This is a genomic window from Pseudomonas sp. MYb2 (assembly GCF_002979955.1).
GTDB lineage: Bacteria > Pseudomonadota > Gammaproteobacteria > Pseudomonadales > Pseudomonadaceae > Aquipseudomonas.
On the sequence record NZ_PCQC01000007.1, the window covers coordinates 343,977 to 401,647 of the forward strand.

The 57,671-nt window shown below is 59.1% G+C and carries 53 protein-coding genes and 1 tRNA gene (2 of these 54 cut by a window edge); 18 read left to right on the forward strand and 36 right to left on the reverse strand.

Annotated features, from left to right (window positions below):
- The 7 genes from CQ009_RS15015 to cmoB form a co-directional block, all read left to right on the forward strand.
- Window positions 1-1,850, forward strand: the 3' portion of a protein-coding gene (locus CQ009_RS15015; protein WP_105707185.1) for a glucose/quinate/shikimate family membrane-bound PQQ-dependent dehydrogenase. The gene continues 562 nt to the left of window position 1, outside the view; only the last 1,850 of its 2,412 coding nucleotides appear in the window; the start codon falls outside the window, past its left edge; its stop codon occupies window positions 1,848-1,850.
- 521 nt (window positions 1,851-2,371) lie between these two features.
- Entirely contained in the window at window positions 2,372-2,761 is a 390-nt protein-coding gene (locus tag CQ009_RS15020) for a DUF6124 family protein (RefSeq protein WP_105707188.1), read from the forward strand.
- Window positions 2,762-3,649: 888 nt separating this feature from the next.
- A complete protein-coding gene (lon, locus tag CQ009_RS15025) occupies window positions 3,650-6,067 on the forward strand; it encodes an endopeptidase La (protein ID WP_105707191.1) in 2,418 nt (805 codons plus the stop codon).
- A gap of 216 nt (window positions 6,068-6,283) precedes the next feature.
- Window positions 6,284-6,676: a protease inhibitor I42 family protein gene (locus CQ009_RS15030; protein ID WP_064392034.1), complete on the forward strand. Its 393-nt coding sequence runs from the start codon at window positions 6,284-6,286 to the stop codon at window positions 6,674-6,676.
- Window positions 6,677-6,678: 2 nt separating this feature from the next.
- Complete coding sequence (locus CQ009_RS15035) at window positions 6,679-7,317, forward strand: lysoplasmalogenase (RefSeq protein ID WP_177430992.1); 639 nt, start codon at window positions 6,679-6,681, stop codon at window positions 7,315-7,317.
- 200 nt (window positions 7,318-7,517) lie between these two features.
- Window positions 7,518-8,261, forward strand: coding sequence for a carboxy-S-adenosyl-L-methionine synthase CmoA (gene cmoA / locus CQ009_RS15040; protein ID WP_064392038.1), 744 nt, complete (start codon window positions 7,518-7,520; stop codon window positions 8,259-8,261).
- Window positions 8,258-9,214 (forward strand): tRNA 5-methoxyuridine(34)/uridine 5-oxyacetic acid(34) synthase CmoB, encoded by a 957-nt coding sequence (cmoB, locus tag CQ009_RS15045; RefSeq protein ID WP_064392040.1) that lies wholly within the window; start codon window positions 8,258-8,260, stop codon window positions 9,212-9,214. The genes cmoA and cmoB overlap by 4 nt, the downstream gene beginning before the upstream one ends.
- Window positions 9,215-9,792: 578 nt before the next feature.
- Here the strand turns inward: cmoB and tadA are convergent.
- Together tadA and CQ009_RS15055 are read right to left on the reverse strand one after the other, a co-directional pair.
- Window positions 9,793-10,293 (reverse strand): tRNA adenosine(34) deaminase TadA, encoded by a 501-nt coding sequence (tadA, locus tag CQ009_RS15050; protein WP_053123497.1) that lies wholly within the window; start codon window positions 10,291-10,293, stop codon window positions 9,793-9,795.
- Window positions 10,293-11,669 (reverse strand): multicopper oxidase family protein, encoded by a 1,377-nt coding sequence (locus tag CQ009_RS15055; RefSeq protein WP_064392154.1) that lies wholly within the window; start codon window positions 11,667-11,669, stop codon window positions 10,293-10,295. Before CQ009_RS15055 ends, tadA begins: the two co-directional genes overlap by 1 nt.
- Window positions 11,670-11,887: 218 nt before the next feature.
- Between CQ009_RS15055 and CQ009_RS15060 the strand changes: the two genes are divergently transcribed.
- Window positions 11,888-14,914 carry a membrane-targeted effector domain-containing toxin gene (locus CQ009_RS15060; protein WP_105707197.1) on the forward strand — a complete coding sequence of 1,009 codons (3,027 nt, stop codon included), beginning with the start codon at window positions 11,888-11,890 and terminating at the stop codon, window positions 14,912-14,914.
- Window positions 14,915-14,996: 82 nt separating this feature from the next.
- Here the strand turns inward: CQ009_RS15060 and guaA are convergent, their stop codons facing one another.
- The 4 genes from guaA to CQ009_RS15080 form a co-directional block, all read right to left on the reverse strand.
- Window positions 14,997-16,574, reverse strand: coding sequence for a glutamine-hydrolyzing GMP synthase (guaA, locus tag CQ009_RS15065; protein WP_034156271.1), 1,578 nt, complete (start codon window positions 16,572-16,574; stop codon window positions 14,997-14,999).
- A 99-nt stretch (window positions 16,575-16,673) separates the two neighbouring features.
- Entirely contained in the window at window positions 16,674-18,143 is a 1,470-nt protein-coding gene (gene guaB / locus CQ009_RS15070; RefSeq protein WP_064392042.1) for an IMP dehydrogenase, read from the reverse strand.
- Window positions 18,144-18,259: 116 nt separating this feature from the next.
- Complete coding sequence (locus CQ009_RS15075; RefSeq protein ID WP_064392044.1) at window positions 18,260-18,808, reverse strand: sugar ABC transporter ATPase; 549 nt, start codon at window positions 18,806-18,808, stop codon at window positions 18,260-18,262.
- Window positions 18,809-18,946: 138 nt separating this feature from the next.
- Window positions 18,947-19,714, reverse strand: coding sequence for a sulfite exporter TauE/SafE family protein (locus CQ009_RS15080; protein WP_105707199.1), 768 nt, complete (start codon window positions 19,712-19,714; stop codon window positions 18,947-18,949).
- Window positions 19,715-19,814: 100 nt separating this feature from the next.
- Between CQ009_RS15080 and CQ009_RS15085 the strand changes: the two genes are divergently transcribed.
- From CQ009_RS15085 to leuA, 4 genes are all read left to right on the forward strand, one after another.
- Window positions 19,815-20,702 (forward strand): LysR family transcriptional regulator, encoded by an 888-nt coding sequence (locus CQ009_RS15085; RefSeq protein WP_105707201.1) that lies wholly within the window; start codon window positions 19,815-19,817, stop codon window positions 20,700-20,702.
- Between the two features lie 131 nt (window positions 20,703-20,833).
- The gene (xseA, locus tag CQ009_RS15090; RefSeq protein ID WP_016984362.1) at window positions 20,834-22,213 is read left to right on the forward strand and encodes an exodeoxyribonuclease VII large subunit; all 1,380 of its coding nucleotides are present in this window, start codon (window positions 20,834-20,836) and stop codon (window positions 22,211-22,213) included.
- Window positions 22,214-22,216: 3 nt separating this feature from the next.
- Complete coding sequence (locus CQ009_RS15095) at window positions 22,217-23,038, forward strand: M23 family metallopeptidase (RefSeq protein WP_105707203.1); 822 nt, start codon at window positions 22,217-22,219, stop codon at window positions 23,036-23,038.
- A 463-nt stretch (window positions 23,039-23,501) separates the two neighbouring features.
- Window positions 23,502-25,181: a 2-isopropylmalate synthase gene (gene leuA, locus CQ009_RS15110; protein WP_016984364.1), complete on the forward strand. Its 1,680-nt coding sequence runs from the start codon at window positions 23,502-23,504 to the stop codon at window positions 25,179-25,181.
- A gap of 100 nt (window positions 25,182-25,281) precedes the next feature.
- On the opposite strand, the gene CQ009_RS15115 is transcribed toward leuA, so the two are convergent.
- The 21 genes from CQ009_RS15115 to trmJ all read right to left on the reverse strand — a co-directional run bounded on the left by CQ009_RS15115 (window position 25,282) and on the right by trmJ (window position 44,232).
- Window positions 25,282-26,073, reverse strand: a complete 792-nt coding sequence (locus CQ009_RS15115) for an amidohydrolase (RefSeq protein ID WP_064392053.1) — start codon at window positions 26,071-26,073, stop codon at window positions 25,282-25,284.
- On the reverse strand, window positions 26,061-27,209 hold the full coding sequence (locus CQ009_RS15120; RefSeq protein ID WP_064392055.1) for a pyridoxal phosphate-dependent aminotransferase: 1,149 nt from the start codon (window positions 27,207-27,209) through the stop codon (window positions 26,061-26,063). Before CQ009_RS15120 ends, CQ009_RS15115 begins: the two co-directional genes overlap by 13 nt.
- Window positions 27,210-27,454: 245 nt before the next feature.
- Window positions 27,455-28,924 carry a ribosome biogenesis GTPase Der gene (gene der, locus CQ009_RS15125; RefSeq protein WP_008084638.1) on the reverse strand — a complete coding sequence of 490 codons (1,470 nt, stop codon included), beginning with the start codon at window positions 28,922-28,924 and terminating at the stop codon, window positions 27,455-27,457.
- 136 nt (window positions 28,925-29,060) lie between these two features.
- The gene (gene bamB, locus CQ009_RS15130; protein ID WP_034156262.1) at window positions 29,061-30,212 is read right to left on the reverse strand and encodes an outer membrane protein assembly factor BamB; all 1,152 of its coding nucleotides are present in this window, start codon (window positions 30,210-30,212) and stop codon (window positions 29,061-29,063) included.
- Entirely contained in the window at window positions 30,205-30,846 is a 642-nt protein-coding gene (locus tag CQ009_RS15135; RefSeq protein WP_038362971.1) for a tetratricopeptide repeat protein, read from the reverse strand. The genes bamB and CQ009_RS15135 overlap by 8 nt, the downstream gene beginning before the upstream one ends.
- A 41-nt stretch (window positions 30,847-30,887) precedes the next feature.
- Entirely contained in the window at window positions 30,888-32,177 is a 1,290-nt protein-coding gene (hisS, locus tag CQ009_RS15140; RefSeq protein WP_064392057.1) for a histidine--tRNA ligase, read from the reverse strand.
- Between the two features lie 37 nt (window positions 32,178-32,214).
- Window positions 32,215-33,324, reverse strand: coding sequence for a flavodoxin-dependent (E)-4-hydroxy-3-methylbut-2-enyl-diphosphate synthase (ispG, locus tag CQ009_RS15145; RefSeq protein ID WP_008084646.1), 1,110 nt, complete (start codon window positions 33,322-33,324; stop codon window positions 32,215-32,217).
- A gap of 3 nt (window positions 33,325-33,327) precedes the next feature.
- Complete coding sequence (locus CQ009_RS15150) at window positions 33,328-34,362, reverse strand: RodZ family helix-turn-helix domain-containing protein (protein WP_105707209.1); 1,035 nt, start codon at window positions 34,360-34,362, stop codon at window positions 33,328-33,330.
- On the reverse strand, window positions 34,362-35,120 hold the full coding sequence (pilW, locus tag CQ009_RS15155) for a type IV pilus biogenesis/stability protein PilW (protein ID WP_016984372.1): 759 nt from the start codon (window positions 35,118-35,120) through the stop codon (window positions 34,362-34,364). Before pilW ends, CQ009_RS15150 begins: the two co-directional genes overlap by 1 nt.
- Before the next feature lie 12 nt (window positions 35,121-35,132).
- Complete coding sequence (rlmN, locus tag CQ009_RS15160) at window positions 35,133-36,281, reverse strand: 23S rRNA (adenine(2503)-C(2))-methyltransferase RlmN (RefSeq protein WP_038362965.1); 1,149 nt, start codon at window positions 36,279-36,281, stop codon at window positions 35,133-35,135.
- A 28-nt stretch (window positions 36,282-36,309) separates the two neighbouring features.
- Window positions 36,310-36,735 carry a nucleoside-diphosphate kinase gene (ndk, locus tag CQ009_RS15165; RefSeq protein ID WP_007916882.1) on the reverse strand — a complete coding sequence of 142 codons (426 nt, stop codon included), beginning with the start codon at window positions 36,733-36,735 and terminating at the stop codon, window positions 36,310-36,312.
- 87 nt (window positions 36,736-36,822) lie between these two features.
- The gene (iscX, locus tag CQ009_RS15170) at window positions 36,823-37,023 is read right to left on the reverse strand and encodes a Fe-S cluster assembly protein IscX (protein WP_047599296.1); all 201 of its coding nucleotides are present in this window, start codon (window positions 37,021-37,023) and stop codon (window positions 36,823-36,825) included.
- Between the two features lie 14 nt (window positions 37,024-37,037).
- A complete protein-coding gene (fdx, locus tag CQ009_RS15175; RefSeq protein WP_064392064.1) occupies window positions 37,038-37,379 on the reverse strand; it encodes an ISC system 2Fe-2S type ferredoxin in 342 nt (113 codons plus the stop codon).
- A complete protein-coding gene (gene hscA, locus CQ009_RS15180; RefSeq protein ID WP_105707211.1) occupies window positions 37,379-39,244 on the reverse strand; it encodes a Fe-S protein assembly chaperone HscA in 1,866 nt (621 codons plus the stop codon). The genes fdx and hscA overlap by 1 nt, the downstream gene beginning before the upstream one ends.
- A gap of 51 nt (window positions 39,245-39,295) precedes the next feature.
- Window positions 39,296-39,817 carry a co-chaperone HscB gene (gene hscB / locus CQ009_RS15185; RefSeq protein ID WP_064392068.1) on the reverse strand — a complete coding sequence of 174 codons (522 nt, stop codon included), beginning with the start codon at window positions 39,815-39,817 and terminating at the stop codon, window positions 39,296-39,298.
- Window positions 39,818-39,825: 8 nt separating this feature from the next.
- A complete protein-coding gene (iscA, locus tag CQ009_RS15190) occupies window positions 39,826-40,149 on the reverse strand; it encodes an iron-sulfur cluster assembly protein IscA (protein ID WP_003227904.1) in 324 nt (107 codons plus the stop codon).
- 34 nt (window positions 40,150-40,183) lie between these two features.
- The gene (gene iscU, locus CQ009_RS15195) at window positions 40,184-40,570 is read right to left on the reverse strand and encodes a Fe-S cluster assembly scaffold IscU (RefSeq protein ID WP_007916892.1); all 387 of its coding nucleotides are present in this window, start codon (window positions 40,568-40,570) and stop codon (window positions 40,184-40,186) included.
- Window positions 40,571-40,670: 100 nt separating this feature from the next.
- Window positions 40,671-41,885, reverse strand: a complete 1,215-nt coding sequence (locus CQ009_RS15200; protein ID WP_008084662.1) for an IscS subfamily cysteine desulfurase — start codon at window positions 41,883-41,885, stop codon at window positions 40,671-40,673.
- 59 nt (window positions 41,886-41,944) lie between these two features.
- The gene (iscR, locus tag CQ009_RS15205) at window positions 41,945-42,436 is read right to left on the reverse strand and encodes a Fe-S cluster assembly transcriptional regulator IscR (RefSeq protein ID WP_003227911.1); all 492 of its coding nucleotides are present in this window, start codon (window positions 42,434-42,436) and stop codon (window positions 41,945-41,947) included.
- 245 nt (window positions 42,437-42,681) lie between these two features.
- Window positions 42,682-43,458 carry a serine O-acetyltransferase gene (gene cysE / locus CQ009_RS15210; protein WP_105707261.1) on the reverse strand — a complete coding sequence of 259 codons (777 nt, stop codon included), beginning with the start codon at window positions 43,456-43,458 and terminating at the stop codon, window positions 42,682-42,684.
- Between the two features lie 3 nt (window positions 43,459-43,461).
- Window positions 43,462-44,232 (reverse strand): tRNA (cytosine(32)/uridine(32)-2'-O)-methyltransferase TrmJ, encoded by a 771-nt coding sequence (gene trmJ / locus CQ009_RS15215; protein WP_105707213.1) that lies wholly within the window; start codon window positions 44,230-44,232, stop codon window positions 43,462-43,464.
- Window positions 44,233-44,377: 145 nt separating this feature from the next.
- Between trmJ and suhB the strand changes: the two genes are divergently transcribed.
- Window positions 44,378-45,196, forward strand: a complete 819-nt coding sequence (gene suhB, locus CQ009_RS15220) for an inositol-phosphate phosphatase (protein ID WP_034156254.1) — start codon at window positions 44,378-44,380, stop codon at window positions 45,194-45,196.
- 249 nt (window positions 45,197-45,445) lie between these two features.
- Here the strand turns inward: suhB and CQ009_RS15225 are convergent, their stop codons facing one another.
- From CQ009_RS15225 to queA, 6 genes are all read right to left on the reverse strand, one after another.
- Complete coding sequence (locus CQ009_RS15225; RefSeq protein WP_064392076.1) at window positions 45,446-45,994, reverse strand: glycine zipper 2TM domain-containing protein; 549 nt, start codon at window positions 45,992-45,994, stop codon at window positions 45,446-45,448.
- A 121-nt stretch (window positions 45,995-46,115) separates the two neighbouring features.
- Window positions 46,116-47,030, reverse strand: coding sequence for a protein translocase subunit SecF (gene secF / locus CQ009_RS15230; protein ID WP_064392078.1), 915 nt, complete (start codon window positions 47,028-47,030; stop codon window positions 46,116-46,118).
- A 9-nt stretch (window positions 47,031-47,039) separates the two neighbouring features.
- On the reverse strand, window positions 47,040-48,908 hold the full coding sequence (gene secD, locus CQ009_RS15235; RefSeq protein ID WP_064392080.1) for a protein translocase subunit SecD: 1,869 nt from the start codon (window positions 48,906-48,908) through the stop codon (window positions 47,040-47,042).
- 64 nt (window positions 48,909-48,972) lie between these two features.
- Window positions 48,973-49,311, reverse strand: a complete 339-nt coding sequence (gene yajC, locus CQ009_RS15240; protein ID WP_007916913.1) for a preprotein translocase subunit YajC — start codon at window positions 49,309-49,311, stop codon at window positions 48,973-48,975.
- A 43-nt stretch (window positions 49,312-49,354) separates the two neighbouring features.
- On the reverse strand, window positions 49,355-50,470 hold the full coding sequence (gene tgt, locus CQ009_RS15245; protein WP_161806670.1) for a tRNA guanosine(34) transglycosylase Tgt: 1,116 nt from the start codon (window positions 50,468-50,470) through the stop codon (window positions 49,355-49,357).
- Between the two features lie 14 nt (window positions 50,471-50,484).
- Complete coding sequence (gene queA, locus CQ009_RS15250; protein WP_105707215.1) at window positions 50,485-51,549, reverse strand: tRNA preQ1(34) S-adenosylmethionine ribosyltransferase-isomerase QueA; 1,065 nt, start codon at window positions 51,547-51,549, stop codon at window positions 50,485-50,487.
- A 107-nt stretch (window positions 51,550-51,656) separates the two neighbouring features.
- On the opposite strand from queA, the gene CQ009_RS15255 reads away from it, so the two are divergent.
- Window positions 51,657-51,741: transfer RNA gene (locus CQ009_RS15255), tRNA-Leu, on the forward strand.
- A 135-nt stretch (window positions 51,742-51,876) separates the two neighbouring features.
- On the forward strand, window positions 51,877-52,206 hold the full coding sequence (locus tag CQ009_RS15260) for a hypothetical protein (RefSeq protein WP_064392109.1): 330 nt from the start codon (window positions 51,877-51,879) through the stop codon (window positions 52,204-52,206).
- 12 nt (window positions 52,207-52,218) lie between these two features.
- On the opposite strand, the gene CQ009_RS15265 is transcribed toward CQ009_RS15260, so the two are convergent.
- Both CQ009_RS15265 and CQ009_RS15270 read right to left on the reverse strand, forming a co-directional pair.
- Window positions 52,219-52,587, reverse strand: coding sequence for a PH domain-containing protein (locus CQ009_RS15265; protein WP_064392111.1), 369 nt, complete (start codon window positions 52,585-52,587; stop codon window positions 52,219-52,221).
- Between the two features lie 36 nt (window positions 52,588-52,623).
- Window positions 52,624-53,379, reverse strand: coding sequence for a hypothetical protein (locus tag CQ009_RS15270; RefSeq protein WP_064392113.1), 756 nt, complete (start codon window positions 53,377-53,379; stop codon window positions 52,624-52,626).
- Window positions 53,380-53,498: 119 nt separating this feature from the next.
- Here CQ009_RS15270 and CQ009_RS15275 point away from each other — a divergent pair, with 119 nt between their 5' ends.
- The 3 genes from CQ009_RS15275 (at window position 53,499) to CQ009_RS15285 (ending at window position 56,732) form a co-directional block, all read left to right on the forward strand.
- Window positions 53,499-53,864, forward strand: coding sequence for a hypothetical protein (locus CQ009_RS15275; RefSeq protein WP_105707217.1), 366 nt, complete (start codon window positions 53,499-53,501; stop codon window positions 53,862-53,864).
- A 99-nt stretch (window positions 53,865-53,963) separates the two neighbouring features.
- Window positions 53,964-54,743, forward strand: coding sequence for a hypothetical protein (locus CQ009_RS15280; protein WP_105707219.1), 780 nt, complete (start codon window positions 53,964-53,966; stop codon window positions 54,741-54,743).
- Window positions 54,744-54,800: 57 nt separating this feature from the next.
- Window positions 54,801-56,732 (forward strand): alkaline phosphatase D family protein, encoded by a 1,932-nt coding sequence (locus CQ009_RS15285; RefSeq protein WP_105707221.1) that lies wholly within the window; start codon window positions 54,801-54,803, stop codon window positions 56,730-56,732.
- Window positions 56,733-56,849: 117 nt separating this feature from the next.
- Here CQ009_RS15285 and CQ009_RS15295 read toward each other — a convergent pair whose 3' ends face one another.
- A protein-coding gene (locus tag CQ009_RS15295; RefSeq protein WP_105707224.1) for an aspartate aminotransferase family protein crosses the window boundary here: on the reverse strand, window positions 56,850-57,671 show its 3' portion. The gene runs 351 nt beyond the window's last position; 822 of the gene's 1,173 nt are visible here — the last part of the coding sequence; the start codon falls outside the window, past its right edge; its stop codon occupies window positions 56,850-56,852.

Here is a 57,671-nt window from a genome sequence, read left to right on the forward strand (position 1 = left end):
AACAGATCACCCCGGCCAACGTCGGCAAGCTGCAAGAAGCCTGGCGCATCCAGACCGGCGACCTGCCGACGGCGGATGACCCGGTCGAGCTGACCAACGAAAACACCCCGCTGAAAGCCAACGGCATGGTCTACGCCTGCACCGCGCACAGCAAAGTGTTGGCCCTGGACCCGGACACCGGTAAAGAACTGTGGCGCTTCGACCCGCAGATCAAGAGCCCGGTCGGCTTCAAAGGCTTCGCCCACATGACCTGCCGTGGCGTGTCGTACTACGACGAAGCCGCGTACGCCAAAACTGAAAACGCAGCCTCCGCGGTGATTTCCGAAGCCGGCAAAGCCGTTGCTCAGGCCTGCCCGCGTCGTCTGTACCTGCCAACCGCTGATGCCCGTCTGATCGCACTGAACGCCGACACCGGCAAAATCTGCGAAGGCTTCGGCACCAACGGTGTGGTTGACCTGACCCAAGGCATCGGCCCGTTCACCGCTGGTGGCTACTACTCCACCTCGCCGGCCGCGATTACTCGTGATCTGGTGATCATGGGCGGTCACGTCACCGACAACGAATCGACCAACGAGCCATCGGGCGTGATCCGCGCCTTCGACGTGCGCGACGGTCACCTCGTGTGGAACTGGGACAGCGACAAACCAGACGCCACCGAGCCTTTGGCACCGGGCGAAACCTACAGCCGCAACTCGGCGAACATGTGGTCGCTGGCCAGTGTCGACGAAAAACTCGGCATGGTTTACCTGCCACTGGGCAACCAGACTCCAGACCAGTGGGGCGCAGACCGCACCCCGGGCGCCGAGAAATTCAGCGCCGGCGTCGTAGCCCTGGACCTGGCCACCGGTAAAGTGCGCTGGAACTACCAGTTCACCCACCACGACCTGTGGGACATGGACGTTGGCAGCCAGCCAACCCTGCTCGACATGAAAACCGCCGACGGCGTGAAACCGGCGCTGATCGCCCCGACCAAACAGGGCAGCCTGTACGTCCTCGACCGTCGTGACGGCACGCCGATCATTCCGATCAAGGAAATCCCGGTTCCGCAAGGCGCCGTGAAAGGCGACCACACCGCACCGACCCAGGCCCGTTCGGACCTCAACCTGCTGGCCCCGGAACTGACCGAAAAAGCCATGTGGGGCGCGAGCCCGTTCGACCAGATGCTGTGCCGCATCCAGTTCAAAGAACTGCGTTATGAAGGCCAGTACACCCCGCCGTCGGAACAGGGCAGCCTGATCTACCCGGGTAACGTCGGCGTGTTCAACTGGGGCGGCGTCTCGGTCGATCCGGTTCGCCAAATGTTGTTCACCAGCCCGAACTACATGGCCTTCGTTTCGAAAATGGTGCCACGCGAGCAAGTCGCCGCCGACAGCAAACGCGAAAGCGAAACCGCTGGCGTGCAGCCAAACACTGGCGCGCCATACGCGGTGATCATGCACCCGTTCATGTCGCCACTCGGCGTACCGTGCCAGGCCCCGGCCTGGGGCTACGTCGCCGGTATCGACCTGACCACCGGCAAAGTCGTGTGGAAACGCAAAAACGGCACCAGCCGCGACAGCTCGCCAATCCCGATCGGCTTCACCCTGGGCGTGCCTAGCATGGGCGGCTCGATGGTCACGGCTGGCGGCGTCGGCTTCCTCAGCGGCACCCTCGACCAGTACCTGCGCGCGTACGACGTCAACAGCGGCAAAGAGCTGTGGAAATCGCGTCTGCCGGCGGGTGGTCAAGCGACCCCGATGACCTACACCGGCAAGGACGGCAAGCAATACGTGCTGCTGGTTGTCGGCGGTCACGGCTCGCTGGGCACTAAAATGGGCGACTACATCATTGCCTACAAACTGCCGGAATAAGCTTTAGCGGCGGTAAAACAAAGGCGATGTCTCGAAAGGGACATCGCCTTTTTTGTGCACCACATATCCATGTAGGAGCTGCCGAAGGCTGCGATCTGTTGACTTTGGTTTTTAAAAGCCAGATCAAAAGATCGCAGCCTTCGGCAGCTCCTACAGGGTGGAATGGGTTGGCTGTGGGAAATTTGCTCGTCCTACAAATGCTGGTGATTGTGCGGAGTTTTTCCCACAAGTCGCGTCGGTTGTGCCTCGGAAGTGGGGTGGATAGCCTCTGAGGGTCGCTGCAAATTCAGCGAACGGGCGTCGCGGCCCGAGCAGTTCATTCGATTTGATGCATAATCGCCGACCCAAACGGGAGCGCTCAGGTGCTTGTTGTTTGGTTTGATGGTGGCTGTGCGCGGGATACCTTCGGGTATGCCGAGATTGCCGAATGGCTCGGTCCGCGAACCTGCGTACAGCTGCCACCCTTTGTCGCGTCGCGGCGATTGAGAGTGACAGCCCCACTTATCATTCGGAGCTTCACCATGATCAAACCAACACCCAATCCGCCCGCAGCGGACGACACCACCCCCTACGAATTCCCCGGCTCAAAAAGATTCCACGAGGCCGCCGAACGCGCCCTCGACCACTACCTCAAACCCAACGCCTTGACCCTGCGCTTCCACAAACCCAGCACCATGTTCCAGGTCGCCCCCGATCAGGACAACGAAAGCCTGCTGGTACACGCCTGCGAATCCCTGGCCCAAGCCAGCCTCATGACCAGCGACATCGCCGCGTACATCGAACTGCCGCAACGAAGGACGATTCTGGCGATCCAGCAAATCATCATGCTCGCCGAACTCGCGGTGAACCGCGCACTGGATAACCACGAAATATCCCCCCCCCACTCACAACTGAAAAGCCCCTCACCCTAACCCTCTCCCGGAGGGAGAGGGGACTGACCGAGGTGTTTGGGCGAGATACGCCGACGTGCAATACCGAGCCGAACTTGAGCTTCAAAGCGTGAATCAACAGCCCCTCACCATAACCCTCTCCCGGAAGGAGAGGGGACTGACCGAGGTGTTTGGGCGAGATACGCCGACGTGCAATACCGAGCCGAACTTAAGCTTCAAAGCGGGAATCAACAGCCCCTCACCCTAACCCTCTCCCGGAGGGAGAGGGGACTGACCGAGGTGTTTGGGATAGACACGCCGACGTGCAATACCGAGCCGAACTCACATTCTGAAAAGCCCAAAAACCGGCCCCCTCTCCCTCGGGAGAGGGCTGGGGTGAGGGGCGAACCCACCAAAAAACCAAAGCCAAACACCCGCTCTTCACCACTCAATAGGCCGAGTGTCAGCTCGCCTGCTCTTGATCTTGATCTTGATCTTGATCCACGAGCGACGTCGGAAGGCTGAGTGGAGGGATTGATCCGGGCGTGGGAGCGCAGCGACCGTTTGGCGCAGCCAAACACAGCGAGAGGAGGTGCAGCGAAGCAAACCGTAGGCGCTGCGCCCGGATCGATCCCGCAGCGAAGGAACCCCGAGCCTCAGCGAGCGGGCCGCACGTAGGAGCAAGCCTTTTCGGTTACCTTTTCGGCGTTTGGAAAAGGTGACTCGCCGTAAGGGCGAAACCTTAATCCGCCATCACCAAAAAAACGGATATACACACAACCCCCAAGAACATGGTCGGCCCAAAGGCCGCCAAGCCCAAAGCGTGACCCCTGTCAAAACCCTGAACACACAAGCAGAAACATCCCCCGCCATTGAAACCACCGAAAGCCTGCCCCATCTAAGACCCATACCCCATTGCGCAGGTGCCCCATGAGCGACCACCAAGAATTCCCGGAAAACCCCGACGACTACACCGAAGCCGAACACATCGAACACACCTCCTCCGGCAAAGGCCTCGCCCTGCCAGGCCAGAACCTGCCGGACAAGGTCTACATCATCCCGATCCACAACCGCCCGTTCTTCCCGGCCCAAGTCCTGCCGGTCATCGTCAACGAAGAACCCTGGGCCGAAACCCTCGACCTCGTCAGCAAATCCGACCACCACTCCCTGGCCCTGTTCTTCATGGACACGCCCCAGGAAGACCCGCGCCACTTCAACACCGGCGCCCTGCCCGAATACGGCACGCTGGTCAAAGTCCACCACGCCAGCCGCGAGAACGGCAAACTGCAATTCGTCGCCCAGGGCCTGAGCCGCGTACGCATCAAAACCTGGCTCAAACACCACCGCCCACCGTACCTGGTCGAAGTCGAATACCCGCACCAGCCGACCGAGCCGACCGACGAGGTCAAGGCCTACGGCATGGCGCTGATCAACGCGATCAAGGAACTGCTGCCGCTCAACCCGCTGTACAGCGAAGAGCTGAAAAACTACCTCAACCGCTTCAGCCCCAACGACCCGTCGCCGCTGACCGACTTCGCCGCCGCGCTGACCTCCGCCACCGGCCCTGAGCTGCAAGAAGTGCTCGACTGTGTGCCGATGCTCAAGCGCATGGAAAAAGTCCTGCCGATGCTGCGCAAGGAAGTCGAAGTCGCGCGCCTGCAAAAAGAGATCTCGGCGGAAGTTAACCGCAAGATCGGCGAGCATCAGCGCGAGTTTTTCCTCAAGGAACAACTCAAGGTCATCCAGCAGGAACTCGGCCTGACCAAAGACGACCGCAGCGCCGACCTCGAACAGTTCGAACAACGCCTCGAAGGCAAAGTCCTGCCGGCGCAGGTACAAAAACGCCTTGAAGAGGAAATGAACAAACTGTCGATCCTCGAAACCGGCTCGCCGGAGTACGCGGTCACCCGCAACTACCTCGACTGGGCGACCTCGGTGCCGTGGGGCGTGTATGGCGAGGACAAACTCGACCTCAAGCACGCGCGCAAAGTGCTCGACAAACACCACGCCGGCCTCGACGACATCAAGGATCGCATCCTCGAATTCCTCGCCGTCGGTGCTTATAAAGGTGAGATCAGCGGTTCCATCGTGCTGCTGGTCGGCCCGCCGGGCGTGGGTAAAACCAGCGTCGGCAAATCCATCGCCGAATCCCTCGGCCGACCGTTCTACCGCTTCAGCCTCGGCGGCATGCGCGACGAAGCCGAGATCAAGGGCCATCGCCGCACCTACATCGGCGCGCAACCGGGCAAACTGGTGCAGGCGTTGAAAGACGTCGAAGTGATGAACCCGGTGATCATGCTCGACGAGATCGACAAGATGGGCCAGAGCTACCAGGGCGACCCGGCCTCGGCGCTGCTGGAAACCCTCGACCCGGAACAGAACGTCGAATTCCTCGACCACTACCTCGACCTGCGCATGGACTTGTCGAAAGTCCTGTTCGTCTGCACCGCCAACACCCTCGATTCGATCCCAGGCCCACTGCTGGACCGGATGGAAGTGATTCGCCTGTCTGGCTACATCACTGAAGAAAAAGTCGCCATCGCCAAGCGTCACCTGTGGCCGAAATTGCTGGAAAAGGCCGGCGTGTCCAAGGGCAGCCTGAGCATCAGCGACAGCGCGCTCAAAGCCCTGATCGACGGTTACGCCCGTGAAGCCGGCGTGCGTCAGCTGGAAAAACAGATGGGCAAACTGGTGCGCAAAGCGGTGATGAAGCTGATCGACGAGCCGAAAGCGGTGATCAAACTCGGGCCGAAAGACCTCGAAGCGTCACTGGGTCATCCAGTGTTCCGCAACGAACAAGTGCTGTCCGGCACCGGTGTGATTACCGGTCTGGCGTGGACCAGCATGGGTGGCGCGACGTTGCCGATCGAAGCGACGCGCATTCATACGCTCAACCGGGGTTTCAAACTCACCGGGCAACTGGGTGATGTGATGAAGGAGTCGGCGGAGATCGCCTACAGCTACGTCAGCTCGCACTTGAAACAGTTCGGCGGCGATGCGAAGTTCTTCGACGAAGCCTTCGTCCACTTGCATGTGCCGGAAGGCGCGACACCGAAGGACGGCCCGAGCGCCGGTGTGACCATGGCCAGCGCCCTGCTCTCCCTCGCGCGCAACCAGCCACCGAAAAAAGGCGTGGCAATGACCGGCGAACTGACGCTGACCGGGCATGTGCTGCCGATTGGCGGGGTGCGTGAGAAGGTGATTGCGGCGCGGCGGCAGAAGATCTTCGAGTTGATTTTGCCGGAGCCGAACCGGGGTAATTTTGAGGAATTGCCGGATTATCTGAAGGAAGGGATTACTGTGCATTTCGCCAAGAAGTTTGCGGATGTGGCGAAGATCCTGTTCTGACAGTTCTGCGGTGACATGACTACCGCTATCGCGAGCAGGCTCACTCCTACAGGGTTCTATGGTGAACAGTTGATTTGTGAACGCCACAACCCACTGTAGGAGTGAGCCTGCTCGCGATGGCGTCAACCCGGTCACCTTCAACCCCAGACTGTCACACTTTGTCTCATCTTCAGTTATGCTCGCCGTTCGTCGTGAACGCCCGGAGCCGCTGACCCTATGTCCCCCACTCGCCTGTTTCTCCCCCTCGCCCTCTCGCTGCTGGCCGCCTGCGCCACGCAACCGAAACACAACGTGACCGTGGAAAAACAAAGCGAATGCCCCGTACGGCTCACCAACGGGCAAAACCTCATCGTCATGCTGCCAAGCAATCCAACCACCGGTTATCGCTGGGCCATTCAGGACTCGGCTGGCGGTGTGCTGCGCGCGCTCAGCCCCGAGGTCTACAGCAATCCGGAAGATGCCGGCGTGGTCGGTGCAGCGGGTCTGTCGACCTGGCGCTTTCAGGCGTTTGCCCCCGGTACCGGGCGTCTGCGCCTGACCTCGCAACAGCCATGGGCGCCGGAAGTGCTGCCGGTGGAAACCTTTGACTGCGCCATTTCGGTGAACTGATTGTGGGCTGGCTGATTCTGGCGCTGATGGGCGCGGTGACCTTTCTTTACGGCGTCAGTACGCATGCGGCGCTGCTTTGTCTGTTGGTCAAACCGTTGCCGGTACTGGCGTTGCTCGGCTGGTTGCATGATGCGCCGCCCAGCGACTATCGGCGCTGGATCAGCCTCGGCCTGATTTTTTCGTTGCTGGGTGATGTGTTGTTGGCGTGGCCGGGGGATTTGTTTGTGTTTGGGCTGGGCGCGTTTCTGGTTGCGCACCTGGCTTATCTGAAGGCTTATCTGAGTGACTGCAAGCGTCTGGCGGTGTTGCCGCTGGTCTTGGCACTCGCGGTGGGTGCGGTGTTGCTCGGACTGCTGATTTCCAGTGGTCTGGGGCCGTTGCTGGTGCCAGTGATTGTCTATGGCACGGCAATCAGCGCGATGCTCTGGCGCGCGCTTGCTCGTCTCGGCACCGATGTGCCGAAACGTTCGGCGCTACTGGCGGCGGGTGGTGCGCTGGCGTTTGTGTTTTCGGACAGCGTGATTGGCATTGATCGCTTTGTATCGCCATTCCATGCTGCGCCGTACGTCATCATCCTCAGTTATTGGCTGGGCCAGTGGGGCATCGCCGCCTCCGCTTTCTCCCAGACTAAACGGATCTGATTGTTCCCACGCTCCGCGTGGGAATGCATCCTGTGACGCTCTGCGTCATTTGCGCAGGGACGCGGAGCGTCCGGGGCGGCATTCCCACGCAGAGCGTGGGAACGATCACCGGCAAAAAAACGCTTTATCAGACAACCCGCGCATCCCCGCGCCCTTTTGGCTAAAATGCCGGCCTTTCCATTTACACCGCCGGAACCGCCGTGAGCAAAGAACCCGATCGCATTTTCGCCAAGCCTCTGGCCCAGGTACCCGACTTCGCCTTCAACGAAGACGTCGTGCGGGTGTTCCCGGACATGATCAAGCGCTCGGTGCCGGGTTATCCGACCATCGTCGAAAACCTCGGCGTGCTCGCCGCGCAGTTCGCTCAGCCGAACAGCGTGCTCTACGATCTCGGCTCATCCTTGGGCGCCGTAACCCAGGCCCTGCGTCGCCACGTGCGCACCGACGGTTGCCGCGTTATCGCTGTGGATAACTCGGCCGCCATGGTCGAACGCTGCCGCGAGTACCTCAACGGTCAGGATTCGATGTTCCAGGAGTTGCTGCCGGTCGAAGTGATCGAGGGCGACATCCTTGCCCTCGACTTCCAGCCCGCCTCGGTGGTCGCGCTGAACTTCACCCTGCAATTCATCGCCCCCGAGCAGCGCACCGCGTTGCTCTCGCGCATCCGCCAATCGTTGTTGCCCGGTGGAGCGCTGATTCTCTCGGAGAAGCTGCGATTCAATGATGCCGAGGAACACGCGCTGCTCACCGATCTGCACGTCGCCTTCAAACGCGCCAACGGCTACAGCGAACTGGAAATTGCCCAGAAGCGCAGCGCCATCGAAAACGTCATGAAGCCCGACAGCCTCGAAGAACACCGCGAACGCCTGCTGGCCGCCGGGTTCTCGAAAGTCGTGCCGTGGTTCCAGTGTCTTAACTTTGCCTCGTTGATTGCCTTGCCATGATTGATCTGTCCCCCCTCGCCCGCCGTCTGGCCGGCACGCCGCTGGCCGAATGGGCCAACACCCTGCAGCGTCAACTCGACAAGAAAATGGACAAGGGCCATGGCGATCTGGAGCGCTGGCAGAGTGCGCTCGATGCCTTGCCGAAGATTCAGCCGAGCGAAGTCGATCTGCTCAACGGCCTGAAACTCGACACCGATTGCGACGACGAAACCCGCGCGCAGATGCGCACTGCGCTGATGGGCCTGTCGCCGTGGCGCAAAGGGCCGTTCGATCTGTTTGGTGTGCACGTCGATACCGAATGGCGTTCGGACTGGAAATGGTCGCGCGTAGCTCCACATCTCGACCTGAAGGGCAAACGCATCCTCGACGTCGGTTGCGGCAACGGCTATTACATGTGGCGCATGCTCGGTGCGGGTGCAGACAGTGTGATTGGTGTTGACCCGAACTGGCTGTTCTTCTGCCAGTTCCAGGCCGTGCAGCGTTACCTGTCCGAACCAAATGCCTGGCATTTGCCGTTCCCGTTCGAAGACCTGCCGGCGAATCTGGAAGGTTTCGACACGGTGTTTTCCATGGGCGTGTTCTACCACCGCCGCTCGCCGATCGAGCATTTGCTGGCGCTGAAGGATTGCCTGGTCAAGGGCGGCGAACTGGTGCTGGAAACACTGGTGGTGGAAGGCGACAAGCATCAGGTGCTGATGCCGGAAGACCGTTATGCGCAGATGCGTAACGTGTGGTTTCTGCCGTCGGTGCCGGCGCTGGAATTGTGGCTGCGTCGTGCCGGTTTCACCGACATTCGTTGCGTGGATGTGAGCACGACAACGGTTGAAGAGCAGCGCGGTACGGAGTGGATGAAGTATCAGTCGTTGAGCGACTTCCTTGATCCCGAAGACCACAGCAAAACCATCGAAGGCCTGCCGGCGCCAATGCGTGCGGTGATCGTCGCGAAGAAGTAACCCAACCTCTCAAACACCGCGGTGAATTCACCCCTCACCCCAGCCCTCTCCCCAAGGAGAGGGAGCCGATATTTGGGCTTTTCAAAACTTGAGTTCGACTCGATAACTCAGGTCGGCGGAGATCGCCCATTCAACTCGGTCAGTCCCCTCTCCCTCTGGGAGAGGGAGCCGATCTTTGGGCTTTTCAAAACTTGAGTTCGACTCGATAACTCAGGTCGGCGGGGATCGCCCATTCAACTCGGTCAGTCCCCTCTCCCTCTGCGAGAGGGAGCCGATCTTTGGGCTTTTCGAAACTTGAGTTCGACTCGATAACTCAGGTCCGCGGTGATCGCCCATTCAACTCGGTCAGTCCCCTCTCCCTCTGGGAGAGGGAGCCGATATTTGGGCTTTTCAAAACTCGAGTTCGACTCGATAACTCAGGTCGGCGGAGATCACCCATTCAACTCGGTCAGTCCCCTCTCCCTCTGCGAGAGGGAGCCGATCTTTGGGCTTTTCGAAACTTGAGTTCGACTCGATAACTCAGGTCCGCGGTGATCGCCCATTCAACTCGGTCAGTCCCCTCTCCCTCTGGGAGAGGGTTAGGGTGAGGGGCTTTTTGCTCGGCGGGCGCGGAAGAATTCAGTCAGCACCGCACCACACTCCTCCGCCAACACCCCGCCTTCATACAACACTCGGTGATTCAAAAAGCCCTGGGTAAAAAACTGCCCCTGGCTCTGCACAATCCCCGCCTTCGGCTCCAGCGCCCCGTAAACCACTCGCGCTACCCGTGAATGCACGATCAATCCGGCACACATGCTGCACGGTTCCAGCGTCACATACAGCGTGCTGCCTGGCAGACGATAGTTATCCACGGCCTGTGCGGCAGCACGAATAGCGACCATTTCCGCGTGGGCACTCGGGTCGCTGGCGCTGATCGGGCAATTGAAGCCGCGACCGATGATCTCGCCATCCTGCACCAGCACCGCGCCCACCGGAACTTCGCCGAGGGCTGCGCCTTGTGCGGCAAGCGCCAACGCTTCACGCATGAAATCGCGGTCACGGCTGCGGTCGATGATCGCCGCTGGGCGAATCTGGCGCATCACTTCACCTCGATGGCGGCCATCAGGCCGGTTTCCATGTGGTCGATCACATGGCAGTGGAACATCCATACCCCCGGGTTATCGGCCACCAGCGCCACTTGCGCGCGCTCGTTCTTGCCCAACAGGTACGTGTCGGTGAAGTACGGAATGATCTTGTGCCGATTCGACGCAATCACTTTGAAGCTCATCCCGTGCAAGTGGATCGGGTGCTGGTACTGGGTCATGTTCTTCAATTCGAAAATATAGCTCTGACCCAGCTTCAGGCTGGCAATCGGCCGATCCGCACACGTCTTGTCGGTGATGTCCCAGGCCTTGCCGTTGATCTGCCACAGACTCGGCGGCCGGCCGTTATCGACGTTCACCGATACCGAACCGACCCATTCGAAATTGAAGTTGAGTTTCTCGGCATTGGCCAGGTCCGGCTCAGCCACCGGGTTGGCCGGCAGCGCCTTCGGCCAGTCAGTCGGCGCGTCGGTATTGGCCACCGAACGCAGCGTGCCCAGACGCACCGGGCCGTTGCGCAGCGATAATTCTTCGCCAGCCGCTGGCGCTTTGATCGCCAGGCAAATGCGCATGCCGGGGCCCAGCCAGTATTCCTTGCCCAGCGGGCGTGGCTCGACCGGGTTGCCGTCCAGCGCATAAATCCGTGCTTCGACCCCGGGAATATTGATGCGGTAAGTCAGGGTGTTGTCGAGGTTGAGCAAACGCACTCGCGTGATCTGCCCGGCCGGCAATTCGATCACCGGCGATGGCACACCATTAATTGTCGAAAGGCGCCCCGCCGTTCCGCCCCGCGCCGCTTCACGCGGAATGCTGAACTCGACGAAATTGCCTACGTCATCGATGTGCCAGTTCTTCAGGCTCAAGGTCTTTTCATACACGAAACCGGTCGGCTCGCGCTCTTCGATGATCAGCGGCCCGACCAGCCCGCGACCGAGCTCTTCGCTGCTGCTGACGTGCGGGTGATACCAATAGCTGCCAGCATCCGGCACGCGGAATTTGTAATCGAAGTACTCGCCTGGTAGCACCGGTAGCTGCGAAACGTACGGCACACCGTCCATTTCCAGCGGCAGGCGAATGCCATGCCAGTGAATGGTGGTCGCCACCGGCAAATGGTTGATGAAACGTACGCGCAGCCATTCACCCTGACGCACACGCAGCTCGGTTCCTGGCGCCGAGGGGCCGAACGCCCAGGCTGCGGTTTTATGCCCCGGCACCAGTTCAACATCCAGCGGCGCGGCGATCAGTTCGTAATCGTGGCCCGCTTCAGCATCAGCCATTTTGCCCAGCCAGTAACGCGACGCGCCACCGGCCCCCACGCCAACCACTACAAGACCGGCCAGACCACCGAGTATTTGTCGACGGGTAAAAGACATGAACTCAACCACCTCACGTATCAGCCACGGGCGCCAGGCCCGCAAAAGGCAAATACGATACACCTGCAATTGCGAAACAGTAAGGGCGGCGCGGCGGATGGACGCAGTCGCGCCCGCGCCATACAGCATTTTGATCGTACCCATAACATAACTATGTAGTGCACAGTCCTTGAGTGAACAGGTCATCCTGCGACACCCGTTTCTCAAGGATAGAGAGCATGAACGCACCACCCCCCCTGCCCAATGCTGCCGACAAGGCCGCGCTTGAGGCCATTGCCGCCACCGTCATCCAGAACTGCCCCAGCCTGCAGGATGAGGCGCATCAGGTCGCCAGCGACTTACTAAAAAAACATGAGATCAACGGACTGGATCCGGATCAGGTCTACTTTCATCGCTTCGATGCTTCGCAAAGCAGCGCCAAAGCCTTTACTGGCTGGGAGCATGTGCACGCGACGCCCACCTCGACCATGACCCTGACCGAACTGGTGATCCACCGATTTCGTGTCGCCGATCAGGACAATGCCGATCTACTTGACGTGTACGGTGGTTTTTATACCGCAGGCCCGGGTGCCGGCACCTTCAATGAATCCAATGAAGTGCGCCTGCACGGAAGCGCGGTGCTAAAGGAATTCTGGAGCGTCGACTTCAGCGCGTTGTACAGCGAAAAATTGACAGCATTCTGGAGTACCTCGAACAGCCATTTCCGCACATTGGCCAAATGCAACTTCCTTGTCAAAGCCCTACAGGCACGAGACAAACGGCAATTGAGCGACGAAGACTTCCAGTTCGTCACGCAAGCCGTCATCGGCCCGATCACCTGGCCTGTCAGCCTGCAAATGCTGCAGGCCGCTCACCCTTGCAGCGCTGAGGTCACCACGTTCGATATCGCCGGTTACTGCGCCATCAGTGCGTTTCGATTCATCACGACGAAGGGACGACAGGTCGTTTATCTGCCAAGCGATACCGAGCCTTTCCAGGTACTGGAAAGCGCTACAGACATGCACTACTGGGTGCTGCTGCGGATGAACAACAGCGCTACCCGGCAGACATTGATGACACATTTCTCCCTCGCTGACCGCCAGCAGGTCAGCGATAACCTCAGCGATCTGATGAACCGCCTGGTGAAAACCTGGGGCGTCTACGACCACTCAATGATCAATGGGCAGAGCCGCGCGATCAAGGGTGACGCCTTTACCTGGTTGAGCGATTCGACCCGTGATGCCATGTTCGCGGAAGCCACGCTTTCCCTGACCTCCAACGGCGATCTGCGCAAGCGACTGTGGATCGGTTATCTCAGCGCAGGTGTCAAAGTATTTGGCCCGATGGCAGTGGTCGGATGGCCGATAGCGCTTCCAGTGATCGGCGCCAGCATTGCTGGCATGGGTTTGAACATCGATCAGGCGGTCAACGGAAAAACCACCGCGCAACGCAAGGCCGGGATCCTCGGTGCAGTGCTCAACGGCATCGACATGCTGTTCAATCTCATGGTGCTCAAAGGGCCGGGGGCATTGCTGGAGACCGGCCCTGAGGTCGATGCCGCAGAAGCTCGGGAAATGGCCGACTTGACCGTAGAGAACAGCGACGAGCTGAAACGGGCACTGCCCGAAAAAACCTTGAAGCCAGTGGGTTCGCCACCGATCGGTGTTCAAACGCCGACTGCCACGTCATTACTCGAAGACATCCCGCGACCGCCGATACCGCAACACTGGCAAGCCAATGAATTACTGGAAGGACTGACGCCTGGCAGTGAGCCCGGCAAGCTTCAGGGGATTTACCTGCTCGACTCCACGCCCTCCACAGCCATCATGATCGACGACTGCGCCTACTACGTGCGTTACGAAACCGACCTCAACGGTGGCGGCCACTGGGCCATCATCGACCCCGCGAAACCCGACAGTTTTACTGGTTCCATCGCCATACGCCTGAACGCTGAGGGCGAGTGGGAAACCATGCCACGCGGCGGTCTCAAGGGGGGCGGCAAGCCATCTGCGCTGGCAGGATCCCGCGGTCAACGCCAACCTGTCCCAGCACCGATAACCACCCTGCCGGCATCCGAATACGACGTGCCTGCCCCCCTCAAATCGCATCTTGAGCAAGGCGCGGCGGGGCTCGACGATGAGGCACTACGGGATGTCTACGACAGCCTCAACGCGTTCGATGCCTACCGCGATTTCAAGGTCATCAGAAAACGTCTCTACCACGACGCCTTGGAGTTCTTTGCCACACTGCAATTGCCTGGGCGCCCTCCCGTGCCGGTACTGGCGACAGACGCGACTGCCGAGGAGATCATCGACAGGATTCTGCAACATGCCCGAGGGCTGGTCATCGGTGAAAGTCATACCGCTATCGGCAGTAAACAATGGCTGATCGAAAACATGGAGTTACTCGCCAGCAAACAAGTGAAGACCCTGTACATGGAACACCTGCTGACCGACTTTCACCAGGCGGCCCTGGACGAGTTCTTCCGCACCGGCGTCATGCCCAAGGATCTCGAGACTTACCTGAAAGCGCTTGATGTCGGCAACATGACTGATCCATTGGAGCGTTACACGTTTCTTGAACTGGTCAGGGAAGCCAGAAAACAAGGCATCCATATACAGGCCATTGATTGCATGGCGAGCTACCGGCTCTACGGCATGGAGATCATGACTGCCCAGGCGCTCACGGTCGACGAGACTGCACGGCAGAAAATGATGAACTACTTCGCCAGATCGGTCATTCGTGCCGATCAGGCAGCGCGGGGCGCACACAAGTGGGTCGCTCTGATGGGCAACTCCCACTCGAACACCTTCGACGGCGTTGCCGGCGTCAGCGAGCTGGAAGAGGCCATCGGTATCCGTGTCGAGGATGTCGCCGAAGGAGTATCACGTGGCATCGAAGTCGACCCGGGGAAAATCCTCCCGCTGGGCGGTACCGCGTTTGACCGCTCCGCACTGGTGCGAGGCGACCTGCGGCTGCAAATGGAAACACCGTGGATCGCACAAACCATGGCGGAATTCGAAACGCTGCTGCCGCGTTACGGTATGTACTCCTTGAAACAACAACCCAACATGACATTTATCGTGCATCGCAGTCGCAGCAAAGAACTGGTGCGCACCATTATTGAAAATGACGGGAGACGCTTCTACATCGAACGCCCGAGCTGGCCTTCGGTCAGCGGTAAACGCTATGACAGCATCAAGACGTTGCTACAGGCACTGGATGAGATGGGCATGAACCTCGCTGGCTGGTCGAAACCGCTGTAACGCAGACACAAAAAAGCCGTGTGAAATCGAATTTCACACGGCTTTCGGTGACAGCGCTCAAGCCATCAAGGCTTGTGCGGGATCACTCCCACTCAATGGTCGCTGGCGGCTTGCTCGACACGTCGTAAGTGACGCGGGAGATGCCTTCGATTTCATTGATGATGCGGCCGGAGACGGTTTCCAGCAGTTCGTAAGGCAGGTGCGCCCAACGTGCGGTCATGAAGTCGATGGTTTCTACGGCACGCAGGGCTACAACCCAAGCGTAACGACGGCCATCGCCTACAACGCCAACCGATTTGACTGGCTGGAACACGACGAAGGCCTGGCTGACTTTGTGGTACCAGTCGGCTTTGCGCAGTTCTTCGATGAAGATGTGGTCGGCACGACGCAGCAGATCGGCGTATTCCTTCTTCACTTCACCGAGGATGCGCACGCCCAGGCCCGGGCCCGGGAACGGGTGACGGTAGACCATGTCGTACGGCAGGCCCAGCTCCAGACCCAAACGACGGACTTCGTCCTTGAACAGTTCGCGCAGTGGCTCGACCAGTTTCAGGTTCATCTCTTCCGGCAGGCCGCCCACGTTGTGGTGCGACTTGATCACGTGGGCCTTGCCGCTTTTCGCGCCAGCCGACTCGATCACGTCCGGGTAGATAGTGCCCTGAGCGAGGTATTTGATGTTTTCCAGTTTGTTCGACTGGGCATCGAATACGTCGATGAAGGTGCGACCGATGATCTTGCGCTTCTTCTCTGGATCGGCTTCGCCGGCCAGGTTGTCGAGGAACTGGTCTTCAGCATTGGCGCGGATCACCTTGACGCCCATGTTCTCGGCGAACATGGCCATCACTTGCTCGCCTTCGTGCAGACGCAGCAGGCCGTTGTCGACGAAGACGCAGGTCAGTTGGTCGCCGATGGCTTTGTGCAGCAGCGCGGCAACCACCGAGGAGTCAACGCCGCCGGACAGGCCCAGCAGCACGTTGTCGGTGCCGACTTGTGCTCGGATGTTGGCGATGGCGTCTTCAGCGATCTTCGACGGCGTCCACAATGCTTCACAGCCGCAGATGTCGAGAACGAAACGCGACAGGATGCGACCGCCCTGCTTGGTGTGGGTCACTTCCGGGTGGAACTGCACGCCGTAGTAGCCACGGTCGTCGTTGAACATACCGGCGATCGGGCAGCTTGGGGTGCTGGCGAGGATGTGGAAGTCTTCCGGCATCCTGGTGACCTTGTCACCGTGGCTCATCCATACGTCGAGGCCGAACAGGCCGTCGGCGTCGATGTGGTCTTCGATGCCATCGAGCAGGCGGCTCTTGCCGACTACATCAACGCGGGCGTAACCGAACTCACGCAGTTCGGAACCTTCAACCTTGCCGCCCAGTTGCTCGGCCATGGTTTGCATGCCGTAGCAGATACCGAAGACCGGTACGCCCAGATCGAACACTGCCTGTGGGCAGCGCGGGCTGTCGGCGACGTGTACGGACTCGGGGCCGCCGGCGAGGATGACGCCTTTAGGAGCGAATTCGCGGATCGCATCTTCGTCCATATCGAACGGGTGCAGTTCGCAGTACACACCGATCTCGCGCACGCGGCGGGCGATCAGTTGGGTATATTGCGAACCGAAGTCGAGGATCAGGATGCGGTGAGCGTGAATATCGAGGGCCATGATTCAGTCTCGTCTAAGTCGTTCAGAAACAGTCGTGATTCAGAAACAACTCGGGGCTGAATCAAACAGCCCCGGTTGCTTACTTTATTGCTTGAAGGCTCAACCTACGCGGTAGTTTGGCGCTTCTTTGGTGATCTGCACGTCGTGCACGTGGGATTCGGCCATGCCAGCACCGGTGATCCGCACGAACTCAGGCTTGGTGCGCATTTCTTCGATGTTGGCGCTACCGGTGTAGCCCATCGAGGAACGCAGACCGCCCATCAACTGGTGAATGATCGCGCTCAGGGTGCCTTTATACGGCACACGGCCTTCGATGCCTTCCGGAACAAGCTTCTCGGCGCCTGCCGAGGAGTCCTGGAAATAACGGTCGGAGGAACCTTGAGCCTGGGACATGGCGCCCAGCGAACCCATGCCGCGATAAGCCTTGTACGAACGGCCCTGGAACAGTTCGATTTCGCCCGGCGCTTCTTCAGTACCGGCGAACATCGAGCCCATCATCACGCAGGAAGCACCGGCTACGATGGCCTTGGACAGGTCACCGGAGAAACGGATGCCGCCGTCGGCGATCAACGGTACGCCGGTGCCTTCAAGGGCAGCGGCGACGTTGGCGATGGCACTGATTTGCGGGACGCCGACACCGGCGACGATACGGGTGGTGCAGATCGAGCCAGGGCCGATACCGACCTTGACTGCGTCAGCGCCTGCTTCGGCCAAAGCCTTGGCAGCGGCGCCGGTGGCGATGTTGCCGCCGATCACCTGCACTTCAGGGAAGTTCTCTTTGACCCAGCGAACGCGGTCGATCACGCCTTTGGAGTGACCGTGAGCGGTATCAACTACCACTACGTCCACACCGGCATTGACCAGAGCGGCAACGCGGTCACCGGTGTCTTTACCGGTACCGACAGCAGCGCCAACGCGCAGACGACCTTGGTCGTCCTTGCTGGCCAGCGGGTAGGCTTTGGCTTTTTCGATGTCGTTGACGGTCATCATGCCTTTGAGGGCGAATTTGTCGTCGACGATCAGTACGCGTTCGATGCGGTTTTTGTGCAACAACTCGCGAACGTCGTTCTTGTCGGCGCCTTCCTTGACCGTGACCAGGCGCTCTTTAGGCGTCATCACTTCACGGACAGTGGCTTCCAGACGGTTTTCGAAACGCACGTCACGGGAAGTGACGATGCCGACCAGGTCGCCATCGTGCAGGACCGGAACGCCGGAAATGTTGTGCAGACGGGTCAATTCGAACAGTTCACGCACCGTGGCATCAGCCTCGATGGTGATTGGGTCCTTGACTACACCGGCTTCGTAACGCTTGACCTTGCGAACTTCGGCAGCTTGCTGCTCGATGGTCATGTTCTTGTGGATAATGCCGATGCCACCTTCCTGAGCCATGGCAATTGCCAGACGGGCTTCAGTAACGGTGTCCATTGCAGCAGAAACCAGAGGAATATTCAGCTCGATGCCACGGGTTAGGCGGGTCTTGAGACTGACTTCGTTAGGAAGCACCTCGGAATAACCAGGCACTAGGAGAATGTCGTCGAATGTCAGAGCTTCTTGGCTGATACGCAGCATCGCGGGGGCTCCCGAGCGGGAAAATGGAAGCGCGCCATTATAGTCAGACACCCCCTTCGGATCAACGTAAAACTCAGCTTAATATCAATGTTGCTGATGTACGGGAATCCCCGGATCTACAGCTCCACCTTGACCCAAGAGACAGGTTGATCGAGCCAGTCGGCGAACTCGTCGATAAAGCTTTGCTTGAAACCGGCCTCAAGCCAGTTATTGAAGATGAAACCGAGGTTGGAAAACCCGCATTCCTGCAAAAACAGAAAACCGTTGATGTCATCTTCATGCCCGCATTCGGGGCAGGTGAAGTTATCGGTGCGCCCGGGGAACCAGTCTTCGAGGCTCTCGAACAGCGCTTCGCCGACCTCGCGGCGGCACTCGGCGCAACCGGCCTCCTCGAGAAAGCCCTTCGCCGGAGTGTAGATGCAACGCTTGGTGACGATCTCCAGGCCGTTGATTGGCTCTCCGAATGGCAACGCCTGCGGGTGCAGCACCACGGCACGGGCGCCATCGGCAATCGCGTACGCCATGCGATTGCCGGTGCGGCCGCAGGTGCTCAACTCCTCCTTGACGATGTTCTTGCGTACCAGCCAGCGCAGGATCGCCCGGGCCCGGGGTTCATGGACCGGCAGGGTGGAGATTTTCGGGACGATGATGCTTTGCGAATTCATGGAAAGTCCTGCGGTGTGGCTGCTGACGCCTTCGCGAGCAGGCTCGCTCCCACACTTTGAATGCATTCCAACTGTGGGAGCGAGCTTGCTCGCGAAGAGGCCCTAAAGGCCGGCAGCTTAATCCCTGACGAAATCCGGTCAAGTGCTGAGGTAGCGCCCGATCAACGCGAGCCCGCTCGCCAGCACCAGCCACGTCACCAATCGCACAAACGCCTCGCGCGACAAACGCATGGTCAACCGCCGCCCGATCCACAACCCCAACGCCATGGCCGGCAACAGACAAAGCGCCAACATCAACAAGGGTAGCTCGGCATACACACCCGCGATGGCAAACAGACTCAAACGCACCACCGTGCTGCAACTGATCAACGCACTTTGCGTGGCCCGCGCCGCTTCTTTCGGCAATCGGCTGTTGAGATAAATCGCATATAAAAAGCCGCCACTGCCAAACAGCGCACCAAACAGCCCACCCACCGTGCCCATCGGCACCGCCCACCCCACCGACATTTGCGTTGGCCGCGCTGTTACCCACAGGCTGTAAATCGCATAAGCGCTGATAAACAGCCCCATCAACAGCAGCAATACATCGGATTTCAGGTTAAGCAGAAAAATAACGCCCAACGTGCAACCGACCGCCATGCACGGCAGCAGCCGTAACAACTCGGGCTTGGCCACATCCCGCCGCGACGGCAGCAGATTGCCGAACGCCGCGACGAAATCCAGCAGCACCAGCAGCGGCACAATCTTCGACAACGGCATGAACAGAATCAGAATCGGCCCCGCGACCAGCGCCGTGCCAAATCCGGCAATGCCGAACACGATATAGGCCAGAGCGATACCCAAGCCGATCAACGCCCAACCACCGGCGCCCCATGTCCACTCGCTCAACAACGCCGCCACACTCATGGGTCTACTTCCTTAATAAGTCTGAGATGACTTTAGCCAGCACCAAGCGTTGCGACTAATATCTTCCAGGTCGCTTACTCATCTCGAAAAGGCATGGCTCGTGCTTTCAACCCGTCAATTGCGTTACTTCGTCGAAATCGCCGACTGCGGCAGTTTCAGTGCGGCGGCTGAACGTTTGTATATCGCGCAATCAGCGCTGAGCCGGCAGATCAAGGACATGGAAACGCGTCTGCAAACACCGCTGTTCGAACGCACGGCACGCCAGCCCCGGCTCACTGCGGCGGGGGAAGCATTTTTGCCGCGCGCTCGGAATCTGCTGAACGAACTGAGCAAGGCCAGCGCCATGGCCACTGCGGTTGGCAATGGCCAACGCGGCACTTTGCGCCTGAGCCATTCGAGTACGGTGACGATCAGCGGATGGCTTCTTCAGCAGATCAGCACCTACCTTGATCAGCAGAGCGGCGTGTCGCTGGACATCGGCAAGTTGTCTTCCGAGGCGCAACTGGAAGAACTGGCCGAAGGGCGCCTCGATATCGGCCTGTTGCGGTTGCCAGTGTTGCGCCAGCGCGAAGGCATCCAGATTGTGCCGCTGTTCACTGAACGGTTGCTACTGGCGGTACCGCACAGTCATTACCTGGCAAATGCCAACACTGTGGAACTGGTGCAATTGAAGGACGAGGCGTTTATCTCGATCCCGCATCCGCAACGCGGCGGCTTGAGTTATCTGTGTGCAGATCTGTGCATGCGCCAGGGTTTTTTCCCGAAAGCGGCGCGGGTGATGTCGCGCAAAACCACGCAGTTACAGTTGATTCAGGCCGGATTCGGCATCGCCCTGCTGCCGGAATCAATGCAAGACATTGCACCACGCGGCGTACGATTTCTGCCGCTGAGCGATCCGGACTGCGAAAGCACCGTCGCCCTCGCCTATCGCCAGAATCCGACACCTTTGATCCACCACTTCATCGAAACCTTCACAACCCCCTTGTAGGAGTGAGCCTGCTCGCGATCGCGGTTGAACATTCAACCTATCCTGCGACTGACACACCGCTATCGCGAGCAGACTCACTCCTACAGGGGACTTGTGGTGATTCGACGGCAAATGCCTTTAAACTGCGCCCCATGATTAAAGATCCCTTTGCAAGACTTGGCCTGGACCGTGAAGTCCTGACCGTCAGCCAGCTCAACGGCCGTGCGCGGGTGTTGCTCGAAGACGTGTTCAGCAACATCTGGGTTGAAGGCGAAATCTCCAACCTCGCCCGCCCGGCGTCCGGCCACATCTATTTCACCCTCAAGGACAGCGGCGCGCAGGTGCGTTGCGCGCTGTTCCGGCAGAACGCCGCGCGAGTGCGTCAGGCGTTGAAGGACGGCCTGGCAGTGAAGGTACGCGGCAAGGTCTCGCTGTTCGAGGGCCGTGGCGACTATCAGTTGATTCTCGACACCGTTGAGCCGGCCGGTGACGGCGCGCTACGTTTGGCTTTCGATGCACTCAAAGAAAAGCTCAGCGCCGAAGGTCTGTTCAGCGCCGAACGCAAAGTGCCGCTGCCCGCGCATCCGCAGCGCATCGGCATCATCAGCTCGCCGACCGGCGCGGTGATTCGCGACATCATCAGCGTGTTCCGCCGCCGTGCACCGCAAGTACAACTGACGCTGATCCCGACCGCCGTGCAGGGCCGCGAAGCCACCGCGCAAATCGTCCGCGCGCTGAAAATGGCCGATGCCCGTGGCTTCGACGCGTTGATCCTTGCCCGTGGCGGCGGTTCGCTGGAAGACCTCTGGTGCTTCAACGAAGAAGCCGTGGCCCGCGCCGTTGATGCCTGTGTGACGCCGATTGTCAGTGCTGTCGGCCATGAAACCGATGTGTCGATCAGTGACTTTGTCGCTGACGTCCGAGCGCCAACGCCGTCTGCGGCTGCCGAGTTACTCGCGCCCGATTCCAGCCATTTGATCCGTCAGGTCGAAAGCCTGCATCGCCGTTTGGTGATGCGCATGCGTGACCGCCTGATGCGTGATCGTCTGCGCCTCGAAGGCATGGCGCGTCGCTTGCGTCATCCCGGCGAGCGTCTGCGCCAGCAAGCGCAACGTCTGGACGATCTGGACATGCGCATGCGTCGGGCGTTCGAACGTCATCTCAATACTCGCCGCGAGCGCCTGATTCGCCTGGAAACCCGCCTCGCCGGGCAACATCCGGGACGGCAATTGGCGATGTTGCGCCAGCGCCTCGACAGCCTCGCCGAACGTCTGCCACGGGCCATGCGCGAAGGCCTGAAAAACCGTCGCCTGCAACTGCACAGTCAGATGCAGACGCTGCACGTGGTCAGCCCGCTGGCAACGCTCGGCCGTGGTTACAGCATTCTGCTCGATGAGCGTGGCCATGCGATCCGCAATGCCGCCCAGACCCACACCGGCCAGCGCCTCAAAGCCAAACTCGGCGAAGGCGAACTGCAAGTACGCGTCGAGGACAATCACCTGACGCCTGTCACCCTCTCTTTACTGGACTGATCCATGCCGCGTTTTCTCGCTCCACTGTTTTTGCTCTGCCTGACCTTCAATGCCCACGCCGACAGTTACATTACCCGGCTGCTGAACAAACCGGTGCCAGGCGGTGTGGCAGTGGTTGATCTGGGCGCGGCCGCGCAGGCGCCGAAAGCCACGTATCAGGGCAAACCGGTGCTGGTGGTGAAAGAACAGAACAACTGGCTGGCGATTGTCGGCGTGCCGTTGACGGTGAAGCCGGGCACGCAACAGATCAGCAGCGGTGGGCGCAATCTGCCGTTCACCGTGGGCAACAAGAAATACCCGGAACAGCGCATCACCCTGAAGAACAAACAGCAAGTAAACCCGGATCAGTCGAACCTCAAGCGCATCGAGGGTGAACTGGCTGAGCAGATCAAGGCCTACCGCAGCTTCAGCCCGAACACGCCAAGCAATCTGCTGCTGGACAAACCGGTCAATGGTCCGCTGTCGAGCAAGTTTGGCGTGCGCCGCTTCTTTAATGGTGAGGAGCGCAATCCGCACGCCGGCCTCGACTTCGCAGTGCCGGCCGGAACGCCGATCAAGACCCCGGCGGCAGGCAAGGTAATCCTCACCGGCAACTACTTCTTCAACGGCAATACCGTGTTTGTCGACCATGGGCAGGGCTTTATCAGCATGTTCTGCCACATGTCGAAGATTGATGTGAAAGTCGGCGATCAACTGGCGCGGGGCACGGTGGTCGGTAAGGTTGGCATGACCGGTCGCGCGACCGGGCCGCACATGCACTGGAATGTCAGCCTGAATGATGCGCGGGTGGATCCGGCGATTTTTATTGGCGCATTTCAGCCTTAAAAAATAGAGCGAAGCTTATGGCCTCATCGCGAGCAGGCTCACTCCTACATTGGACCGGTGTTGTGAACACGATCAACTGTAGGAGTGAGCCTGCTCGCGATGGCGGCTTATGCTGTACTCAAACACTCCTGACACCCCTTTACCCCCAATTGCGCCCCAATCAAACCTCGCGCAAATATCACAACGATCAGCAATCTCCAGCGCAATAAAATCCCGCAAAAACCCGCTTTACGAGTATTCCTCTCAATTTTTTCCGACTGCTTGCCAACCTCTCCCCTCGCGGTTAGGGTTGAAGGCATGAAAACCTCTCACACCCTTATTCAGCTTCGCCAGCACCGCAGCCTGTGCCTTGTCAGCGCACGACTGCCGGGCTGAATCGCGGCACCTCGTCCCACGCTTTCCCAGAACATTCGTAACACCGGCAGGCCGCCTCTTTTCGGCCCAGACAATAAGGAATTTCCCGATGAGCATGCTCAAAGATCCGTCTTCGAAATACCGCGCGTTTCCTGTCATCAACCTGCCGGATCGCACCTGGCCGTCGAAAACCATCGACACCGCGCCGATCTGGTGCAGCTCCGACCTGCGCGACGGCAACCAGTCACTGATCGAGCCGATGGACGCGGTGAAGAAACTGCGTTTCTGGAAAACCCTCGTGCAAGTCGGCGTGAAGGAAATCGAAGCGTCGTTCCCAGCCGCTTCGCAAACCGACTTCGACTTCGTGCGTACCCTGATCGAAGAAGGCCACATCCCGGACGACACCACCATTCAGGTGCTGACCCAGGGCCGTGAAGACTTGATCGAGCGCACCTTCGAATCCCTGCGCGGCGCGAAGAAAGCCATCGTTCACCTGTACAACGCCACCTCGCCGTCTTTCCGTCGCATCGTTTTCAACCAGGACAAGGACGGTATCAAGGCCATCGCCGTGAACGCCGCCAAGCTGTTCGTCAAATATGCAGCCATGCAGCCGGACACCGAATGGACGTTTGAATACTCGCCGGAAACCTTCAGCGCTACCGAGCTGGAATTCGCCAAGGAAGTCTGTGATGCGGTGATCGAGGTGTGGAACCCGACGCCTGAGCACAAGATGATCCTCAACCTGCCCGCCACCGTTGAATGCGCAACGCCGAACATCTACGCCGACCAGATCGAGTGGTTCGGCCGCAACATCAACCGTCGTGACAGCGTGATCATCAGCCTGCACACCCACAACGACCGTGGCACCGGCGTCGCTGCCACCGAGCTGGGCCTGATGGCTGGCGCCGATCGCGTCGAAGGCTGCCTGTTCGGCAACGGCGAACGCACCGGTAACGTCGACCTCGTCACCGTCGCATTGAACATGTACACCCAGGGTCTCGACCCGCAGCTGGACTTCTCCGACATCGACGGCGTGCGTAAAGTCGTTGAGGAGTGCAACCAGATTCAGGTTCACCCGCGTCACCCGTACGTTGGCGACCTGGTGCACACCGCGTTCTCCGGCTCGCACCAGGATGCAATCCGCAAAGGCTTCTCCCAACAGAAACCGGACGCACTGTGGGAAGTGCCGTACTTGCCGATCGACCCGGCTGACATCGGTCGCAGCTACGAAGCGGTGATCCGCGTCAACAGCCAGTCGGGTAAGGGCGGCATCGCCTACTTGCTGGAGCAGGAGTACGGCATCAGCCTGCCACGTCGCATGCAGATCGAATTCAGCCAGGTTGTGCAGCGTGAAACCGACCGTCTGGGTCTGGAGATGACCGCCAAGCAGATCCATTCGCTGTTGATCAGCGAATACCTGCAAGCCAACACTCCTTACGCGCTGGTCAGCCATCGCCTGCAGGAAGAAAACGGTAACAGCGCCGTCGAAGTGGAAGTGGCGAGCAAAGGTCAGGGCGAAACCAACCTGCACTGGCGTGGCAAGGGCAACGGTGCGCTGGAAGCACTGGTCGCCGGTCTGCCGGTTCCGGTGGAGATCATGGACTACAACGAACACGCGATTGGCGCAGGTACCAACGCCAAGGCAGCGGCGTACATCGAGCTGCGGGTGAACGGTGAACGTGCGGTGCACGGCGTGGGTATCGATGAAAACATCACCACGGCCAGCTTCAAGGCGCTGTTCAGCGCACTGAACCGCTCGCTGAGCCAGCCTGAGGCGAAAGCGGCGTAAGCCTTTGCAGCAATGCAAAAGGCCCCGAAGTGCGAACTCCGGGGCCTTTTTTTGCCTGATGCGCTCGTTCCCAAGCAGAGCGTGGGAACGATCAGTTACCTCAGGTGAACTCGAAGGTGTCGGCATCCAGATTCGCCGGGAAGCGCTCACGATAAGCCGCCAATGGTGCGGCCTCCAAAACCACCTTGAACACGCCGTCCGCCTCCCCCGCCGCCAGCAAGGTTTCACCCTGGAAATCCAGCACCTGACTGTCGCCGGTGTAAGCGAAACCCTTGCCGTCGGTGCCAACGCGATTCACCGCCGCCACATAACAAAGGTTTTCGATCGCTCGCGCTGGCAACAGGCGATTCCAGTGCAGACGTCGCGCACCCGGCCAGTTGGCGGTGTACAGCAGCAGATCTGTGTCCTGCGCATCGCGGCTCCACACCGGGAAACGCAGGTCGTAACAAATCAGCGGGCGGATACGCCAGCCCTTGAGTTCGAACTGCACCTGCCGTTCGCCGGGGGTGTAATGGTTGTGCTCGCCGGCCATGCGGAACAGATGACGCTTGTCGTAATGCAGCACTTCACCGTCCGGCCGCGCCCACAACAGGCGATTGCGATGGCTGCCGTCAGCAGCCTGAATAATCACGCTGCCGGTAATCACCGCATCGAGTTTCGCCGCCTGAACGCGCAGCCATTTACTGGTCGGACCGTTCTCGGCTTCGGCGAGCGTTTCTGACTCCATGGAGAAACCGGTGGTGAACATTTCCGGCAGGATGATCAGATCAGCGCCCTGTGCCTGCTCCAGCAACTGCTCGAAATGCTCGAAGTTGGCCTGACGGTCGTGCCAGGCCAAAGTGGTCTGGATCAGCGCCAGATTGAGATCAGGTAATGCACTCAGATCACGCATAGTTTCGCCGCCGCCTCACGCAGCGTCTCCTCGCGTTTGGCAAAGCACAGGCGCACGAGGCGCTGGCCTTCAGGTGGGTTCTGGTAAAACACCGACACCGGAATACTCGCCACGCCGTGTTCGCGGGTCATCCACATGGCCATCTCGACGTCATTCAGGTCAGGACGGATCTGTGAGTAATCGACCAGTTGGAAATAGGTGCCGGTGACACGTTTGAAGGTGAAGCGCGACGGCGTCAACAGATCACAGAACAGGTCGCGCTTGGCCTGATAGAAACCCGGCAGTTCTTCGACGTGTTCCGGGTGCTCGGCCATGTAATCGGCCAGGGCATATTGCAGCGGAGTGACACCGCAGAAACTGACGTACTGGTGGACTTTGCGCAGTTCGGCCGTCAGCGCCGGCGGCGCGACGACGTAGCCGGTCTTCCAGCCGGTGACGTGATAGGTCTTGCCGAACGAGCTGACCACGAACGCGCGCTGATACAGCTCTTCATGGGCGAGCACACTGACGTGCGGCACGCCGTCAAACACCAGGTGCTCGTAGACTTCGTCGCTGATCAGGTAAATGTCGCGATCGCGGATCAGCGCTGCGAGTTGATCCAGTTCCGCACGACTGATCAACGCGCCGCTTGGGTTGTGTGGGGTGTTGATGACGATCATTTTCGTGCGCGGACTCAGGGCCGCGGCGAGCTGGTCGAAATCGATGGAGAAATCTTCCGGGTTCAATTGCACATGCACGCAGCGACCACCCGCCAACTCCGTGGCCGGCTCGTAGCTGTCGTAGCACGGATCGAACACGATGACTTCGTCGCCGCTGTGGATAACCGCTTGAATCGCACAGAAGATCGCCTGGGTCGCGCCCGGTGTGACCGTCACTTCGCTGTCGGCATTGACCTGCACGCCATAGCTGCGAGCGATTTTCGCCGCAATCTGCTCGCGCAAGGCCGGCAATCCGGTCATCGGCGAATACTGGTTATGACCACTGGCAATGTGCCGACCGACCGCGTCACGCAGAGACTGCGGGCCGTCAAAATCAGGAAAACCCTGAGACAGGTTGATCGCGCCGGTTTGCGCCGCGAGCTGAGACATCTGCGTGAAAATAGTGATGCCGACATTCGGCAGCTTACTGGTGATCATCGGGGGTTCCCTGCTCAACACCCGGCTCTGACGACGGCGCGGGAGAGCCCGAGGATAGCCCATCCGGCGCCCATAAAAAAAGGGCGCCGGATGGCGCCCTTCTCTCATGCTGATCGTTGCTGATCATTCCTACGCTCTGCGTGGGAATGCAGCCTTGGACGCTCTGCGTCCGCCGCTTTTGTGACGCAGAGCGTCACGGGATACATTCCCACGCGGAGCATGGGAACGATCAACAGCCAGCGACCTTATTTCTTGTCGCGGCGCTTCTTGTCAGCTTTCTTGCTGTGCGACATCATCCGACGCTTCCTGTTGACCTGGCGGTCGGTCAGCGTGTTTTTGTTGCCTTCGTACGGGTTCTCGCCGCCCTTGAACTCGATGCGGATCGGCGTACCGACCAGCTTCAGCACACGACGGTAAGTATTCTCCAGATAGCGCACGTACGACTTCGGCACTTTCTCGATCTGGTTACCGTGGATCACGATGATCGGCGGGTTGGCACCACCCAAGTGGGCGTAGCGCAACTTGATCCGGCGGTTGTTGACCATCGGTGGCGCGTGCTCGCCAACCGCATCTTCCAGAATCTGGGTCAGACGGTTGGTCGGCCAGCGGGTGACCGCCGACTTGAACGAGTTCTGCACCGAAGCGTAGAGGTTGCCCACGCCGGTGCCGTGCAGGGCCGAGATGAAGTGAATGTCGGCGTAGTCAACGAAGAACAACCGACGCTGCAACTCGACCTTGACGAAGTCGCGCTCGCTCGGCGTCATGCCGTCCCATTTGTTGATCGCGATCACCAGCGCACGACCCGACTCGATGGCGAAGCCCAGCAGGTTGAGGTCGTGATCGACCACACCTTCGCGGGCGTCCATCACAAAGATCACCACGTTGGCGTCTTTGATCGCTTGCAGGGTTTTGACCACGGAGAATTTTTCGACTTCTTCGTGGATCTTGCCGCGCTTGCGCACACCAGCGGTGTCGATCAGCGTGTACTTCTCTTCATTGCGTTCGAACGGAATGTAGATACTGTCGCGCGTGGTGCCCGGCTGGTCGTAAACGATAACCCGGTCTTCACCGAGCATACGGTTGACCAGCGTCGATTTACCGACGTTGGGACGACCGATGATGGCGATCTTGATCCCGTCTTTTTCGCTCGGGCCAGGAATGCGCTTGGCTTCCTCGCCTTCGGCAACGATCTCTTCTTCGCCGTCTTCCGGCTCTTCTTCGTCTTTCGGGAAATCACCCAGGGCGATTTCCAGCATCTGCGTGATGCCACGGCCGTGAGCACCGGCGATCGGGATCGCGTGGCCCATGCCCAATGGAGCGAACTCAGCGCGGGCCATTTCCGGGTCGATGTTGTCGACCTTGTTGGCCACCACGTAGGAACGCTTGTTACGTTTGCGCAGGTGTTCGGCGATCATCTGGTCGGCGGCGGTGAAACCGGCCTTGGCATCTACCAGGAACAGCACAACGTCTGCTTCTTCAATGGCCAGCAGCGACTGCTCGGCCATTTTTTCGTCCATACCGTGCTCGTCACCGGAGATACCACCGGTGTCGACCAGAATGTAGGAACGCCCTTGCCACTTGGCCTCACCGTACTGGCGATCACGGGTCAGACCGGACAAGTCGCCGACAATGGCGTCGCGAGTCCTGGTCAGGCGGTTGAACAAGGTGGACTTGCCGACGTTCGGTCGGCCCACCAGGGCGATTACGGGAACCATGCGGCTCTCCACTTCGTTATTTCAGAAAATACAAAAGCCGCTGCGAGGCAGCGGCTGGTGCTCGGGGCAACGCCTGTTAGCGCTGCAAGCCCCATGAATCCGGGGCCGCCTGGGGGTTTAACCCCAAGCATAGTTGTTACTTGATGGTCAGGGCTTCCAGTTTGCCGCTGTTGCCATATACATAAATCGTGTCACCCACCACCAGCGGACGGGCACGCAGGCCGTCGCTGTCGATGCGCTCACGGCCGACGAAACGACCGTCAACCTGACTCAGCAGGTGCAGATAACCTTCCAGGTCACCCACTGCAACATAGCTGGAGAACACTTCCGGAGCCGACAGTTGACGGCGAGCCAGCGAATCGTTGCTCCACAATGCTGTGGTGGAACGCTCGTCGACGCCTTCAACGGTGCCCGAAGACAGGCTCACGTAAACGCTGCCGAAACCCTGAGCAATACCAGCGTAGCTCGACGCATCGCGCTGCCAGAGTTGACGACCGCTTTCCAGGTCCAGTGCCGCCACGCGACCCTGATAGCTGGCAACGTACAAAGTACCGCCGGACAGCAGCAGACCGCCGTCGATGTCGACCACGCGCTCCAGTTCCGAACGACCTTGTGGAATCGCAATGCGTTGTTCCCAGACCGGCACGCCGTTGGAAATGTCCAGAGCAACCACTTTACCGGTCGACAGGCCAGCCACCGCGAGGCGGTTGGTCACCAGCGGGGCACTGGTGCCACGCAGGGTCAGTACGGCCGGGGTGCTGTCATACACCCAGCGCTGAGTACCGGTCGATGCATCCAGACCGATCAGACGATCGTCCTGAGTCTGCACAACCACCACGTCACCGTTGTTGGCCGGTGGCGCGAGGACTTCGCTGTTGACGCGAGCGCGCCACTTCTCTTCACCGTTGCTGGTGTCCAGAGCGACGACTTCACCGCGCAGGGTGCCGATCAGAACCAGACCGTAACCCACGCCAACGGCGCCGGAGACAGGCAGGTCAAGATCCTGCTTCCATTTCACGTCGCCATTGCCGCGATCCATGGCCATCACCACGCCGGTCACATCGGCGGCGTAGATGGTGTCACCGTCGATCGCCGGCACCAGCATGTTGTAGGTTTCGCCCTGACCGTCACCGATCGAACGACTCCACTGCTTGTGCAGAACCACTTCTTCTTTGAAGTCGGTCAGTTCAGCCGGTGGCAATTCTTTCTTGCTGTTGCTGCTGCAACCCGCGGCCAGAAGGGCCAGAGCCAGCAATGCTGCATGCTTCCAACGGATCACGTCACGCATCCCCTTTGGCCAGGTCGTCGAGCTTGATTTGAAGGCCACCGACCGCCGCTTCATCCGACAGTGCCGCCTTGGCTTTTTGATACGCCTTGTTCGCGTCATCGGTACGGCCCAACTGCACCAGCAGGTCGCCCTTGAGTTCTTCGCGAGTCGCCAGGAACGCTTTGTCGGCGTCGCCGTCGAGCAGTTTCAGGGCATCTTCAGCCTTGTTCTGTGCGCCGAGTACCTGCGCCAGACGCTGACGGGCGATTTCGCCCAGCGCCGGGTTGGCCGGTTTGTCGACGATGGCTTTCAGCTCGGTCGCGGCGTCGTCCAGCTTGCCGCTGTCCACAGCCACTTTGGCCACGAACAGGCTGCCGTACTGCGCATAGGCAGAACCGCCGAACTCGCTGTTGAGCTTGCCGGCCAAGTCCGCAACGCGGGCGGCATCAGGCTTGCCGTCAGGCGTCAGCGTGGTTTCCAGCAATTGCTGATAGAGCACCGAGGCGCCTTGCGACTGGTTGCTCTGGTATTTGTGATATGCCTGCCAGCCGAACACGATGACCAGCGCCAACAGGCCGCCGGTGACCAGAGGTTTGCCGTTGCGTGTCCACCAGTCCTTCAAATCCGCCAACTGTTCGTCTTCGGTACTCGACACCCCAATACTCCTTAATCGCTAAATCGGCTGTTTGGACAGCTTCAACCCTGCACGACGCAGGTGGCCAGGTGAGCGGCGAGCGCATCCCAGGCAATGCTTTGTTGTTCGCCCTGGCCACGCAGGGGTTTGAAACCTACCACTTGCTGGGCCATTTCGTCGTCACCGAGGATCAGTGCGTACAGCGCACCGCTCTTGTCGGCCTTCTTGAACTGGCTTTTGAAGCTGCCGGCGCCGGCATTGACTTGCAGGCGCAGGTTTGGAAGTTGATCGCGAACACGTTCTGCCAGGGCCAGACCGGCCAGCTCGGCTTCTTCACCGAAGGCGCAGAGGTAGACATCGACCTGACGGGAGATTTCTTCCGGGATCTGCTCCAGGGTTTCGAGCATCAACACCAGACGCTCGATGCCCATGGCGAAACCGACGCCAGTGGTCGGCTTGCCGCCCATCTGCTCGACCAGACCGTCGTAACGACCGCCGGCGCAGACAGTGCCCTGGGCGCCGAGCTTGTCGGTGACCCATTCGAAAACGGTTTTGCTGTAGTAATCGAGGCCGCGCACCAGCTTCGGGTTGAGCACGTAAGGGATGCCGACGGCATCCAGACGCGATTTCAAGCCTTCGAAGTGAGCACGGGATTCGTCGTCGAGGTAGTCGGCCATTTTCGGCGCATCGACCAGCACTGCTTGGGTGTCGGCATTTTTTGTGTCGAGCACGCGCAGCGGGTTGGTTTTCAGGCGACGCTGGCTGTCTTCGTCGAGCTTGTCGTGGTGCGCCGAGAGGTACTCGACCAGCGCTTCACGGTAGCGACCACGGGACTCGCTGGTGCCGAGGCTGTTGAGTTCGAGTTTGACCGCATCACGAATGCCCAGCTCGCCCCACAGGCGCCAGGTCATGGTGATCAGCTCGGCGTCGATGTCCGGACCGTCGAGGTTGAACACTTCCAGACCGATCTGGTGGAACTGGCGATAACGACCTTTCTGCGGACGCTCGTGGCGGAACATCGGGCCGATGTACCAGAGTTTCTGCACCTGGCCACCGCCGGTAATGCCGTGCTCAAGTACAGCACGCACGCACGCCGCCGTGCCTTCCGGACGCAGGGTCAGGGAGTCGCCGTTGCGGTCTTCGAAGGTATACATCTCTTTTTCGACGATGTCGGTCACTTCACCGATCGAGCGCTTGAACAGCTCGGTGAACTCGACGATCGGCATGCGGATCTGCTTGTAACCGTAGTTATCCAGCAGACGTGCGACAGTGCCTTCGAAATAACGCCACAGGGGGGTCTGTTCGGGCAGGATGTCGTTCATGCCACGAATGGCTTGCAATGACTTGCTCACTTTAAATCCTTAAATTCGTTCGGCTCTTCAGTCAGGGTCAGCCGCGCGCAATTACGGCAGCGTCAGCTTCGACCTTTTCGGCCGCTTTCTGGCGGATCAGCCTTTCCAGCTCGTCCACCAGATTGTCATTCGTCAGTTTCTGCGCCGGCTTGCCGTCGATGTAAATCAGGTTTGGCGTGCCGCCGGTCAAGCCGATATGGGCTTCCTTGGCTTCGCCGGGGCCGTTGACCACGCAACCGATCACCGCGACATCCAGCGGCACCAGCAGGTCTTCAAGGCGCCCTTCCAGCTCGTTCATGGTTTTCACCACATCGAAGTTCTGCCGCGAGCAGCTCGGGCAGGCGATGAAGTTGATGCCACGGGAACGCAGATGCAAAGACTTGAGAATGTCGTAACCGACCTTCACTTCCTCAACCGGATCGGCCGCCAGCGAGATGCGGATAGTATCGCCAATCCCCTCGGCGAGCAGCATACCTAGGCCCACGGCGGATTTCACTGTGCCCGAACGCAATCCACCGGCTTCGGTGATGCCCAGGTGCAGCGGCTGAACGATTTCTTTCGCCAGCAAGCGGTAGGCTTCGACGGCCATGAACACGTCGGAAGCCTTCACGCTGACCTTGAAGTCCTGGAAATTCAGGCGTTCGAGGTGTTCAACGTGGCGCAAAGCAGATTCGACCAGCGCCGCTGGCGTCGGCTCGCCGTATTTCTTCTGCAGGTCTTTTTCCAGCGAACCGGCGTTGACGCCGATGCGGATCGGAATTCCGCGATCACGCGCTGCATCGACCACCGCACGAACACGGTCTTCACGACCGATGTTGCCCGGGTTGATACGCAGGCAATCCACACCCAGCTCAGCGACTCGCAAAGCAATCTTGTAGTCGAAGTGGATGTCGGCAACCAGCGGCACCTTGACCAGTTGCTTGATTTTGCCGAAAGCCTCGGCGGCGTCCATGTCCGGCACCGAAACGCGGACGATATCGACGCCAGCGGCTTCCAGACGATTGATTTGCGCAACGGTGGCGGCAACGTCATTGGTGTCGCTGTTGGTCATGCTCTGCACCGCGATCGGCGCATCGCCGCCCACCGGTACGTTGCCGACCCAGATCTTGCGCGAAACGCGACGTTTGATTGGAGATTCGCCGTGCATGACTTATTGACCCAACTTCAGGCGAGCAGTCTCGCCACTGGTGAACGGAGCGATATCGACCGGTTGGCCGTTGTAGCTGACCTGCGCGGCACGGGCTACACCCAGACGCACGTTAAGCGGCGGCTTGCCGGAAACGCTGACGCTATCGCCTTTATGCTTGAGACCACTGAAGATCACTTTGCCACGACCGTCGGTCACTTGTGCCCAGCAATCGGCGCTGAACTGCAGTTGTACCTGACCATCGCCAGCCACTGGTGCGACCGTTTCTGCGGGGGCTGCCGGGGCAGCAGGAACAACCGGAGCGGTAACGGTCGGCGCTGGAGTGGCCGGCACGTTTGGCGCTGGGGTAGCCGGAGTAGCAACAACCGGTGCCGGCGTATGAACCGGGGCGGTCGGCGTTGCAGCCGAAGCAGTTGGAGTGGTTGCCGGAGCAGCGCCTTCGGCACCGGTCGATTCAGCCGTGGTTTCGGACTGAGGCAGCGCCAGTGTCGTCGAAGTGTCAGCCTGATTTTCCTCGACTGCCTGGTCTTCCGGCTCATCGATCGGGTGAATCTGGGTCGTACCGTCGGCACCTTCGACTTCAACGTGCTCAGGCGCCAGAGACGTCAGGTCCTTGGTGCGCAGCGAGGTCTGATCCTGCCACCAGACGAAACCGCCGCCGATGACCGCAATCAGCAACAACAGGCTGACGATCCGCAAAATGGTGTGGGAGACCCGCACCGGCTCTTCGATACGGCCGAGGGCGTGAACATTGCTGCCTTGGGAATCGGTACCGGTGGATTGGTCGAACTGCTGAACCAGAACGGTCTGGTCCATGCCGAGCAATTTGGCATAGGCGCGAATATAACCGCGAGCGAAGGTATGCCCCGGCAGCTTGTCGAAAGCGCCGGCTTCAAGATTGCTCAGGGAAGTCACGGTGAGGTTGAGCTTGAGGGCCACTTCGGCCAGCGACCAGCCATTGCTTTCGCGGGCCTGGCGCAGGGTCTCACCGGGGTTAACGCGATTCGCTGCTACAACTTCGGGATGCGCCGCTTTCATCATTGCTCCGACAGGTATTGCTGATATTCCGGCGTACCGGGATAGAGTCGTTTTAATTGCAGGCCATAACTGGCGGCCTTGTCGCGATCTTCAAACACTTTTGCCAGCCGAACGCCGAGCAATAGACTACGTGCATTTTGTTCGGTGAGCAGGCTGAAACGGTCGTAATAGTCACGCGCGGGCACATAATGCCTGTCTTCGAAGGACAACTCAGCCATTTCCAGCAATGCGCGCGGTTGTTGACGGTTCAAACGCAGTGCCTTTTCCAGCTGTTGCTGCGCCAGATCACGCTGACCGAGCTTCGCGGCCGTCATGCCGAGGTTCTCGAACACACGCGAACGCTCAGGATACAGGGTATCGGCGGCGGCCTGTTCAAAACGCTCGTAGGCTTCTTTATAACGCTGTTGTTCGTAGAGAAAACTGCCGTAGTTGTTGAGGATGCGCGCATCGGCAGGACGGGAGGACAAAGCCTTGCGGAAGTGTTCGTCGGCCAGCTCAGGCTCCATTTCAGACTGGAACACCAAGCCGAGGGCCGCATTGGCATCCGGATCGGAACCGTCGATCTCCAGTGCCTTCTTCAGCGGCACCTTGGCCCGCTCGCTCATGCCTTGCTGCAAGTATCCCAGCCCCAGCTGCACGTAGGCAGCCCGCGCTTCATCGCGGCCCTTGCTGGTCTTCATCGGGTTGTAGTCACCCGACAGGACACAACCAGCACACAGGCTGGCCAACAGCAACAGCAGCGCAAAGCGCAGGGACATAGAGATCCTCTCTTAGTTAGTGTTCGCGGCGTTCTGTGCCAGATCGCTGTCGGCGCTCAACTCACGCACGGCGATATAACGTTCGCTGCGACGGGTGCGATCCAGCACCTGCCCTACCAATTGACCACATGCAGCGTCGATGTCTTCACCACGGGTGGTGCGGACAGTGACGTTGAAACCGGCCTGATGCAACTGATCCTGGAAACGACGGATCGCGTTGTTGCTCGGGCGCTCGTACCCGGAATGCGGGAACGGGTTGAACGGAATCAGGTTGATCTTGCACGGAATATTCTTCAGTAGCTCGATCATCTCAACGGCGTGTTCAACTTTATCGTTGATGTCCTTGAGCAAGGTGTACTCGATGGTCAGCACGCGTTTTTCGCCCAGGGACGACATGTAGCGCTGGCACGACTCGAGCAGCATCTTAAGCGGATATTTCTTGTTGATCGGCACCAATTGGTTACGCAATGCGTCATTCGGTGCGTGCAGGGACAACGCCAGGGACACGTCGATGTGCTTGGCCAGCTCATCGATCATCGGCACCACGCCCGAAGTGGACAGGGTCACGCGGCGCTTGGAGATCCCGTAGCCGAGGTCATCCATCATCAGATGCATGGCGGCGACGACGTTGTCGAAGTTCAGCAGCGGCTCACCCATGCCCATCATCACCACGTTGGTGATGGCACGGTCGACGGTTGCCGGGACACTGCCGAAAGATTTGTTGGCAATCCACACCTGACCGATGACTTCGGCGGCGGTGAGGTTGCTATTGAAGCCTTGCTTGCCGGTGGAGCAGAAACTGCAATCCAGGGCACAGCCTGCCTGGGACGAAACGCACAATGTGCCGCGCTTGCCCTGGGGAATGTACACGGTCTCGACGCAGCTGCCGGACGCCACGCGCACCACCCATTTACGGGTGCCGTCGCTGGAGATGTCCTCGCTGACCACTTCCGGACCACGGACCTCAGCAATAACCTTGAGCTTGTCGCGCAAGGCCTTGCTGACGTTCGTCATGGCGTCGAAATCATCGACACCAAAGTGGTGAATCCATTTCATTACCTGACCGGCACGGAAACGCTTCTCCCCGATTGAGTCGAAGAATTTTTCCATTTCCTGTTGAGTCAGACCCAGCAGGTTGGTTTTTACAGTCGATGTAGTCATGGATTCACCTTCACTCTTAAGCCAATGCTTAGCGAGTGGTTACTTCAGTAGCTGCGAAGAAGTACGAGATTTCACGAGCAGCTGCGGCTTCGGAGTCCGAACCGTGAACAGCGTTGGCGTCGATGGAATCAGCGAAGTCAGCGCGGATGGTGCCGGCAGCAGCTTCTTTAGGGTTGGTAGCGCCCATCAGCTCACGGTTCAGAGCGATAGCGTTTTCGCCTTCCAGAACCTGAACAACAACAGGACCGGAGATCATGAAAGCAACCAGGTCGCCGAAGAAACCACGAGCGCTGTGCTCAGCGTAGAAGCCTTCAGCTTCGGCTTTGGACAGTTGCTTCAGTTTCGAAGCTACAACGCGCAGGCCGGCTTTTTCGAAACGAGTGGTGATTTCGCCGATGACGTTTTTTGCAACAGCGTCAGGCTTGATGATGGAGAAAGTGCGTTGAACAGCCATGGTGTAACTCCAGAAACGGTAATTTGCGAAAAATTAAACCCGCGAATTATACGCGGGTTCTTGGGTATTGCCTAACCTGCGAGACGATCAGTCCAATTCTTTGGCCCAGAGCGTCTGAACCGCTTCCAACACCTTCTCGCCAACACGACCAGAGGTATTGTCAAAATCCGGCAGCTCTTTGATCCATTGCTGCAGATCGACGAAATTGACAGAAAACGGGTCTACGCCCGGCTTGGCCTCGGCCAACTCTTCTGCAATGCGTTGAACATCATTCCAACCGTAGCTCATGACAGTCTTACCAGTCAGTGCGGCGCTTCGGCCGCATGATTAAGCGAATATTTCGGAATCTCGACGGTGATGTCTTCTTCACCAACGATAGCCTGGCAAGCCAGACGCGATTGCGCTTCCAGACCCCAGGCACGATCAAGGAAGTCTTCTTCCAGCTCGTCAGCCTCTTCCATCGAGTCGAAACCCTCACGGATGATGCAGTGACAAGTGGTGCACGCGCAGACGCCGCCGCAAGCACTTTCCATCTCGATGTGGTGTTCGTGGGCCAGTTCGAGAATCGAAGTGCCAGGCGCAGCGTCGACCACCATACCCTCAGGGCAGAACTTCTCGTGGGGCAGAAAAATGACCTGCGGCATCAGATATCCTCGATTTCATTCAGATTGCGCCCCGACAGAGCGGCTTTCACCGTCAGATCCATGCGGCGGGCAGCAAAGGCATCGGTCACTTGCGACAGACGCTTGGTCTGCTGCTCGATGGCATAACCATCAGTACCTTTCATCAGTTCGGCCAGCTCCTGCAGTTGCAGGTCGATAACCATGCGCTCTTCGGCGTCGAGCAAACGCTCGCCATCAACCTCAAGAGCGCCCTGCACCGCCTCAATCAGGCGCTGGGCATCGACTTGCTGCTCGCGCAGAACGCGGGCGACCTTGTCGTCATTGGCATGTTGGAACGAATCCTTGAGCATTTTGGCGATTTCGCCGTCGGTCAGACCGTAAGACGGCTTGACCTGAATGCTCGCCTCAACGCCCGAACCCAGTTCACGGGCAGAAACGCTGAGCAGACCGTCGGCATCGACCTGGAAGGTCACACGAATTTTCGCTGCACCGGCGACCATCGCTGGAATGCCGCGCAATTCAAAGCGCGCCAGCGAGCGGCAGTCACTGATCAGCTCGCGCTCACCCTGCAGCACGTGGATAGCCATGGCCGACTGACCGTCTTTATAAGTCGTAAAATCTTGTGCGCGAGCGACGGGGATGGTGGTGTTGCGCGGAATCACCTTCTCCATCAGGCCGCCCATGGTTTCCAGCCCCAGGGACAGCGGAATAACGTCGAGCAGCAGCAGTTCGCCGCCATCGCGCTTGTTGCCAGCCAGCGTATCAGCCTGGATCGCGGCGCCGATGGCCACCACTTGATCCGGATCGATTTCAGTCAGCGGCTGACGACCGAAGGCTTCGGCAACGGCTTCGCGAACACGCGGCACGCGCGTCGAACCGCCGACCATGACCACAGCGTGTACGTCGTCCAGTTCGATACCGGAATCGCGAACGGCGCGGCGGCAGGCTTTCAGGCTGCGTGCGACCATTGGCTCGATCAGCGCATCGAAGGCTTCGCGGGTCAACAGCGCTTTCCAGTCGCCATAGGCTACTTCAACGCTGGCCGCATCGGTCAGGGCTTCTTTGGCCGCGCAAGCGGTTTGCAGCAGATTGCGTTGTGCGCCCGGATCGAGATCGGCGGACAGACCGGCGCTCTCGATGATCCAGCCGGCAATCGCGTGATCGAAGTCATCGCCACCCAGCGCGCTGTCGCCGCCAGTGGCCAGCACTTCGAAAACACCGCCGGTCAGACGCAGAATGGAAATATCGAAAGTACCGCCACCCAGGTCATAAATCGCGACCAGACCTTCAGCGTGTTGATCCAGACCGTACGCCACGGCGGCTGCGGTCGGCTCATTGAGCAGACGCAACACGTTCAGACCGGCGAGCTTGGCCGCATCTTTGGTGGCCTGACGCTGAGCATCGTCGAAATACGCCGGAACGGTGATCACCGCGCCGACCAGTTCGCCACCCAACGTCGCTTCAGCACGCTGACGCAGGACTTTGAGGATGTCGGCAGAAACTTCGACCGGGCTTTTCGGGCCCTGCACGGTGTCGATGAACGGCATGTGCGATTCGCCGCCGACAAAGCGGTACGGCAGTTGCTCGCCCAATTGCTTGACGTCGGACAGACCACGACCCATCAAGCGCTTGACCGACAGCACAGTGTTCAAAGGATCGGAAGACGCGGCCAGCTTGGCCGACTCGCCGACTTCGACGCGATCGGCGTGGTAACGCACGGCGGAGGGCAGGATGACCTGCCCGTTGGCGTCGGCCAGCGGCTCGGAAAGACCACTGCGCAACGCAGCGACCAGCGAATTGGTAGTGCCCAGGTCGATACCCACAGCCAGGCGACGCTGGTGCGGTTGAGGACTTTGGCCGGGTTCGGCGATCTGCAGTAGAGCCATGGTAATCAGGTCTTGTCTGTCTATCAGGCGTGCATTCAGGGCAGCACTGGGTTAATCGTCGAGGCGCTCTTCTAACTGGCGCACTTCGTAGGTGAGCTTGTCGAGGAACTGCATGCGCCGCATCAGGCGTTCGGCCTGCTCACGTTGCGCTGCATCATCCCAACAGGCTGCGAAGCTTTCGTTGAGTTCTTCCTGAGCCACTTTCAGACGACGCTTGAATACCGCGACACCGTCGAGGTCGGCACTGTCCTGAAGGTCTTCGAGCTCTTCGCGCCATTGCATCTGCTGCAGAAGAAACTCGGGATCATGGACAGTGACTTCCATCGGCACTTCATGCCCGCTGATGGTCAGCAGGTAGCGTGCGCGCTGGGCCGGACTCTTGAGCGTCTGATAGGCGTCGTTGAGCCGCGCAGACTGCTCGAGTGCCGTGCGCTGCTCACGCTCGGAAGCGTCGGCGAAGCGGTCAGGATGAACGCCGCGCGCCAACTCGCGATAGCGCGTGGCCAACTGCTCGAGATCCAGACGGAAACCCGGTTGCAGCTCGAATAAAGCGAAATGACAAGGAATACCCACGACAAGCCTCAGATGTTGAAGCTTTCGCCGCAGCCACATTCACCGCGTACGTTGGGGTTGTTGAACTTGAAGCCTTCGTTCAACCCTTCCTTGACGAAGTCGAGCTCGGTGCCGTCCAGGTAGGCGAGGCTTTTCGGGTCGATGATCACTTTTTCGCCGTGACTCTCGAACACCTGATCCTCTGCAACCACCTCGTCGACAAACTCCAGCACGTAGGCAAGGCCGGAACAGCCTGTGGTGCGAACACCCAGACGAATCCCTTCACCTTTGCCGCGCCCGTCGAGGGAGCGCCGCACGTGTCGAGCAGCCGCTTCTGTCATGCTGATAGCCATCGGTGACTCCTTACTCGTCGCCAAATCCAGAAAGTCAGATCAAGCCTTTCTTCTGCTTGTAATCGCGAACAGCCGCTTTGATAGCGTCTTCAGCCAGTACCGAGCAGTGAATTTTCACTGGTGGCAGAGCCAGTTCTTCGGCCAGCTGGGTGTTCTTGATGGTTTCGGCTTCGTCCAGGGTCTTGCCCTTCATCCACTCGGTGGCGAGGGAGCTGGAAGCGATGGCCGAACCGCAGCCGTAGGTCTTGAACTTGGCATCTTCGATGATGCCAGCGTCGTTGACCTTGATTTGCAGACGCATTACGTCGCCGCACGCCGGAGCGCCGACCATGCCGGTGCCGACATCAGGATCTTCCGCGTTCATCTTGCCGACGTTGCGCGGGTTTTCGTAGTGGTCGATGACCTTTTCGCTGTAAGCCATGATTCTTAATCCTCACTCATCAGGGCCGCTCTTCAGCCCTGCAACTGCGCTGCGTAAACCGCCGCGTCGCTACAGGATCTGTATCCGGCGGCTTCTATATTTAGTGTGCCGCCCACTCGATTTTCGAGATATCGACGCCGTCTTTGTACATGTCCCACAGCGGCGACAGAGCGCGCAGCTTGGTAACGGCCTCGCAGACTTTCTGCGCGGCGTAGTCGATTTCTTCTTCGGTAGTGAAACGGCCGAAGGTGAAGCGGATCGAGCTGTGTGCCAGTTCGTCGTTGCGGCCCAGGGCGCGCAGTACGTACGAAGGCTCCAAGGACGCCGAGGTGCAGGCCGAACCGGACGACACTGCCAGATCCTTGAGCGCCATGATCAGCGACTCGCCTTCAACGTAGTTGAAGCTCAGGTTCAGGTTGTGCGGAACGCGGGCGGTCAGGCTGCCGTTGACGTACAGCTCTTCCAGATGCTCGACCTGCTTGTAGAAGCGGTCGCTCAACGCTTTGATACGGACGTTTTCGGCAGCCATGTCTTCTTTGGCTACGCGGAACGCTTCGCCCATGCCGACGATCTGGTGAGTCGCCAGGGTGCCGGAACGCATGCCACGCTCGTGTCCGCCGCCGTGCATGGTCGCTTCGATGCGCACACGCGGCTTGCGGCTGACGTACAGCGCGCCGATGCCTTTAGGGCCGTAGGTCTTGTGAGCGGAGAACGACATCATGTCGACTTTCAGTTTCTGCAGGTCGATCTCGACCTTGCCAGTGGACTGAGCGGCGTCGACGTGGAACAGGATGCCCTTGGCGCGGAGCATTTCGCCGATAGCAGCAATGTCGTTGACGGTGCCGATTTCGTTGTTCACGTGCATCACGGAGACCAGGATGGTGTCTTCGCGCAGTGCAGCTTCAATCATGGCCGGAGTGATCAGGCCGTCTTCTGTCGGCTCGAGGTAGGTCACTTCGAAACCTTCACGCTCCAGTTGGCGCATGGTGTCGAGGACAGCCTTGTGCTCAATCTTCGAGGTGATCAGGTGCTTGCCCTTGGAGCCGTAGAAATGCGCCGCACCCTTGATAGCCAGGTTGTCGGATTCGGTAGCGCCGGAGGTCCAGACGATTTCGCGCGGGTCGGCGTTGACCAGATCGGCCACCTGACGACGGGCGTTTTCGACGGACTCTTCAGCTTTCCAGCCAAACACGTGGGAACGGGACGCCGGGTTACCGAAGTTTCCGTCGACCAGCAGGCATTCACTCATTTTTTGCGCAACGCGCGGATCGACCGGGGTGGTCGCAGAGTAATCAAGGTAAATCGGCAATTTCATGGACTATCTCCTAAATCAGGGCTGGCATCAGGGCTGGCGTACCGCTAGCTCTTCGGCTGTCATTCGACGGCGGACGCTTCAATCTTGTCCAGGCGTGGCGCCTTGCTGTTGCAACGGCGCTGGTCCTGACGCTGGGCTACTTCTTGCACCTCACGGCGAGTTACAAGATCAGCCAAGCTGATACCACTTAGAAATTCGTGAATCTGCAGACTCAGATCGCACCACAGATGGTGGGTCAGGCAGGTGTCGCCGGAATGGCAATCGCCCTGGCCCTGGCACTTGGTGGCATCAACCGATTCGTTTACTGCATCGATCACCTGGGCGACCTGAATGCCCTGCATGTCGCGGGACAATTGGTAGCCGCCACCCGGACCGCGAACACTGGAAACCAGGTTGCTGCGGCGCAGCTTGGCGAACAGCTGCTCGAGGTAGGACAGGGAGATGCCTTGGCGCTCGGAGATATCGGCCAGGGACACGGGCCCGTGCTGCGCGTGCAACGCCAGGTCAAGCATGGCGGTCACGGCGTATCGGCCTTTTGTAGTCAGTCGCATGGACAGTTACCACGGAGTTCAGAATGGGGCGAGTATGCAATTCCCGAGTATTTAAGTCAACTTTAAGACCTAGTACTTTAGTCAGGATTACCCGCAAAAGAGCGCGCGAATGATAGCAGGGTCTGCGGCCTAATGGCACACCGGCCGGCGCAAGCTTCTGTAGGAGCTGCCGCAGGCTGCGATCTTTTGATTTTGCTCTATAGAAGATCAAGGGATCGCAGCCTTCGGCAGCTCCTACACAGGGCTTAGCTGGCTTTGGACTCGTCTTTGCCTTTGACGCAGGCGAAGTCTTCTTCACGCAGTTCAGGCAGATCTTTCGCACAATAATTGCTGCCAAGATCCTTCAGCGCACCACACATCCCTTCCAGCCGTCCGTCCACCGCTTGCAGGTGATCGAGCAACTGACCGATGGCGCGCGCCACCGGGTCGGGCATGTCTTCGCTGACGCCATAGGCATCGAAGCCGATCTTCTCGGCCATGGCCTTGCGCTTGGCGTCCTGCTCCTCGTCAGACTTGACGATGATCCGCCCCGGAATACCGACAACTGTGGCGCCCGGCGGCACTTCTTTGGTCACTACAGCGTTGGAACCAACCTTGGCGCCGGCGCCGACCGTGAACGGGCCAAGCACCTTGGCGCCAGCCCCCACAACCACACCATCACCCAACGTCGGGTGACGCTTGCCTTTGTTCCAGCTGGTGCCACCCAGAGTTACACCCTGATAAATGGTCACGTCATCGCCAATCTCGGCGGTTTCACCGATGACGATGCCCATGCCGTGGTCGATAAAGAAGCGTCGACCGACTTTGGCGCCCGGATGAATCTCGATCCCGGTCAACCAGCGTCCGAAGGTCGACACCAGCCGCGCCAGCCATTTCAGCTCGTTACGCCAGAGCATGCCGGCCAATCGATGAATCCAGATGGCATGCATGCCGGGGTAGCAGGTCAGGACTTCAAAAGCGTTACGCGCCGCCGGGTCTCGATGGAAAACGCTCTGGATATCTTCACGCAAACGCTCAAACATCATTTAGTCCTTCCGCTTAAGAAGCTCACCACGGGCCGCCTTCTGGGTTTCCGTGAGGATGCCACGCAAAATATTCATTTCCGCCCGGCTGACCGAGCTGCGTCCGTACAACCGGCGCAGGCGCGCCATCAAGTGCCGTGGCTTTTCCGGGTCGAGGAATTCGATGGCGACCAGCGTCTGCTCCAAGTGCTCATAAAAGCGCTCCAGCTCATCCATGGTCGCCAGCTCGGCGCTTTTCACCGAGGCCACTTCTTCTTTCTCGATCTTGCTCGGCTGACCTTGTGCAGCCAGCCAGGCCATGCGCACTTCATAGTTCAACACCTGCACCGCCGCGCCAAGGTTCAGCGAGCTGAACTCCGGATCGGAGGGGATGTGCACGTGAAAGTGACATCGCTGCAGCTCTTCGTTGGTCAGGCCGGAATCTTCACGACCGAACACCAGCGCAATTTCAGCGCCCTGCCCGGCTTCCTCGACCACTTTGGTGCCGCACTCGCGCGGATCCAGCAGTGGCCAGGGGATTCGACGGTCACGGGCGCTGGTGCCGAGCACCAGATTGCAGCCGACCAAGGCATCTTCCAGGGTGGCGACGACTTGTGCGCTTTCAAGAATGTCACCGGCACCGGAGGCGCGAGCATCGGCCTCGTGATGCGGAAACAGGCGCGGTTCGACCAGCACCAATCGCGACAGACCCATGTTTTTCATGGCGCGCGCGGCCCCGCCGATGTTGCCGGGGTGGCTGGTATTGACCAGGACGACACGAATGTTCTGCAGCAAGGGAGGCGCTCTCGGACACAGGAAAGGGGTGCAAATCTTACAGAACAGCCTACCGTTAAGCTATGAAAGCGAACAGCGTCCTTCACCTGAAGAAAAGTTCTGATAGAATGCGCGGCTTTCTTTAACAACCTTAGGTGACACATCCATGCAGCCCATGCTGAATATCGCGCTGCGCGCCGCCCGCAGCGCCAGTGAACTGATCTTCCGCTCCATCGAGCGCCTGGATACCATCAAGGTCGACGAAAAAGACGCCAAGGATTATGTATCCGAGGTTGATCGCGCCGCTGAACAGAAAATCATCGACGCGCTGCGCAAGGCTTACCCGAACCACTCGATCCGCGGTGAAGAGACTGGCCTGCACGCCGGTACCGGCATCGAAGGCGAAGAGTACCTGTGGATCATCGATCCACTGGACGGCACCACCAACTTCCTGCGCGGCATTCCTCACTTCGCTGTCAGCATTGCCTGCAAGTACCGTGGTCGCCTGGAACACGCTGTTGTTCTGGATCCGGTTCGCCAGGAAGAATTCACCGCCAGCCGTGGTCGCGGCGCTCAACTGAACGGTCGCCGTCTGCGCGTCAGCGGTCGTACCAGCCTCGACGGCGCCCTGCTGGGTACCGGCTTCCCGTTCCGTGACGATCAAATGGACAACCTGGAAAACTACCTGGGCATGTTCCGCGCTCTGGTTGGCCAGACTGCCGGCATCCGTCGCGCTGGCTCGGCGAGCCTGGACCTGGCTTACGTGGCTGCCGGTCGTTTCGATGCGTTCTGGGAGTCGGGCCTGTCCGAGTGGGACATGGCTGCAGGCGCCCTGCTGATTCAAGAAGCCGGCGGCTTGGTGAGCGACTTCACCGGCGGTCACGACTTCCTTGAAAAAGGCCACATCGTTGCCGGCAACACCAAATGCTTCAAGGCAGTGCTGACGGCCATCCAGCCGCACCTGCCGGCTTCGCTGAAGCGCTAAGCTTCCGACGAGACGAAAAAAGCACCCTTCGGGGTGCTTTTTTTATGCCTGGAATTCATCACGCGCCACACCACGAGACCAATGTAGGAGTGAGCCTGCTCGCGATAGCGGTGTATCAGCCACCACCTGCATCGAATGATAAATAGCTATCGCGAGCAGGCTCACTCCTATAGGGGATTTGTTGCGTGGCTTGAATGGCGGGCACAAAAAAAGCACCCCGCAGGGTGCTTCTTTTAAAACAGTCGGTTCTTACTGAGCCGGCTCATTCTGCGACAGAATCAGCTTGCCTTCCTTGTCGACCGGAATCTGGTTGCCCGGATCGCGATCCATCCGCACTTTGCCTTCCTTGCCATCGAGCGAGTAACGTACGTCGTAACCGACGACCTTGTCACTGATGTCATTGACCGTGTTGCAGCGGGTCTGCGTGGTGGTGTAGGTGTCACGCTCTTGCATGCCTTCCTGCACCTTGTTACCCGCATAACCGCCACCGACCGCACCGGCTACCGTGGCAATTTTCTTGCCGGTGCCGCCGCCAATCTGATTACCCAGCAAACCACCTGCCAGCGCACCGACGACGGTACCGGCAATCTGGTGTTGATCCTTTACCGGTGCCTGACGAGTCACTGCCACGTCCTTGCACACTTCACGTGGAGTCTTGATCTGTGTTTTAACCGGCTCAACGGCCAACACTTGCGCATACTCAGGGCCGCTTTTAACCAGGCTGTAGGTGGCAACAGCACCCCCGGCAGTCACACCGACAGCACCCAATACCGCACCAACCAGTAACGACTTGTTCACATGAACCTCCTGACCATCACATGCGGGACGCGCCCGCGCTTCTCCCAGCCTTGGAGCATAAAAAAAGGCGCGAGTTCAACTCGCGCCTTTCTTGGGCTGACAGCCGGGGAAGCGATGGCCGTTATGGACGGTCGTCGACTTCCTTCTCGGTATTGGCCGGAGGAATCAGATCCTCGGTGGTCAGGTTCAGCCAGATCAGCACCACGTTCGCGATGTAGATCGACGAGTAAGTACCCGCCAGAACACCGATGAACAGGGCGATGGAGAAGCCGAACAGGTTGTCACCGCCGAAGAACAGCAGTGCCGCGATCGCCAGCAAAGTGGAGATCGACGTCGCCATGGTCCGCAACAACGTCTGGGTGGTCGAGATATTGATGTTCTCGATCAGCGTTGCCTTGCGCAGGACACGGAAGTTCTCACGAACCCGGTCGAATACCACGATGGTGTCGTTCAGCGAGTAACCGATGATCGCCAGCACCGCCGCCAGCACGGTCAGATCGAAAGTGATCTGGAAGTACGACAGGATACCGATGGTTACGATCACGTCGTGAATCAGCGAAACGATGGCGCCGACCGCGAACTTCCACTGAAAGCGGAAAGCCAGGTAGATCAGGATACCGCCGAGCGCCAGCAGCATGCCGAGGCCGCCCTGGTCGCGCAGCTCTTCACCGACCTGCGGGCCGACGAACTCGACACGCTTGACCGTCGCCGGGTTGTCGCCACCGACTTTCTGCAGAGCTTGCGCTACTTGATGGCCCAACTGCGGGTCTTCACCCGGCATGCGCACCAGCAGATCGGTGGTTGCACCGAAGTTCTGCACGATCGCTTCGTGATAACCGGAGGTAGCCAGTTGCTCACGCACTTTGGTGACATCGGCCGGACGCTCGTAGGTCAGCTCGATGAGCGTACCGCCGGTGAAGTCCAGCCCCCAGTTCATGCCCTTGGTAGCGACACTGAACATAGCCAGCAACGTGAGAAAAACTGTGACGCCGAACGCGAAGTTGCGAACGCCCATGAAGTTGATTGTACGTAACATGGCAGCCCCTTAAATCCACAACTTCTTGAAGTCACGTCCGCCAAAGATCAGGTTGACCATTGCGCGGGTCACCATGATGGCCGTGAACATCGAGGTAAAGATCCCGAGGGACATGGTCACCGCGAAACCTTTGACCGGGCCGGTGCCCATGGCAAAGAGAATCCCGCCGACCAGCAAGGTAGTCAGGTTGGCGTCGAGAATCGCGGTGAATGCCCGGCCGAAGCCTTCGTTGATTGCACGCTGCACGGTCATGCCGGCGGCGATCTCTTCACGGATCCGCGAGAAGATCAGCACGTTGGCGTCGACCGCCATACCCATGGTCAACACGATACCGGCGATACCCGGCAGGGTCAGTGTGGCACCCAGCAGCGACATCAGCGCCAGCAGCAAGACCATGTTCACCGCCAGTGCGACGGTGGCAATGATGCCGAAGAAACGGTAGATGGCGATGATGAACAGCGACACGAACAGCATGCCCCACAGCGACGCATCGATACCTTTGGTGATGTTGTCAGCACCCAGGCTCGGGCCGATGGTGCGCTCTTCAGCGAAGTACATCGGTGCAGCCAGACCACCGGCACGCAGCAGCAGCGCCAGTTCGGACGATTCGCCCTGACCGTTCAGGCCAGTGATACGGAACTGAGCACCCAGCGGCGACTGAATGGTCGCCAGGCTGATGATCTTCTTCTCTTCTTTGAACGTTTGCACCGCCACGTCTTTCTCGACGCCATCGACCACTTGCTTGGTGTAAGTGGTGATCGGGCGTTGTTCGATGAAGATCACCGCCATGCTGCGACCAACGTTCGAACGGGTTGCGCGGCTCATCAGTTCACCACCGTGACCATCCAGACGGATGTTCACTTCAGGCGTGCCGTGCTCGCCGAAACCGGCCTTGGCGTCAGTCACCTGGTCACCGGTGATGATCAGACCACGTTCGATCTGCGCAGGAGGACGATTGCCTTCACGGAACTCGAAAGTCTCGGAAGTGGCTTTCGAAGCACCCGGCTCTGCAGCCAGACGGAACTCAAGGTTGGCCGTCTTGCCGAGAATACGCTTGGCTTCGGCAGTGTCCTGCACGCCCGGCAGCTCAACCACGATGCGGTTGGCGCCCTGACGCTGGACGATCGGTTCGGCAACACCCAGCTCGTTGACGCGGTTACGTACCGTGGTCAAGTTCTGCTTGATGGAGTATTCACGGATTTCCGCCAGCTTGGCCGGGGTCATCGCCAGACGCAGTACCGGTTGACCGTTGAGGTCGGCCGGAACAATGTCGAAATCGTTGAAGTTCTTGCGGACCAGCGCACGGGCCTGTTCACGGGAGTCTTCATCGCTGAAGCCCAACTGGATGGCACCATTGAGCTGCGGCAGGCTGCGATAACGCAGTTTCTCTTTGCGCAGCAGGCTCTTGACGTCGCCTTCGTAGACTTTCAGGCGTGCATCGAGGGCTTTGTCCATGTCCACTTCCAGCAGGAAGTGCACACCACCGGACAAGTCCAGACCCAGCTTCATCGGGTGCGCGCCCAGATTGCGCAGCCATTGCGGGGTGGTCTGTGCCAGGTTCAGCGCGACGACGTAGTCATCACCCAACGCCTTGCGCACTACGTCTTTGGCCGGCAGCTGATCTTCAGCCTTGCTCAGACGGATCAGACCGCCCTTGCCATTTGCCGCCAGTGTGGCTGCCTTGACGTTGATGCCGGACTCTTTGAGCGCGGTGCTTACGCGATCCAGATCGGCCTGATTGACCTGCAGAGCCGTGCTGGCGCCGCTGATCTGAATGGCCGGGTCATCGGGGTATAGATTCGGAGCGGAATAAATCAGACCGACCGCCAGCACCGCCAGGATCAGAATGTATTTCCACAGAGGATATTTGTTCAGCATCACGCCGCCCGTTATGACGCGGGGCGCCTTGCGCGCCCCGTCGATTGAGTAGAAGTTGTTGCTCTTAGATCGCTTTCAGCGTGCCTTTTGGCAGCGTGGCGGCGATGGCGCCTTTCTGGAATTTCATTTCGACGGTGTCGGAAACTTCCAGAACCACGAAGTCATCGGCTACTTTGGTGATCTTGCCGGCGATGCCGCCAGTGGTCACAACTTCGTCGCCTTTCTGCAGGCTGCTCAGCAGGTTCTTCTGCTCTTTGGCGCGCTTGGCCTGTGGACGCCAGATCATCAGGTAGAAAATGACCAGGAAGCCGACCAGGAAAATCCACTCGAAACCACCGCCCATAGGGCCGGCAGCAGCCGGTGCAGCCGCGTCAGCCATGGCGTTAGAGATAAAAAAGCTCATTTAGCACTCCAGTTGCAAATGTTGAATCTTGGGGTCAGAAAACTCAGTCCAAAGGCGGAACGGGAAGTCCGCGTTTGGCGTAGAAGGCATCGACAAAGGCGGCCAATGTACCCTGTTGAATAGCCTCGCGCAAACCAGCCATCAGCACCTGATAATGGCGCAAGTTGTGGATGGTATTGAGCATGCTTCCCAGCATTTCGCCGCACTTGTCCAGATGATGCAGATAAGCGCGCGAGAAGTTCTGGCAGGTATAGCAATCGCAGGTCGGATCCAGCGGCGATTCATCATGGCGATGGAACGCGTTACGGATCTTCAGCACGCCTGTATCAATGAACAGATGCCCATTGCGGGCATTACGGGTTGGCATCACGCAATCGAACATGTCCACACCGCGGCGCACACCCTCAACCAGATCTTCCGGTTTGCCAACGCCCATAAGGTAACGAGGTTTGTCAGCCGGCATCATGCCCGGCAGATAATCCAATACTTTGATCATCTCGTGCTTCGGCTCGCCCACCGACAGACCGCCAATGGCCAGGCCATCGAAGCCGATCTTGTCGAGGCCTTCCAGCGAGCGCATGCGCAGATCCTGGTGCATGCCACCCTGCACGATACCGAACAGTGCCGCAGAGTTTTCACCGTGAGCATTTTTCGAACGCTGAGCCCAGCGCAGCGACAATTCCATCGAAACGCGCGCGACATCTTCGTCAGCCGGGTACGGCGTGCATTCGTCGAAAATCATCACGATGTCGGAGCCGAGATCGCGCTGCACCTGCATCGATTCTTCCGGACCCATGAACACTTTGGCGCCGTCGACCGGGGAAGCGAAGGTCACGCCCTCCTCCTTGATCTTGCGCATCGCGCCCAGGCTGAACACCTGGAAACCACCGGAGTCAGTCAGGATCGGGCCTTTCCACTGCATGAAATCGTGCAGGTCGCCGTGTTCCTTGATCACTTGGGTGCCAGGACGCAGCCACAGGTGGAAGGTGTTGCCCAGAATGATTTCTGCGCCAGTGGCGACGATGTCACGCGGCAACATGCCCTTGACCGTGCCGTAAGTGCCCACCGGCATGAACGCCGGGGTCTCGACGGTGCCACGCGGGAAGGTCAGACGACCACGACGGGCCTTGCCATCGGTGGCAAGGAGCTCAAAGGACATGCGACATTCGCGACTCATTCTGTTTCCTCTGGGCCTGATTGTTCAGGGGCAGTCGGTGCGGGATTGCGGGTGATGAACATCGCATCACCGTAGCTGAAAAAGCGGTAACCGTTGTCCACGGCAGCCTTGTAGGCGGCCATGGTTTCCGGATAACCGGCAAATGCGGAAACCAGCATCAACAGCGTGGATTCCGGCAAATGGAAATTGGTCACCAGGGCATCGACCACATGGAACGGCCGGCCCGGGAAAATAAAGATATCGGTGTCGCCACTGAACGGCTTGAGCACGCCATCGCGCGCCGCACTTTCCAGCGAACGCACGCTGGTGGTGCCGACAGCAATTACCCGACCGCCGCGCGCTCGGCATGCCGCGACCGCATCGACTACATCCTGGCCGACTTCCAGCCACTCGGTGTGCATGTGGTGATCTTCAAGCTTCTCGACGCGCACCGGCTGGAACGTCCCCGCGCCCACGTGCAGCGTGACGAACGCCGTCTCGACGCCCTTCGCAGCAATCGCTTCCATCAGCGACTGATCGAAATGCAGCCCCGCCGTCGGCGCCGCCACCGCACCGAGTTTCTCCGCGTACACGGTCTGATAACGCTCGCGATCCGAGCCTTCGTCCGGGCGGTCTATATAAGGAGGCAACGGCATGTGCCCGACGCGGTCGAGCAGCGGCAGCACTTCTTCAGCGAAGCCCAACTCGAACAACGCATCATGACGCGCGAGCATTTCTGCCTCGCCACCGCCGTCGATAAGGATCTTCGAACCCGGCTTCGGCGACTTGCTGGAACGCACATGGGCCAGCACGCGGTGCGTATCGAGCACCCTCTCAACGAGGATTTCCAGCTTGCCGCCGGACGCTTTCTGCCCGAACAGCCGCGCCGGAATCACCCGGGTATTGTTGAACACCATCAAATCGCCCGGGCGCAAATGCTCGAGCAAATCAGTGAATTGACGGTGTGCAAGGGCGCCGCTCGGCCCGTCAAGGGTCAGCAGGCGACTACCGCGACGCTCGGCCAAAGGGTGGCGGGCGATCAGCGAATCAGGGAGCTCGAAAGTAAAGTCAGCAACGCGCATGATGGGGTTCGTCTAGCAGGGCCGGAAAGTCTAGCGGAAATATTGAAAATTCTCTATGTACCTGATTGACCGACGGTAATCTCATCTCTATACTTCGCCGCCATTGAGCCCTGATGGCGGAATTGGTAGACGCGGCGGATTCAAAATCCGTTTTCGAAAGGAGTGGGAGTTCGAGTCTCCCTCGGGGCACCAAAATTAAGAAAGGTCTTGCTTAGCAAGGCCTTTTTTTTCGTCTGCCGGAAAGTGCCTGCTGTTGTAGGAGCTGCCGAAGGCTGCGATCTTTTGATTCACCGCTTCTTGGTCAACCGAAATCCCAAGGATCCCCCCATGGAAACGTCACTGGAAACAGTCGCCCTTTTCTCCCTCAAACTCGCTTACGAGGAAGAAGGCCTGAGCCCGATTTTGCGGGACGACATGGTCATGGGTGATTACCAGAAAGACATTTTCGAACTATTGGTGCGGCGTGGGGATGTCGAGACTATTCAGTTCAAGATGAACGAATGCCTTGGCCTAGCGATGGACGCCTTGGGCGGTATCGAGAAACCGCTCGGACGCGAGCTGCACAAATTATCCGCCGAGTTCAGCGAAGCGCGTTCGCTGGAGCAGCTGGATCAGCCGCTCCTCGCGCTCAAGGGTTATTTGAAAGACATCCTGTGATGAGCTGAGCCGTTACAGCAGATGCTTGGAGATGTACTTGGAAATCTCCACCATCGATGTCTTCCCGGAGAATTCGAATTTCACTTTCCCCAGCGACGAAAAGTAGATCTCCAGCTCTGAGTCCAGATCGAACGTTCCCGAGGTTTCCACGGAGTACGCGACGATGTTTTTGTATGGCAAGGACGTGAAATCCTTCTTGCTGCCGGTAATGCCCTGAACGTTGACTGCGATGATGCGTTTGTTGGTAAACACCACGCCATCGCGCATGGCCTTGTAGGCGTCGATCACTTCTTCACCTTCCAGCAAGAGGGAGGTAACGCGCTCGGCGTATTCATTGTTTTGCTTGAGTTTGAAGAAGCCTTTGTTGTTGAAGTCGATCATCTGTCCATCCTCTGGTTGAATAAAAAACCCGGCAAATCACTTGCGCACTTTCACCACTCGAATCTTGATCGGAAACCCACCCGCTCCCTTCAGCGTCTTCCATCCTACGTACTGGAATATCAAGTTCTCGTCGATGGGGTCGCCCCGCTCTACCATTGGTCCACCCAGCACCGCGACTTCCCTGTAGACGGCGCAGCTGCCCGCATTGGGGCCGACGAAGTAGACCACATAGGGTTTGACGTATTGCACCGCGCGGAAATGCCGGCCGCATTTCCAGTCGACCTTAATCATCAACGTCTTCAGATACGCTTCGCCATCCGTTTCCGATTCCTCGGCGAGTTCTTTGAGCTTGCCGATTCCGCCGACGTCGCTAAAGCCCAGAGCACGGGCGCGCTTGTATTCCGGGGATTTCTGGTGCTCGGCCTGATCCTTGTAGTATTGCTCTTGAAGCTCGGCGACCAGGACCGGCTCCTCCTTGTTGCGGATCTCGAACGCTTGGGCAATGACGGTTTCGCAACGGGCATATTCGGGAGAGGCAAGGCTTGCCGGGGCAAGGTGATCGCGATGGACGTAAAGAGTGTGATTCAAGCTGTCGACGCGGTTCATCGCTTGCCTGCTCGTCATGGCCCCGCTTTGGACTCTGTTCACTACGTCCTGAAAACTCTGACAATCGGCGAGGTATCCTTTCCAGGCGACCTCCGGGGTTTCATCCCAGCCGGCAAGCGCCGGGGTCATAACGGTGGCGAGGAGGAAAGCGCTGAGCAGGCGCGAGACAGAAGAAACGGTAGGCATGTGTAGTCCGTTACGCAGTGGAAGAAGGTGGCGCGAAGCTACTATTTTGCTATCTTGCCGTCCACTTTCGATGGAGGCGTATCAAGCGCTTCTGTTAACGGGCGCTCGGGAATAAATCAATGGATGCTTTGTTGTGCTTGCTGGTAATGGGCGGAACCTGGTTGTGGGTGGTGAAGCAACGCGGCGAGTGGAATCTGTTACTCGCCAACCTTGCCGGCGCCGGCAGTAGCGTGGTGACTGGCATTGTCTTCACACTGATTTACGGCGGGCTCATTGGCACCTCGATGGCGACGACCAACCTGGATCGCAGCCTGGTGGTTTTCATGGCCAGCGCCGGTGTCCTCGCGGGCGTGTGGATGTGGGTCGCCAATCGCCGCCAACCCGAACATCCGATTGCACGTCAGTTGCTGGGCGCGGTGTGTGGCTTCACTGCCGGCATGATCACCTTGATGTTTCTGGCGGTGAATTATTTCCCCAACACTTGATCGGACGGTGCATCTGTTTTGCTATCGTGCTGCCCATCATCAGCGTTCACCTCGAACATGCGTTGGTTTCAGGTTTAGAAGGTTTAAGGAAAGGATCGAATGGATTTTCTGCATTTAGTGGTTTTTGTCGCTACCTGGGGTTTCATGTGGCGCTGGGTGGTGAAGAACCGCGGCAACTGGAATCTGTTCTTCGGCAACATTGTCGGCGTGGCGGGCGGTGTGATTGTGGCCATGGTGGTGCTTTCCATTTCGCTGTCGTTGTTTCCCGACAAGAAATCTGCCGAAACCGTCGAGACAACAGCGCAGACATCCCAACAACTCATGCCCTCCGCTGAAACACAGGTCATCGCGCCGGCAGAGCCGGCCGTTGCAGTGGCCGAAGCGGTGTCGCCGCCGGCACCTGCGCAAGCAGCGGTCGCCACAGCCGCTTCTGCCGCGCCGAATGCCACGACACAAAAGTCTGAACCGCCGGAATCTGCATTGCTTCCTGATTACCGTGGCCGGTCACGAAAAACCTTATCCGAAAACCTTATCGTCAACGATTTCAACGAGACCGATCGCGCCGTCATCAATGCCAAACGCCAGGCTGCTGGTGATGGAGCAGACGCTGACCGATCCTACATGGCCGTTGTCATGTGCATTCCGGCGTTACAGCACGCTCTGCGTTTCCCCTCCACAGAGCGTGTGATTGGCCCGGCCTTCAAAGCTAGCCGCCAGAACGACCAGATTTATAAAGTCACCGCGGTTATCTCGGCAGACAACATGTTGGCCGCGACGGTCGTCTACAACTACAGCTGCTCCATGCAAGCAGTCGCGGGCGCAGATGGCGATACCCAGTGGAACCTGGTGGATTTGAGCCTCACGCAAACATCTCGCTGAACGCCGTTTGCTGCCTGCGCTATGATCGCCGACCTGCACTTAGAGTCCTGACACCGGATGCCTGCTTCCGCGCTATCGCCTGATTCCCCCGCCTCACTGCCTGCAATACTGGCGGGCCCTTTGCTGCGGCGACTGGAACCGGCACGCCTGGTGATGTGGCTGGTCGCAAGCCGCAAGCTTTCGCTGACGCTGCGTCTGCAAGATGTCGCCGATATACCGCTGGACGATGGCAACTGTACGACCATCGCGGTGGGCCAGCATGCTTTCGTGCATTTGATCGATGTTGCATTAACTACCCCGCTACCCTGCGACACGCGGGTCGATTACGACTTGCTGATTGATGAGACGGCAAGCGGAATTGCCGATTGGGCGCCGCACTTACTTTACGGCGATGCCCGCTGCCCGAACTTCGTCATACGTTCGCGAATCGACCAATTGCTACATGGCTCCTGCCGCAAACCCCATCACCCGGCGGTGGACGGTCTGCTCTGCGTCGATCAACTGTTAGCGACGGAAACCGACCCGCAACAACGCCCCGCCCTGCTCATGATGAGCGGTGATCAGGTCTACGCCGACGATGTTGCCGGTCCGATGTTGCGCGCAATTCATGCCTTGATCGAACGACTCGGCCTGTTCGATGAACACCTCGAAGGCGCCGTGGTCAGCGATAGCGCCAAGCTCTACAAACACCCGGCCAGTTACTACCACCGTGCGGATTTGTTACCGGCGCTGGAAAGCAACGAGACATTGCGCGAGCGATTTTTCGGTGGTGCGCGTAAGCCGATTTTCACCAGCAGCAGCGCTGACAATCACTTGGTGACCTTCGCCGAAGTCATGGCAATGTACTTGTTGGTGTGGTCGCCGACGGCTTGGTCGCTGATCAATCCGCAAGCTCCTGAACTGACGCCCGAACGCTTCAAGCGTTACACCCTCGAACAGACTCGCATTGATGCCTTCAAGACTGGATTGGACAAGGTCGCCCGCGCGCTGGCGCATCTGCCGAGCCTGATGATTTTCGACGATCACGACATCACCGATGACTGGAACCTGTCTGCGCAATGGGAGGAAACGGCCTACGGTCATCCGTTCTCCAAGCGCATCATCGGTAATGCGTTGATCGCGTATATGTTGTGTCAGGGCTGGGGCAATAATCCCGATGCCTTCAAGGATGTCTTGGAGAAAACCCAGGGGCTAAGCGCCAGCGGTGATGACCAATATCTCGACAGCCCGGTGCAGGATGCTCTGATCGATGATTTGCTGCGCTTTCAACAATGGCATTTCGTCCTGCCGAGCAGCCCGGCGCTCGTGGTCATCGACACGCGCACCCGGCGCTGGCGCAGTGAGATGGCGCTCAAGCAACCCTCGGGCCTGCTCGATTGGGAGGCGTTGAGCGAGCTGCAACAGGAACTGCTCGATCACCCGTCAGCGATCATCGTTTCCCCGGCACCGATCTTCGGCGTGAAGCTGATCGAAACGGTGCAAAAGGTCTTCAGTTGGTGCGGTTACCCGCTGCTGGTCGACGCGGAAAACTGGATGGCCCATCGCGGTGCGGCGCAGGTGATCCTGAACATTTTCCGCCACTCGCGCACACCGGGTAACTACGTGGTGCTGTCCGGCGATGTGCATTATTCCTTCGTCTACGAAGTGCTTATCCGCCACCGTAAGGCCGGTCCGCGAATCTGGCAGATCACCAGCAGCGGCATCAAGAACGAGTTTCCGAAAAGCCTGCTGGAATGGTTCGACCGCCTCAACCGCTGGCTCTACTCGCCACGCTCCCCGCTGAACTGGTTCACCAAACGCCGACGCATGCGCATCGTGCCGTACACGCCGGAACATGCTGAGGCAGGTGAACGCTTATGGAATTCGGCGGGGATCGGTCAGGTGTTTTTCAATGAACAGGGGCAGCCGCGGGAGATTATTCAGCACAATTCGAATGGCAAGGCGAAGACACGGATGCTGGCGCCGGATCTGGCGGATTATCCGGACTAGAGGCTTCCCGTGTGGGAGCGAGCTTGCTCGCGAATGCGGTCGAGCATTCAACATTAATGTCGACTGTGACGACGCCTTCGCGAGCAAGCTCGCTCCCACAGGGTTATCGGATATCCATTAACTCGCGGAAACAATCCGTCCAATTCCTCTGACAATCATCTCCACCTCCCGCTCATCAATCGTCAGCGGTGGCAGCAGCCGTATCGTCTTGCCACGCGTGACGTTGATCAACAGTCCATGATCCCGCGCGGCGATCAGGGTCAGATCACGCACCGGTTGTTTCAGCTCGATACCGATCATCAAGCCCTGCCCGCGAATCGCCAGCACATTGGGATTGTTCGCCAGCTCTGCACGCAGACGAGTCAACAGCCGTTGCCCCTGAATCCGGGCGTTTTCCAGCAGGCCCTGTTCTTCGATGATGTCCAGCACCGTGCAAGCGACCCGACACGCCAGCGGATTGCCGCCGAAGGTGCTGCCATGGCTCCCGGGCGTAAACAGATCTGCCGCTCTGCCCCGGGCGAGGCACGCGCCGATCGGCACGCCGTTGCCCAATCCTTTTGCCAGGGTCATGACGTCCGGGACAATGCCTTCATGTTGAAACGCGAACCAGCGCCCGGTGCGGCCGATGCCGGTCTGGATTTCATCAAGCATCAATAACCACGCATGGCGATTGCACAGTTCGCGTAGCGCTTTCAGGTAACCGGGCGGCGCGAGCTGCACACCGCTTTCGCCCTGGATTGGCTCGACCAGAATCGCGACGATGCGCTCGCCGTGCTTTTGCTGCACCTGTTCCAGCGCAGCGAGATCACCGAACGGCACTTTGAGGAAATCCCCCGGCAATTCGTTGAAACCCAGGCGCACCGCCGGACCATCACTGGCCGACAAGGTGCCGAGTGTGCGGCCGTGGAACGCGTTGGCCATGACCACCACCAGCGGCTG

What these genes read in the sequence shown, in the direction of transcription:
- CQ009_RS15020 (WP_105707188.1), top strand. Translation starts at nt 2,372, where the DNA reads ATGATCAAACCAACACCCAATCCGCCCGCAGCGGACGACACCACCCCC.
- lon (WP_105707191.1), top strand. Translation starts at nt 3,650, where the DNA reads ATGAGCGACCACCAAGAATTCCCGGAAAACCCCGACGACTACACCGAA.
- CQ009_RS15030 (WP_064392034.1), top strand. Translation starts at nt 6,284, where the DNA reads ATGTCCCCCACTCGCCTGTTTCTCCCCCTCGCCCTCTCGCTGCTGGCC.
- cmoB (WP_064392040.1), top strand. Translation starts at nt 8,258, where the DNA reads ATGATTGATCTGTCCCCCCTCGCCCGCCGTCTGGCCGGCACGCCGCTG.
- tadA (WP_053123497.1), bottom strand. Translation starts at nt 10,293, where the DNA reads ATGCGCCAGATTCGCCCAGCGGCGATCATCGACCGCAGCCGTGACCGC.
- CQ009_RS15055 (WP_064392154.1), bottom strand. Translation starts at nt 11,669, where the DNA reads ATGTCTTTTACCCGTCGACAAATACTCGGTGGTCTGGCCGGTCTTGTA.
- CQ009_RS15060 (WP_105707197.1), top strand. Translation starts at nt 11,888, where the DNA reads ATGAACGCACCACCCCCCCTGCCCAATGCTGCCGACAAGGCCGCGCTT.
- guaA (WP_034156271.1), bottom strand. Translation starts at nt 16,574, where the DNA reads ATGGCCCTCGATATTCACGCTCACCGCATCCTGATCCTCGACTTCGGT.
- guaB (WP_064392042.1), bottom strand. Translation starts at nt 18,143, where the DNA reads ATGCTGCGTATCAGCCAAGAAGCTCTGACATTCGACGACATTCTCCTA.
- CQ009_RS15075 (WP_064392044.1), bottom strand. Translation starts at nt 18,808, where the DNA reads ATGAATTCGCAAAGCATCATCGTCCCGAAAATCTCCACCCTGCCGGTC.
- CQ009_RS15080 (WP_105707199.1), bottom strand. Translation starts at nt 19,714, where the DNA reads ATGAGTGTGGCGGCGTTGTTGAGCGAGTGGACATGGGGCGCCGGTGGT.
- xseA (WP_016984362.1), top strand. Translation starts at nt 20,834, where the DNA reads ATGATTAAAGATCCCTTTGCAAGACTTGGCCTGGACCGTGAAGTCCTG.
- CQ009_RS15095 (WP_105707203.1), top strand. Translation starts at nt 22,217, where the DNA reads ATGCCGCGTTTTCTCGCTCCACTGTTTTTGCTCTGCCTGACCTTCAAT.
- leuA (WP_016984364.1), top strand. Translation starts at nt 23,502, where the DNA reads ATGAGCATGCTCAAAGATCCGTCTTCGAAATACCGCGCGTTTCCTGTC.
- CQ009_RS15115 (WP_064392053.1), bottom strand. Translation starts at nt 26,073, where the DNA reads ATGCGTGATCTGAGTGCATTACCTGATCTCAATCTGGCGCTGATCCAG.
- CQ009_RS15120 (WP_064392055.1), bottom strand. Translation starts at nt 27,209, where the DNA reads ATGATCACCAGTAAGCTGCCGAATGTCGGCATCACTATTTTCACGCAG.
- der (WP_008084638.1), bottom strand. Translation starts at nt 28,924, where the DNA reads ATGGTTCCCGTAATCGCCCTGGTGGGCCGACCGAACGTCGGCAAGTCC.
- bamB (WP_034156262.1), bottom strand. Translation starts at nt 30,212, where the DNA reads ATGCGTGACGTGATCCGTTGGAAGCATGCAGCATTGCTGGCTCTGGCC.
- ispG (WP_008084646.1), bottom strand. Translation starts at nt 33,324, where the DNA reads ATGCACGGCGAATCTCCAATCAAACGTCGCGTTTCGCGCAAGATCTGG.
- CQ009_RS15150 (WP_105707209.1), bottom strand. Translation starts at nt 34,362, where the DNA reads ATGAAAGCGGCGCATCCCGAAGTTGTAGCAGCGAATCGCGTTAACCCC.
- pilW (WP_016984372.1), bottom strand. Translation starts at nt 35,120, where the DNA reads ATGTCCCTGCGCTTTGCGCTGCTGTTGCTGTTGGCCAGCCTGTGTGCT.
- rlmN (WP_038362965.1), bottom strand. Translation starts at nt 36,281, where the DNA reads ATGACTACATCGACTGTAAAAACCAACCTGCTGGGTCTGACTCAACAG.
- ndk (WP_007916882.1), bottom strand. Translation starts at nt 36,735, where the DNA reads ATGGCTGTTCAACGCACTTTCTCCATCATCAAGCCTGACGCTGTTGCA.
- iscX (WP_047599296.1), bottom strand. Translation starts at nt 37,023, where the DNA reads ATGAGCTACGGTTGGAATGATGTTCAACGCATTGCAGAAGAGTTGGCC.
- fdx (WP_064392064.1), bottom strand. Translation starts at nt 37,379, where the DNA reads ATGCCGCAGGTCATTTTTCTGCCCCACGAGAAGTTCTGCCCTGAGGGT.
- hscA (WP_105707211.1), bottom strand. Translation starts at nt 39,244, where the DNA reads ATGGCTCTACTGCAGATCGCCGAACCCGGCCAAAGTCCTCAACCGCAC.
- iscA (WP_003227904.1), bottom strand. Translation starts at nt 40,149, where the DNA reads ATGGCTATCAGCATGACAGAAGCGGCTGCTCGACACGTGCGGCGCTCC.
- iscU (WP_007916892.1), bottom strand. Translation starts at nt 40,570, where the DNA reads ATGGCTTACAGCGAAAAGGTCATCGACCACTACGAAAACCCGCGCAAC.
- CQ009_RS15200 (WP_008084662.1), bottom strand. Translation starts at nt 41,885, where the DNA reads ATGAAATTGCCGATTTACCTTGATTACTCTGCGACCACCCCGGTCGAT.
- iscR (WP_003227911.1), bottom strand. Translation starts at nt 42,436, where the DNA reads ATGCGACTGACTACAAAAGGCCGATACGCCGTGACCGCCATGCTTGAC.
- cysE (WP_105707261.1), bottom strand. Translation starts at nt 43,458, where the DNA reads ATGTTTGAGCGTTTGCGTGAAGATATCCAGAGCGTTTTCCATCGAGAC.
- suhB (WP_034156254.1), top strand. Translation starts at nt 44,378, where the DNA reads ATGCAGCCCATGCTGAATATCGCGCTGCGCGCCGCCCGCAGCGCCAGT.
- secF (WP_064392078.1), bottom strand. Translation starts at nt 47,030, where the DNA reads ATGTTACGTACAATCAACTTCATGGGCGTTCGCAACTTCGCGTTCGGC.
- secD (WP_064392080.1), bottom strand. Translation starts at nt 48,908, where the DNA reads ATGCTGAACAAATATCCTCTGTGGAAATACATTCTGATCCTGGCGGTG.
- yajC (WP_007916913.1), bottom strand. Translation starts at nt 49,311, where the DNA reads ATGAGCTTTTTTATCTCTAACGCCATGGCTGACGCGGCTGCACCGGCT.
- tgt (WP_161806670.1), bottom strand. Translation starts at nt 50,470, where the DNA reads ATGTCCTTTGAGCTCCTTGCCACCGATGGCAAGGCCCGTCGTGGTCGT.
- queA (WP_105707215.1), bottom strand. Translation starts at nt 51,549, where the DNA reads ATGCGCGTTGCTGACTTTACTTTCGAGCTCCCTGATTCGCTGATCGCC.
- CQ009_RS15260 (WP_064392109.1), top strand. Translation starts at nt 51,877, where the DNA reads ATGGAAACGTCACTGGAAACAGTCGCCCTTTTCTCCCTCAAACTCGCT.
- CQ009_RS15265 (WP_064392111.1), bottom strand. Translation starts at nt 52,587, where the DNA reads ATGATCGACTTCAACAACAAAGGCTTCTTCAAACTCAAGCAAAACAAT.
- CQ009_RS15270 (WP_064392113.1), bottom strand. Translation starts at nt 53,379, where the DNA reads ATGCCTACCGTTTCTTCTGTCTCGCGCCTGCTCAGCGCTTTCCTCCTC.
- CQ009_RS15275 (WP_105707217.1), top strand. Translation starts at nt 53,499, where the DNA reads ATGGATGCTTTGTTGTGCTTGCTGGTAATGGGCGGAACCTGGTTGTGG.
- CQ009_RS15280 (WP_105707219.1), top strand. Translation starts at nt 53,964, where the DNA reads ATGGATTTTCTGCATTTAGTGGTTTTTGTCGCTACCTGGGGTTTCATG.
- CQ009_RS15285 (WP_105707221.1), top strand. Translation starts at nt 54,801, where the DNA reads ATGCCTGCTTCCGCGCTATCGCCTGATTCCCCCGCCTCACTGCCTGCA.